Genomic DNA, 56,673 nt, shown 5'->3' on the forward strand with positions numbered 1-56,673 from the left:
TCGCGTTCCAATAGGCGCAAGGGGTCCGAGCGCTGCGGACCTGTCCGGCCTCAGGTCTCCCGACGGGGGTGACTCGCAGCAGGGCCGGCGGCAGCGATGCCAAAGTGAAGTACGTCATCATGCGGGCACGCGCGAGTTCCAGCAAAACCTCACCGCTGTCCTGGGCCTGGTCGTCCGTCCCGGTTACGGCATCGTCGCCACCATGGTCCACCCTCGCCACGTCGATCATCATGAAGAGGCGTTTTTCGAGGCTCGTGCCACACAACACCTTGTGGTGCGGCACGGGGAGCAGGGCACCTACGTCCAACTACTTGGCCCCTTTCACGCGGGAGGGCGTTCGTAGCCAGCGGCCTCCCTTCGCCTGGGACAACCAGACTTCGGAATCTGCCGGATGCGTCCCGAACAGGTCGGGCAGGCTGCTGGTCTTCTCCCAATCCGGAGCAGCTCCGGGCGGTGCTGCGCTTTCCGCATGCGTCGTAGGGCCGAGCCCCATGAGTGTGCCGCAGGCCCACTCGGCCATCGTCATGCCGATGTGATAGCCGAACGCCGTACGGGTCGAGCTTTCTGTCCCGTGGGAGTAGACAGCACTCGGGATGCCGTTCCACCTCGGTCGTGCCCCTTGGCCCGTCTGCACGCTGTCGCGAACCAGGTAGGCCGACAGCGGATACCGCCGTGCCATGATCTCGCGGCGGGCCAGTCGGGGTACGGATGCCAGCCACGGGGTGATGTCGCGGCCGACTGTGGCGGTGGCGTCGAGCAGAGCACGCCATGTTGTGGTGACGAGGTAGTCCCCGTCTGGAGGGATGCTGCTCGATGTCGGCCAGGGCTGCTGGGCCTTCTCCACCTCTGTCCGCGACGGCCCTACGGTCTCGGGATCTGAGGCGCCACTGACCTGGAGCTTCATCATGGAGCGGGTGACGAGAATCGAACTCGCGCTCTCAGCTTGGGAAGCGATGGCGCTTGGGCGGGCCGATGGCTCTGACGTCCGCAGGCGGCTTTCGCTCGGGCGGTCGTGCGGGTCGGATCACACCGCTGTTGACCGTGGTCGTCCGCCCTTACGGGCACGCTATGGGCACGGTCACCATCAGTGGCCGAGGCATACGTGCGCGCGGCGCTTCGCACCGACCGGCGGGCTTCGTCTGCAGGGCTGATCTGAAGTGTCCGTTGCGACTGCAGATCCGACACTCAGACGCGGCCTCGTCGCTGAGCAGCGTTGAGCCGTCGCCGTCGAGGTTGTGCTCGGATCCGAGGAACCGGGAAGTGCGCGATGCCGGCAGGCCCGGCGATCCGCCCGAGCCGGGGCAGGGCGGGGCCGAGAGCCCAGACGGTCGTTCCGGCGGCCGTGGCCCCGTAGGCCGACATGCCCGGGCGCGCTGTTATGGGCGGACGCCCCGTCAGGACACAACCGGCCAGGGACGTTTGCGGCCATCGGATCTCTCTTCCGGCACCCCTGACCTGCGGCGAAAGTAGTTCCTGACACCGGGCGCCACACCCGCGAACAACCCTCACAGCTGCACCTGCAGGGCAGCTGTCCGGGCCAGGGACGTGCGTTCGCCCACTCGACTTCCGTGCCGCAGGAGAGACCATGAAGCTGAGCAACGTCATTCGCCGTACGTCCGCCGCCCTCGCCGTCGGGGCGATGTCCCTGGGGCTGGTCACCGTCGCCGGCGGGGCCGCGCAGGCCGTTGCCTCGTGCACCGGTGATGTGTCGATCTACGGCACGCTGTCGGACGGCCGGCTGACGTACACGCAGATCGAGCCGAACACCGGCGACCGCGTGAAGACGCTCATCGGCCCGGGCCTCGGATTCACGCCGAAGGCGATGGCGACGCTCAACTTCAACACGGTGCTGGTCACTTCGACGGCCGGTGACCTCTACCGCGTCGACATCCAGACCAACAACACCTCCCTCGCTCTCGCCGGAGTCACCAAGATCTGGGACGGCGGCTGGACCTTCGACAAGATGGTCTACGACGGCGCGGGCCACCTCTACGGCACGGTCGAAGGGCAGCTTCACCAGTACCTGGTGTCGCAGGACAAGCCTTCCGGGTCGGCCCACATAGGCCAGCACGTCGTGATCGACACGGGCTTTGTCCTCAAGACGCTGGCCGCCGCGGGCGATGACCGCATCATCGCCTCCACCTCGGACGGACGCCTGCTCAGCTACAAGATCAACGGTGTGAACGACTGGGACCGCGCGGTGCTGAAGTCGAGCGGCTGGTCGGCGGTCGACTCGCTGTCCTCCCCCGGCGGGGGCCTCTACTACGGCCGTACCAACGGCGGCATGTACTGGTACCACGACGCCGACCCCACCGACGCGGACGGCTCCGACATCGCGTACCACCCGAGCGACCCGGTGGACGCCTCTGGCTGGACGCAGACCCTGCTGTCGGCGTACGCGGACAACTGCGCCTACGTGCCCCCGGCCCCGCCGCACTCGGTGCAGGGCGGCACGATCTACCGCAGCGAGGTCATGAACCGGGCCAGGGACTGGTACAACCGCAACATCCAGTACAGCCAGACCGCTTACGCCACCGACATCGAGGGCGACGACACCTACCGCACCGACTGCTCCGGCTTCGTCTCCATGGCCTGGCACCTCACCTCCTCGCTGACGACGCGGACCCTCGACAACGCCGCCACGCAGATCTCCAAGGCCGACCTCCGGCCCGGCGACGCGCTGAACTCCAGCAGCGAGGGGCACGCGGTCCTCTTCGCGGGCTGGAAAGACCAGGACGCCGGCACCTTCTACTACTACTCCGAGGGCAGCCCGGACTCGGACATGAACTACCGTTCCGCGAACGCCTACAGCGGCACCATCGACAGCCACCCGGCCTCGGCGTATGTAGCCCTGCGCTACGACAAGATCGCCTGACGCCCCAGCCGCAGCCCCGCCCCGTTGCCCCCCGAGGGCCCCGCCGACACCGGCGGGGCCCTTTCGGCATACCTGGCCCAAAGCCGCCACGGCCATGGTCCGACCCAGGGCGCCAGCCTTGATCACTGTCGGCCGGGCGGGAAGATCGCCTACTGTCCGTGGAGCACCTACCCCACTCCGTGACCAAGGGAGCGACCCTACTCAGGACCGGCAGAATCCTCACCACCGTGGCCGCCGCGGCGGCCGGCCTGCTCCTGGCGGCCGGGCAGGCCGGGGCGGCGCCGTACTGGCAGACGGTCTCCACCAACTCCAACTGGACCATCTCCGGTGACGTGTACTCCGACTTTGCCCTGTCCGCCTCCTGCTTGTCGTACACCCTGGCCGTCGGCGAGCGCCGCGGCTACGGGGGCTCCGTGGAGCTCCGGGTCAACGGGATCGCCAACTCCACGGAGCCCCCCTCCACTGAGTGCGTGTCCTGACCCGCACGCCCGCCTGCCCGCACGCACGTCCGCCCGCACGCCCGCACGACACAAGGGCGGCGCCCCCTCCTCCGAGGGGGCGCCGCCCTTGTGTCGTGTCCGTAAGTCCGTAACTACCCGTCTAGTACCAGTTGTTCGCCTGCCAGAAGCTCCATGCGTTGCACGGAGAGCCGTAACGGCCGTCGATGTAGCTCAGGCCCCATCTGATCTGGGTCAGCGGGTTCTCGTGCCAGTCGTCGCCCGCGACGTCCATCTTGGCCGCGGGCAGCGCCTGCGGGATGCCGTACGCGCCGGAGGACGGGTTCGTGGCGTTCCAGCGCCAGCCGCTCTCGTGATCCCAGAGGTTCTCCAGGCAGGCCCACTGGGTGGTGTTGGCCCAGGCCGCGTCCTTCTCGTTCATCAGCTGCCGCCCGGCGGCCTTGACCTCGGTGATGTTGTCGCGGTCGACGGTGTCCACGGAGGTCGTGCAGGTATAGGTGCCGGGCTGCGCGGACAGCAGCTTCTGCGTCCAGCCGCTGGTGTTGACCGGGTCGTCGAGGTGGTACGTGATGTCCGCGCCGGAGCCGTCGGTCGGGTTGGCGTCCTTGTACCAGTACATGGCCCCGGTGGAGAGCCGCCCGTAGTACAGCCCGCTGCCCGGGGAGACGAGCTGGTTGAAGCCCGACCAGCCGGAGGACTTCAGGGTGTTGCTCTTCCAGGAACCGGCGCCTGCGACGGTGTAGTCGAGCAGCCGTCCATCCGCGGTGGTGGCGCCGAGCCGGTCGTCGCCGGTGGCGGTGAGGGTCTTCAGGACGAACCCGGTGTCGATCTCGGTGCGTACGCCGATGTGCTGGGAGCCGGCCGGCTTGTCCTCGGTGACGTTGTAGCGCAGCAGCAGGCCGGAGGTGGTGGTGCCGTAGAGGTGGCCGTGACCGTCGTAGGTCAGCTTGTCGTGGGTCCAGCCGCTGTCGGCGATCCTCACCGGCGGGTTCAGCAGGGCGAGGCTGGTGTTGTTGGTCTTGATGTCGATGCGGTAGAGGGCGCCGCTGGTCGATGTCATCAGTACGGTGTTGAAGTTGACGGTCGCCATGGCCTGCGGTTCGAAGCCGAGGTCCGGTCCGACGAGCACCTTGGCGAGGTCGCCGGTGGCCGGGTTGATCTGGCTGAACGTGAGCCTGCCGTCGGTGAGTACGCCGTAGATGTTGACGCCGCCCGAGCAGGTGGTCGCCGCGTCGGCGGTGGGGGCGGTCACCGTGAGGAGTCCGGTGCTCAGGGCGGCGGCGGTCAGCAGACCTGTGACTCTACGGCCGTTGGTGCGGATGTTCTTCACTTCTGGTTCCCCCGGGGGCGGTTGAGGTCGGGCAGGGCAGACGCACGCGTAAGGCGAACAGGCGGGCGTGGGACGCGGGCCGGCTGTGGCACTCGTGGGAGTCGCCGTCAGTGGCGCCGCGGACGGCTTACTGCCAGCCGGCGTCGGCCGGGGCGGTCTGCCAGCCGGCGTCCGCGGCGAGGACGGAGGAGGACTCAGCGGCGTCCGTCCCGTATGCCGAGGTGACGGCCGGGGCGGCGAGGGCCGCGGCGACGACGAGGGAGACGACCGCGGCGGCCTTGGCGATACGGATGCGAGGCATGGCTGTCCGTTCCTTCCGGGACGAGGTGTGAGGTCCGGCCCGCTGTCGCGTCCCGCGGTGACGCGCTTCCTGGCCGGTGATCACTAGGTTCGTCGCCGCCGGGGTCCATGAGAAGGGTTCCTCGGTGGACGGAAAGGGCCTTGGACCGATACGTCCACACAGGCCGCTTCAGTCCACCGGTTGCGCCTCGAACGCCAGAGGCATCAGTGGCACCCCGGCCCCCGTCAGTCGCGCTGTCGCCAACTGCGGGACTTCGCACAGCAGTCGGCCGCAGACGCGGACGGCCCGCTCCTCGGCCTCTCCCAGCCTGTCGGCCAGCAGGTAGAAGCCCAGGGTGAGCCGGGAGGGGGAGCGGGGATGCACGGCGACGTGCTCGACGTGGTCGCTGGGGACGATGGACGAGCGCACCAACTCACGGACATCCGGCGGCAGATGGTCGCCGGGAGGGAGTTCCAGATGCGCGTGGACGAGATACATGCGCTCCAGCGTCTCAACGGATGAGCTCGCCAAGTCGGCGCGCCGCGCGGCCGGTTGTGTCCCTGGCCCGTTCCGGCCTGCCTCTGTGACGAAACGTCTCTGTTCTGCGAAGATCAGCGCTGAAGAGGGGTCGTTGTGTGCAGAAACGGGGGGACGCACGTGCTGACCGCACTCGGACTCGACTCCGTCGCGGAGACGGTGTACCGCGCCATGCTCAGACATCCGGCCGCCGGTGTCGCGGACCTCGGCGACACCGTGGGGCTGTCCGAGGAGGAGGTGCGCGACGCCCTCGACACCCTGAGCGAGCTGGCGCTGGCGCGTCCCGCCGCCGGGGACGCGGGGCGGCTGCGGGCGGTCTCGCCGGACATCGGCATGGAGATCCTGATGGCCCGGCAGCAGGCCCAGCTGGCGGCGCAGCAGCAGCGCCTGGAGGCCTCACGGGCGGCCGCGGCCCAGCTCATCTCGGAGTACGCCGAGCTGCGGCCGGCCGCCAGTCACCCCGGCGTGGAGCAACTGGTGGGGCTCGACCAGATCCGCGACCGGCTGGCCGTGCTCACCCGTGAGGTGCGCAAGGAATTCCTGACGTTCGCGCCGGGCGGGCCGCAGACCGCGGAGAACATGGCCGCGTCCCGGCCGCTCAACGAGGACCTGCTCGGCCGCGGGGTGCGGATGCGCACGATCTACCTGGACAGCGTGCGCGCCAATCGGCCCACTGTGGAGCACGCCAACTGGCTGGCCCGGCTGGGCGGTCAGGTCCGCACGGTGCCGTCGCTTCCCACGCGGATGATCCTCATGGACCGGCGGATCGCCATGATCTCCGTCAGCAGCGACGACACCGCCGCCGGCGCGGTGCTCCTGACCGGACAGGGCACGCTCACCGCACTGTGCGCGCTCTTCGAGACCACCTGGGAATCCGCCCAGCCCCTCGGCCAGCTCGTCTCCACCGACGCGCACGGCCTCACCGGTCAGCAGGCCACCGCCCTGCGCCTGCTCGCCGAGGGTCACACCGACGAGGCCATCGCCAAGCGCCTCGGAGTGTCCCATCGCACCGCCCGCCGAATCGCCTCCGAGCTGATGGACCGCCTCGGCGCGCGCAGCCGCTTCGAGGCCGGCGTACGCGCCGTCCAGCAGCGCTGGCTCCCCGCCCACCCGTGAACAAGGAACCCCCAGGGTTTTTACCTGGGGGTTTCACATGGAGCGGGTGACGAGAATCGAACTCGCGCTCTCAGCTTGGGAAGCGACGGCGCTTGGGCGGGCCGTATCGCGCTGACGTGCGGGCGCCAAGACCGGTGGGCAGATCGTGGGGCAGCTCGTGTTCTCGGACGGGCTCGGTGTTGAGGCGGGCTCGGTCGGACGTCCGGTCGGGGAATGCCTTCGCGCGTGCGCAGGGCTTGAACGACGCCCGTCCTGCACTGCAAGGTCGATGGGCGCGGCTTTCTGCTCGACCATTTCGATGGAGGTCCAAGGACCCTCGTCCTGACGAACTCGCGCGCGGCATCCCGGTACTTCCCCGCGGAGTCGGTGGCCAGTTGGAAACGGATCCACAGCAGCAGTACGTGCTCCGGGCGGTGGGCAAGCCCGGGTCGTCCTCGCGCGGTCCCGGATCTCGACTTCGCCGAAGTCTCTCCGTTCCTTCACGCGTCGTTGCGCAGCCTCGCACTCCTGGAGAAGGGCGGTCGACGCGAGCCATGGCCGACCTGCGGGGGCCAGAAGAGCAGCACGGGTATCTGCCCGGTGCCCACGCGGCCGTCCGTCTCCCGGCCACCCCGCAGGTGCGGCTCTTCCGCGAGGCGTCACCCACCAGGAGGCGCTCCACCAGTACCGTCATCCCCGATCCGGCCTCTGCGGGGATGACCAGGCGGCCGGTGGGGATGCGCTCGGCCCTCCGCGTCATCCCCGCGAGCCTCCGCGCGTCGTCACACCACAGCGCCTGAATCCCGCGCCCGCCCGCGTCGCTCCAGCGGACCGCGCGCCCCGCTGTCCTCGCTGCGCCCGGGGCGCACCGGCGGCGCCGGGTGGCTGCCATCGAGCTGCACGGCGATCGGCACGGCAGTGAACACCGTCGACGCCATACCGATCACCACGCCGGCGATCAGCGCCACCGAGAAGTCCGCGAGCGAGTCACCGCCGAGCACGGCCAGGGCTGCCAGGATGAACAGCGCGCCCATACCGGTGTTCACCGTGCGCGGCAGCGTCTGGATGACGGCCTTGTTCGCGGTGGTTTCCAGGTCCGCCGCCGGATCGCGGCGGCGCGCCTCACGCACCCGGTCGAAGACGACGACGGTGTCATTGACGGAGTATCCGATGACCGTGAGCAGGGCCGCCAGGAAGACGCTGTCGACGGGCTTGCCGAGCCAGGCGAACAGGCCCACCACAAGCAGCACGTCGTGCACCATGGCCGACACCGCCGCGGCGGCGAACGTCCACCGGAACCGCACGCTGAGGTAGATCAGCTGGGCCGCGACGGCGATGCCGAGCGCGATGAGCGCGTGCCGGCGCAGTTCGTCGCCGAGGCTCGGGCCGATCAGCTCGTCCCGCTCGACGGTGACCTCGCCGCCCTCCTTCGCCAGCGCCGTTCTGATCGTGTGCTGCTCGTCGTTGCTCAGCTCACCGGTGCGTACCGAGATGTCCCCGTTCCCCGACTCCTGCACCACCGCGCGCGGGAACCCGGCGTCCGTGACCGCCGCCCGCGCCGCGTCCACGTCCACGGGCCTGCTGGTGCTGTACTCCACCAGACGCCCGCCGGTGAACTCCACCCCGAATTCCAGGCCGCGCAGGCCGATTCCGGCGACGGCGACCACGATCAGCAGCGCGCTGACGCCGAGCCAGCGGCGTCGGTGGTGCACCAGGCGGGGTTTGCGGTGCGCGAGCCAGGCACGCACCCGGCCGGTGGAGGTGATCCCGGTCAGGCCGGGCCGGTTGCGCACGAAGCGGCGCCGGATCGCGAAGTCGGCGAGGACCCGGGTAATCACCAGGGCCGAGATCATCGAGACGAGGACACCGATGGAGAGCGTGACGCCGAAGCCCTTGACGGGGCCGGTGGCGAAGAAGAAGAGCAGCCCGGCCGCGAGCAGCGTGGTCACGTTCGAGTCGACGACCGCGCTCCAGGTCTTGCCGAAGCCGGTGCGCAGCGGCTTGTCCAGGTGCGCCGAGGCCGACTTCAGGGCCCGGACTCCCAGATACTCCTCGCGGGCACGCTCGAAGACCAACACGTTCGCGTCCACCGCCATGCCGATCGCCAGGACGAAACCGGCGAGTCCGGGCAGTGTCAGGGTCGCGCCCAGAGCGACCAGTACGGCGTAGGAGATCAGCCCGTACAGCGCGAGCGCGATGGTGGCCAGGGCGCCCAGCAGCCGGTAGACGACGAGGATGAACAGCCCCGTCAGGGCGAGCCCGATGATCGCGGCCTGGGTGCTGGCGGCAATGGCGTCGACACCGAGCGTGGGGCCGACGGTGCGCTGCTCCACAACCTCCACGGGCACCGGCAGCGCACCACCCTTGACGAGCGCGGCCAGATCGCGGGCCTCTTCCCGGCCGAAGCCGCCGGTGATCTGCGTGGAGCCGCCGGAGATGCCGACCTTGCACGCCACATCCGCGTTGACGCCGGGCGCCGAGAGGACCTTGCCGTCCAGGACGATGGCGACGCGCCGCTCGGGGGCGCCCTGCGGGGCACAGGCCGCCGCCCCGGTGACCCGTGCCCAGTCCTTGCCTGCCTGCCCGCGGAAGGTGAGGTTGACCATCCAGCCCGACATCGTCTGCTGGTCGAGCACCGCCTCGGCGTCCTTGACGCCCTCGCCGGTGAGGGCGGTGGGCCCGAGCTTGAGGAACGCCCCCTTCTGGTCGGGGTCGGCCAGGGTGCGCGAGCCGTCCTTGGCCGGCTTCCCCTTGTTCTCATCCGGCTTGTCCGCCACGCCCTGCACCGGGTGGACGGTCAACTGCGCGGTGCGGCCGATGACTTCGGCGGCCTCCCGCGGGTCCTGCAGGCCGGGCAGCTCGACGAAAATCCGCTGCTGTCCGGACCGGTACAGGCTCGGCTCGGACACGCCGAGCGCGTCGACCCGCTGGCGGAGCACCTCCAGGGCCCGCTGGGTCGATTCGGCATTGGCCTTGACGACGGGTGAGTCCTTGGTCTCCAGGACGATCTGGGTGCCGCCGCGCAGGTCGAGGCCGAGGCGGGCGGACTGAGTGAGAGCGAAGAAGAGCGAGGCGGCGATCACACCTAGGGCGACGATCGCCCGCCACATGGGCGCGCGAGACATGAGTTCTCCACGAGGGGCAGGCAGACGGAATCGACGTCTGCGCCGGGCGCGGAGGCGAACCGTCAGGCGTCGATACGGACTTCAGTGCTCCATCGGGACGGCGGGCCGCGCGGGCGATACACGTGGCCGCCCCGGCTCGCTCCCGGGGCTGCGGCCGCCACGGCCACGGCGGGGCCGCCGACTGCGCGGTGCGGGGCTGCCTCCCCGGCGCCAGGGCCCAGGAAGCCGTGGATCGGGTACGGCACGGCGTGGGCGTGGGCGCGCACGGGGTGCGCCACGGTGACGGGTCGCTGCGCGTCGGCGGTCGCGGACGCCTGCGTGGGCGCCGTCGCGGCCGTGCCCGTCGAGGACGGGCGGGGCGCCGACTTGGCCGACACCGGCAGGAGGAAGGTCAGGACCGCGAGCAGCGCGGAGAGCACGACGGCGGCCGGAGGCGTGGGGTGTGCGCGGTGCTGCTGCACGCCTCTTGCCCCCCGGTCAAGTCGTCGTAAGCGATCGGCAGTTGGGCACTGCGAGCCGACGCTCGGCTCGTCCGGCCATCAGTGACACGAACGCCGTCGGGCGCCCGGAGGTTCCCGACTCACCGCAGGAATGTTGCTGTCGGCGAAGTGTGGCCCCCTGAGCCCGTGCCGCCGCACCTCAGCAGCCGGAGTCGGCTACGCCCCTTCTCTCGGACCGGGTTCCGCGGTGGTGCGGGTGATGGCGCGATCACCGCCAGGCGATGACGGTGTTCCGTCCGCCCACTGGATCGTGACCAGGCGCTCGTGCCGTACGCGCCTATCGGCGATGCGCTCCTGGCCCGGAAGGTGGATGAGCTCTCGACCACCACTGCGCGTCCGTCGAAGCGCCACCGCGTCATCGCGGCGAGTACGTCCTCGGCGACACCCGCGCCGACCGCGATCGTCGCGATCTCCTCGCCGGTGGCCAGCGCGGGGCAGCACCGGTTTGACCATGTCCGCCTCCCGGGTCGGCAGGCCCAGCAGAACAAACCCCAGGTCGCTGACCTGGGGTTTCATATGGAGCGGGTGACGAGAATCGAACTCGCGCTCTCGGCTTGGGAAGCGACGGCGCTCGTGAGGCGCATAGCTGCTGACCTGCGGGGATTCATTGTGGAGGGGCTATTGCACGGGCCTGATCGCACCGCTGTCGACCGTGGTTGTCCGCTCTTGCGGGCACGGATAGGGCACGGCGGCGACCTGTACCGTCGGCAGCGACCTCAGGCCCTCGGGGTGCCGTGCCGTACGCGGGTCAGTTCAGGCGTGTACGCACGGTATTGCTTGCGTGGTCGCGGCTGCGGTGTCGCTGTTCCAGCGGCGGTGGGCCTCGGCAAGCGTCCAGCAGTCACGCGCGCCATCAGCCGGGGCTCACGGGGAGGGGGGGCAGCCCACAGCTTGCCCATCGCTGCCATCCATGACTGCTCGGCCGCCACGGCCACCTGGTCCTTGATCGCCTTCACAAACGCTCATGATCAAGGTGGCCGTTCGGTTGCCCGCAGGTACCACCGCCGATCAGGGCAGGCCCTCGATGAGCAAGAACCGCGGCTGCCGTGTCTGTCTGCCCGGCGTTCCGGGAGGTAGCTTGGTGGAGAAGGCCCCTGAAGGAGGGCGATTCGATGCCGTGGTTCGTATGGCTGCTCGCCGCCGCGGCGCTGGGTGTCGCGGAGTTCTTCACGCTGACACTGGTCTTCGGATTGCTGGCGGGCGCTGCGTTGGTTGCCGCCGTGGTCGCCGGCGTGGGCATTGGCCTTCTCGGCCAGCTCGTGGCCCTCGGAGCAGCAGCGGCGGTTGGCCTCTTCATGGTCCGTCCTGTCGCGCTGCGGCATATGGCACAGCAACCCCTCACACGCGAGGGCAGTGATGCGCTGATCGGCAAGCGGGCTGAGGTCATGCAGGAGGTCACCGCGACCCGCGGCTTGATCAAACTCTCCGGTGAAGAGTGGTCCGCCCGCGCCCTCGACGAAAGCCTTGTGATCCCGGTGGGGGCGCTGGTGGATGTCATGGAGATCGATGGCGCCACGGCCATCGTCTACCCCCGCGAACTCCTTCCATGAACGGCTGAACACACAGCAACGGAGGCACTGTGGATCCAGTTGTCATCCTCACTCTTGTGGCGGCCATCGTTGTCGTCTTCCTCGTGGCCTCCACTGTGCGGATCGTCCCGCAGGCACGCCGCTACAACATCGAGCGGTTCGGCCGATATCGCCGGACGCTGCAGCCCGGCCTGAACCTGGTCCTGCCCGTGGCGGACCGCATCAACACCAAGCTCGACGTGCGTGAGCAGGTCTATTCGTCCGATCCCAGGCCGGTGATCACCGAGGACAACCTCGTGGTGAACATCGACACCGTGCTCTACTACCAGATCACGGACCCGCGGGCGGCGGCCTACGAGGTTGCTGACTACCTCCAGGCGATCGATCAGCTCACCGTGACCACGCTGCGCAACGTCATCGGCAGCATGGACCTGGAGGAGACGCTCACCTCGCGTGAGGAGATCAACTCCCGGCTCCGCGCCGTCCTCGACGATGCCACCGGCAAGTGGGGCATCCGGGTCAACCGCGTCGAGATCAAGGCCATCGACCCACCGCACACCATCAAGGAAGCGATGGAGAAGCAGATGCGGGCCGAGCGTGACAAGCGCGCGGCCATCCTGCACGCCGAAGGGGAACGGCAAGCCAAGATCCTTACCGCGGAAGGCACGAAGCAGAAGGACATCCTGGAGGCCCAGGGCACGCAACAGGCCATGATCCTGCGGGCGGACGGCGAGGCCAAGGCAGTGGAGCTCGTCTTCCAGGCCGTCCATCGCAACAATGCCGACCCCAAGATCCTGGCCTACAAGTACCTCGAGACGCTTCCGCACTTGGCCAGCAGCGACAACAACACGTTCTGGGTGATCCCGGGGGAGCTGACCGAGGCGGTCCGGACCGTCACCCGTGCGTTCGGTGACCAGTCGACGGCAGGCCCTCCCACTGTGCAACCTGGGGAAGCAGCCACTGCCGACGATGACGACACCTCGGACGAAATCCGGATTCCGCAGCTCGATGCAGGCTCGACGGCTTCCCTCGACGCCGCAACGGCTGCTGACGAGGCCGAGAAGCAGGCCGCCGCCGCGGTGAGCGATGCCAAGGCGGAGGCCGAGGCTGCGAAGTCGCCCCAAGTGCCGCGCCGGGGGCGGACGTCCGGCGATTGAGCTCACCCTCGGCTGTCGCCGGGGAGCGCCGTGAGGCGCGGATGCTGACCGAGATGACATGGCAGCTGCCACCCGAGACCTGCTGGATTGCTCACTCGCGCTCTCGATGGCGGCGTTCCGGCCTGGCGGGGGTTCCCAAGCCACTGACCTGGGGTTTCCCTCTGGAGAAGGTGACGACCGTGGCGTCAAGGGGCCCTTCGCGTCGGTAGCGGGCCCAGGGGAGCGAGAGACCCGACACCGAACCGCAACCGTCCACGAGTCTTGGCTCCCCTTCGTGCCCAGCCGTCGTACAGCAGGCACCACCGGATAGCTCCGAACGCTTTTGGAGCGATCTGTCCGGCTATTGCACGTCGACGTAGTCGCCTGACGCCGAAACGGCCGGGGTGGTCGACGTGCCGGCAAAGCTCCAGCGCCAGTAGCCGTCCACGGATGCGGTGGTCGTGGTTTTCAGGTCACCTGTGCTGGAAGTGTTCACCGTCTTGACGGTGGCGTAAGTGCTGGTGCCCGCGTTGCGGAACTGGAGCTTGACCGGCTGCGCGGTGTAGCCCGTGTAGGCGTCGGTATCCCAGTTCGCCCGGGTGAGCCTGCCCGTGACCGTGAGGGTCTTGCCCTTGGCTATCGGTTCCGGAGAAGCGTTGACGGTCAGCTTGGAGAACCGTTGCAGGCGGGTCGTCGTGTAGGCGTCCCGCTGGGTCCAGCTGTCGTCGTTGGCCCAGACCTCGACTCCGACCTTCCAGGTCCCGGCGTCGGCGTTGGTGAGCCACCAGTCCGGTTCGAAGGTGAAGGTCTTCGAGCAGGTGGAGGTGGTCGCACTGGAGGCCACGCAGTCCGCGGGGGTGGTGTCCTCATTCGGCGTGATGTAGCCGTCGGGGTTGCTGGGATCGGATCCGCGCCACAGGTGGAAGTCGGCGTCCCAGATGCCCGAGGGATCGGTGGCGGTCACCGAGACCGTGACCGTCTTGTCGGTGAGACCGACAACGATGTTCTTGCCGCCGTTGACCGAGACATTCGTGATCTGGATGTCGCCGACAGTCTCGTCCGCGTACGCGGCAGGGCCGAAGAACCCGCCCAGGGTGGTGGCGGCGAGCACAGCGAAGATCGCGCGTCTGCGCATGAATCTCCCAAGTGAAGAGGGTGAACCCGCCGGATACGGGACACGGCAGGTGGATGAGTGGCCAACGCTGGGCAGCCGAACGCGGTTCGACCACGTTTCAGTGATCCGAACTGAGCATGGGCTCCCTTGACGTCAGGCGATGAGATTGCGCACTTCTCCAGCGTTCGGTGCGACACAGCCGTCACACCGTCCGGGGTCTGACGGCGTTGTCGGACGTCCAACCGGCTTCGGGCCGTACCACTGGAGTGCCAGGCTGGTGCCTAGGTCGAAGGCACTCCTCTGCCGCGGCGCGCAATCGTCGCCGGCGCCGGGCGCCGCGATGTCCACGGAGCTGTCCGGCGCCGTTGTGGCCTCGCCGGCACGACCCGCCCGGCGGCGCACCACGGCGTTTCTCGGCATCGCCGGGGCGGTTCTCTTCGGAGTCTCGTTCCTGGTCGGCACGACCCTGAGCACTGAGGCGAGGGCCTCGCCCGGGACAGCAGCCCTCGACGCCGACGCCGCAGCAGACCACCTCCCGCCCCCGACGATCAGCCCGACAACCCGCCTGGCAGCGCACCGCCGTCCACGACCTCATCGCCCAAGCCGGGCAAGAAGTAGAGCGGCAAGCCCAGGCCGAAGGGCTGACCACGGCACCAGTGCCGGCCGCGGCCCGGGCGGCGACACGGGGGCGGGCCGGAGCCCCCGCAGGGGTGCCGGCCCGCCCGGATCTTCCGAGGGGGCCGCGTCAGCGGAAGCGGACCCGCACGCTGTCGCGTGCCGTCTCAGTGCCGCGTTCCACCAGACGTACGACGATGGTGCGGTGGCCGACGCCGTAGGAGGACGTGGTCAGCCGGAACGACCAGTCGGCGAGCCCCTCGGCGGGCCGCCAGGCGGCCGGGTCCACGGGAGCGTTGCGGCTGACGACCTGCCACTCGACGCGGGCATCCGGGACGACCCGGAAGCTCGTCCGGGTGGCCTGCGACGGAGTGCCGTCCCGCACCGCGCGCGCGTACAGCACGTGTTCGCCCACGCCGAGACGCCCGGCATCGGCCCGCCAGGTGCCGGTGGCCTCGTCGAGCTCCGCGGAGAGCGGGGAGGCGAAACCGGCGTCGTCCACGGACACCTGCACCCGGCGGGTTTCCGGTCGGCCGCCGACACCTTCGGGGTCGGTGCCGGCGTCGGGGAAGGCGAACCGGCCGCCGGCCACGATCGTCTCGCCCTCGCGGACCTCGCCGCCGTCGGCGGGTGCCTCGATGCCGGCGCCGAACTCCAGGCCGGAAGGCGGCAGCACCGCCGGGTCGGCCGTGAGCCTCGTCGCGTGGTCGCCCTCGTAGCCGACGGCGAGCAGCGCCGTCGTGTCGGACAGCAGCTGGACGGTCAGCTGCTCGCCCGTGAAGGCGTGCCGGGCGGTCTCGAACTCGATGGTGAGCTTCGTCCACGAGCCCGTGACCAGCTGGGTCGTCGCCTTGCCACGGCCGATCTCCCGGTCGGTGGCGAGGAGGACGACGGACGGGCCGACGAGTGCAGCCGGGGCGCGCGTCCGAACGTACAGCTCGGCCCGCACCTTCGAGCCCGCGGCGAGCGGTGCGTCCAAGGTGTCGGTGGACGGGTGCGCGGCCGTCGGCAGATACGGTGCCGCGGAGGACAGGGTGTCACCGACGGCGCAGCCGTCCGCATCGCCCGCCCGGTCGGTGCGGTCCATGGTCCGCTCGGCCCCGCAGCCGGGATCCTGGTGCAGGTAGTAGCTGAACGCCCGCTCCGAATAGGCCCCTTGCGACTCAGCGGTCTGCTGCGCGGCGAGCGTCCTGCGCAGTACGCCCAGCGTGCCGTCGAGCGTCGCCACGTCGTCGAGGCCCGCCGAGACGCCGCTCGGCAGCGGCGCGGGATCCTCGGTTCCGTCCCCGTCCCGGTCGTAACCGCCCCAGATGCTGTCGCGGACGGCCCGGTCGGCGGCGAAGAAGTCGTCCTCGACCGGGCGTTCGGGCAGCAGGGCGCGGCCGAGCAGGACATCCGCGGCGCGGCGCGCGGTCTCGGGTGTGGCGGCACCGTATCCCTCGAAGAGGACGTTGCCGGCCGTGTGCGGTGAGGCGAGCGGCCAGCTCGCGGACGGCAGGTCGTCCTCGCCGAGCGGGAAGGCGTTCTTCAGGACCGCCTCACGCAGCTCACCCCGGGTCAGCCTGCCGTCCCGCAGGTACACACTCCCGTCGAGCGCGGCGCCTTCGGCGACGACCTGGCCGCTCTTCTGCCCGGCCCGCCCGTCACCGATCGCCTCGCGCACCCGCTGAAGCGTCGTACCGAAGACACCGGCCGTGTACGGCGTCGCGGCCGAGGTCCCGCTGAACTGGTCCTGGCACAGCACACCGGTGTGGCAGGCCGAGGGCAGGCTTCCGATGCCCCAGGACGACAGGTGCACGGGGATGCCGTCCCCGACGACGGCCCGCTGGTCATCGCGGCGCAACGCGCCGACGGTGATGTTCCAGTCGGGTCCGGTCTGGTCCGAGTGCCAGGTGCTGACGGGCACGTCGAAGGCGTTGCCGACGCCGTTGCCCGCGGCGAACAGGACGGTCTGGCCGCGCTCGGCGGCCTCCTTGGTGACTTCCTCGCCGCTGAGCACGGGGCCGACGGGGGCGCCTCCCACGTACCCGAAGGAGTGCGAGGTGATGTCGACCCAGGGGTACTTGGTGGCGACCGTCTCGTCGAGTCCCTCGACCGTCACCAGCAGGCAGGTGGGGCAGTAGCCGTAGCGGTTGCCGGCCGAGACGGACGCGGAGCCGGTGCCGTGCCCGTGGTCGTCGAGGACCGGATGCGCGCCGTCGACGCTCGACGAGTACGTCCCGATGATCTTGGTCCCGGGGATCCAGTGGAGCTGTCCGCCCTTCACCCGCTCGCCGGTCCACAGATCCCTGTCCTCCTCGGGCAGATAGCCCTTGCCGAGGGTGACGGGGATCGCGGGGGCGGAGGCCGGGTAGCCGGGGATGTACTCCGAGGGGTGCCGGGTGAAGTTCTTCGTCAGCGCCAGCACGTCCGGGTCGGGGTAGGTGCGGGCGGAGAACTCCAGGTGGTAGGGGTTGATGCCGGTGTCGGCGATGCCGATGACGGTGACCGGCGGCGCCGCGTCCAGCCGGTCGGCGTCACCGACGAGCACGGAGGTGGTCTCGCGCCGTTCCAGGCCCCGGGCGTCGGTCGCCTTGAGGGTGACGAGGTGCCGGCCGTCGGGCAGCTGCGGGGTGACGGTGGTGCCCGTACCGTCGCCGAAGCGGCCGTCGCCGTCCAGGTCCCAGGCCGCCGCCACGGGGTCCGTGCCGCCGGTGATGGTGCCGCTGAGCCGTTGCTCGGTTCCCGTCTCGAACTTGTACGGGCCCCCGGCCTTCACCTCGGGCCGCGGGTCGGCGGTGATGCTGCGGGCCACGACCTGCGCGGTCACATCGGCGGCGACCGTGGCCCATTTGACGGCCACGACCTTCCAGGTGCCCTCGGCCGGGTCGGCCACGGACGTCTTCTCCGGATGCCCGGCCGATTCCGACTGCGCCACCACCTTCCCCGACGGGTCGGTGACGCGCAGGTCGTAGTCCTGCTCCGGCGTCGTCCAGGACAGGGTGACGTCCAGGGACCGGACGCCGGAGGGCACGTCGAAGGGGAACTCGACGCTCTGGTCGGCGGGGAAGACGCCGGGCGTCGGGTCGTTCCTCGTCTCGTCCAGCAGTTCGCTGCTCGTCTCCTCGCCCACGACGGCCTTGACGGTGTCGCTCGTGCCGACGCCCGCGGCATCGGTGACGGTGAGCCGGATGTCGTACGTGCCCGGGGCGAGGCCCGTCGTGTCGAAGGCGGGGCTCGCCGAGTCCGCGCCGGTGAGCCTGCCGTGCTCGGAGGTCCAGGCCCAGGTGTAGGGAGCGGTGCCGCCGTAGGCGCTGCCGAGGAGCGGCGCCTTGTCGCCCGCGGTGACGAAGGGGCTGTCGCCCGCGTCGGCGTGCAGTGGGCCGGGTTCGGCGGGTTGTTGCGGGGAGCCGGTGCGGGCGGTGCCGGCCACGTCGACCGTGCCGCTCAGCGGCTGCTTGACCGTGCCGTCGTCGGTGACCGGCTGACCGCCGACGGAGGAAACCGTGACGTCCGGGCCCTCCGCCGCGGCGGCGCCCGTGAGGGGGAGCAGCGAGAGGGACAGGGCAAGTGAAGTGAAGGCGGCCAGGCGCCGGAAGCGTACGCGCACGCGGCTCATCAGCTCTGGCTCCACTTCTGCGCGCAGGTCTTCAGATCGGCCTTGACGCGCTGACCGCGGTCGACCACGACGGGCACCTGTTGCAGGACCTTCCCGTTCCTCTCGCAGGAGAGCGTCCAGTTCTCGACGAGTCCGCCGACCTCCTCGGTGGTGGCGTCATAGAGGGAGGCGGTGAGCTCCCAACTCGGCGTCGCGGACGCCCAGTTCTCCACCCGCAGCACGTAGTCGCCCAGCGCGGGGGAGTCGAGGAGTACCCGCTCCTTCTCACCGACGGAACCGGTGGACCGTCCGACTTCCGTGAGCGTGCCGTCGGCGTTCTTGCGCAGTACGTACAGGTCGAGATCGTCCGGGGTGGGCCAGTCGAGCCGCACCTCCAGGAGGTCGGCGGCCCGGTCGACGGTGAACTCCCGCTCCATGGGCTGCGCGGGCAGCGTCGTACCCGTGTACGTCTGCCGCTTCAGCGGCTCGGAGCCGACCACCCGGATCTGGCGGGCCTTGACGACGGGCCGGGTGGAGGGGTTGACGTGCCAGGTGTAGCCGCCGCTCGCGCCGACGGTCATCGTCGTGTCCAGGGTGTCCGCGACGGCGCCGGACCAGGTGGGCGTGGCGAAGGTCTTCTTCAGCCGCAGCGTGGCTCCGGCGGGCGCCTTGCCGGTGATGACCGAGTGCGCCGCCGGGTCGACGGCGTTCTCCAGCGCGAGCAGGAACGCCTCACGGTTGCCCTTCCCCGCGTACTCGCCCGCGCCGAGGTATTCGTCGACGACCTCCGGGAATGGCGGGTGGAATTCGTCGGGCCCGATCTCGAAGGTGTAGCCGTAGCCGCCGGTCGCGTTGTACGACCAGTCCTCGGTGGTTCCGGTGGTGTCGTACAACTGCCAGCTGTGCTGGCTGGTGTAGCCGTTCTGCGCCGCCATCCGGTCACCGAGCTCCTTCATCGCGGCCTCGTCCGGCGGGTCGCCGAGGGGCAGTCCGTCCGGACCGGTGGTGTCGGGCGCGACGCCGTTCGGACGCAGCACCAGATTCGAGAAGGTGTGGTTGGTGATGAGCCCGGTGACCTGCCGCCCGCTGATCAGTTCGCGGATGTTCTGCGTCTCCGGCTCGGAGAAGGGTGCTGCCCCGCGGTAGGTGGCCTGCACCGGCTCCGCCGCCGCGCCCGGACCGCCCCAGAAACCACCGTAGTTGCGGTTGAGGTCGACGCCCGCGCCGAAGCCGCCGGGGCTGCTCGCGAGGGCGCACTCGTTCGCGAACGGGGCCAGTCCGTCGGCCATACGGCAGTTCTTGCGCTTGTACGCGTTGCCGGGCGTGGCGAGGATCGACCCGGTGCCGCCCTCGTCGATGCCGCGCAGGTCGACCAACTGCCCGTCGTTGAAGGACTTCTCGAAGCCGTCGACGTTGACCACGGGCACGACGATCACCCGTGCCTTCTTCAGCAGGGAGGTGATGCGGTCATCGCTGCCGTAGCCCCGGACCAGGTCGAAGGCGAACTCGATGGCGTGCTCGCCTGAGGGCCATTCACGGGCGTGGTGCAGCCCCATCATCAGGAAGACGGGCCGGCCGTCCTCGGGGGCGTCCACGTCGTGCGCGATCTCCACCGCGTACACGGTCTTGCCCTCGATGCTCTTGCGCGGCAGGGCGAACGTCCTCACGAGGCCGGGGTGTTCCGCGGCGAGACGGTCCATGTCGGCGTGGTAGCCGGCGAGTGAGCGGTAGGAGTCCCGTCCCGAGGGCAGGGGCGAGACCGCGGTGGAGGCGGCGTAGGCGCGGTTCGCCGCGTTGACGTCGGACTCGCGTTGCACCAGGTCGGGTATGCGCACCTGCCAGTCGAAGCCGGCACCGGCCAGCGCCAGTTCGTCGGCCGCACGGTGCAGGACGACCTCGACATAGTCGTGTCCGGCGTGCTCGGTCAGGTCGAGGCCGAGCGCGACGAGGCGGTCCTTGTCGGCGCGTGTCGGGGTACTCACCGTCACCAGTTGCGGGCGGAAGCCCTCCATCGCCACTGCGTCCGACGCCGGCGAAGCGGGCGCCGGCCAGCCACCGGCCACGACAGCGGTCACGACCACGGCGCAGGCGATCAGTCTGCGTCTGCGAGATCGTCGGGATGCACCAACCACATGAACTCCTACTCGCCAGGAGACACGCCGGCTGTCCCGAGCGCGCCTTGTGGGCGGCCGGTTCACCGGGCGTTGCCCGATCATGTGGGGGTGGCGGACAGAACCTACCCCTCCGGATACGGCCCGTACACAGGTTCGCGTGAACAGGGGAACGCTCGGCGTAGGAAGCTTCCATGAAGGGGACCTGTGACCACCCCTCGGTGTACGGACGTGCCGGTCAGGATGCGTTCAGGCAGCCGGTGGCACGGTCGGGACCCATGGCATACGAGACATCCGAGACTCCACGAACCCCCGCCGCCCCCGCCGCCCCCGCCCCCGCGACGGCCCCGGCCGGCCACCGTCTGCGCTGGAACAAGGTGCCCGAAGTCACCGTGTACTTCTGGGTGATCAAGGTGCTGTGCACGACGGTCGGCGAGACGGCGGCCGACATGCTGAACGAGAAGCTGGGCCTGGGCCTGACCGGTGTGTCGCTGCTGATGAGCGTGCTGCTCGCGGCGGCGCTCGTCTGGCAGTTCCGTACGACCGCCTACCGACCCGGTGTGTACTGGCTGGCCGTGGCCCTGATCAGCGTCGTCGGCACCCTGATCAGCGACAACCTCACCGACAACCTGGGGGTGCCGCTGGAGTTGAGCAGCACGGTGTTCGCGCTCCTCCTCGCTGTCGTGTTCGTCGTCTGGTACCGCCGCGAGCGGACCTTGTCCATCCACAGCATCGACAGCCTCGGCCGCGAGTCGTTCTACTGGCTCGCGGTGCTGTTCACCTTCGCGCTGGGCACGGCGGCCGGTGACCTGGTCGCCGAGCGCATGTCCCTCGGCTACTGGGTGTCGGCGCTCCTGTTCGCCCTCGCGATCGCCGCGGTCGCCGTGGTGCACTTCGCGCTCGGCTTCGATGCCGTGTGGAGCTTCTGGATCGCGTACGTCCTCACCCGGCCGCTCGGTGCCTCGGTGGGCGACTACCTGTCGCAGCCGACCGCGGACGGCGGCCTCGGCCTGGGCACGGTGGTCACCAGCGTGCTGTTCCTCGCCGTCGTCCTCGGCCTCGTCGTGTTCCTGACGGTGACGCGGAAGGACGTCACAGAGCCCGCCGCCGGGGACGCCTCCGAGCGGGGGCCGGTCATCCAGCGGGCAGGCTGATCACGAACCCCGCCCCGGGTGTGTGGCCGGAGGCGTGGGTCACCTCACCGCCGGCGGAGCGGGCCAGGCGTCGTGCGAGCGGCAGTCCCAGGCCCGCCCCGCCGTGCCCGTCGGCGGGATCGGCACGCCGCCCCGGCTGGAACAGCTGCCCGGCGAACGACGGCGGTACGCCGGGGCCGTCGTCGGTGACGTCGACGAGTACGCCGTCCGGCTGCCGGCTCGCCACCACGGTGACGTGTGAGCGCGCGTACCGCAGGGCGTTGTCGAGGAGAGGACTGACGATGCGTTCGAGGAGCGCGGACGGGACGCCGGCTTTCAGATCCGGGTGCGTGACGTCGACGACGACCTTCACGTGTCCGGGGATCCCAAGACGTTCGGTGAGCGGGCGCAGCACGGACAGGACGTCGGCGGTTCCGGGTGCGGTGGAGGCGCTGCCCCGGGCGTCGTCCAGCAGGGTGTCGCAGATCGTGCGCATGGTCTGGGCGGCGTCGGTGATGGCCGCGTGGGTGGTCCGGGTGTCGGCGTCCGAGCGCGGTCGGGCCTGCCACCAGTCGAGTTCGGCGATGATCCGGCTGAGCGGGGTGCGCAGTTCGTGGGACAGCTCTGCGGTGAGCTGCTGTTCGTGGCGCAGTACCGCCCGGATGCGGTCCAGGAGGGCATCCAGCGACACGCCGAGGCGGGCGAGTTCGGTGGGCTGTTCGGCGGCGCCGAAGCGTGCGGTGGAGGCGACGGCGCTCCATTGGCCGGCCTGGTCGGTCATCGTGCGGACGGGACGCAGCGCTCGGCCGACCGCCAGGCGCGTCAGCACGTAGGTGCAGGCGAGCACGACGGCGTCGAGGGCGAGGGACGCGAGGAGCAGGGTCTCGGCCGAGCTGCGGTAGGGGGACAGGTTCAGGGCGGTGACGACGGCTGCGGCGCCGCCTATGGCCTGCGCACACAGTCGGACGGGGTCACCTGGGCGCTCAAGGGTGGTGCAGTGCTGCCCGCCCCGTGCGGCGAGCCGGGTGGCGGCGCGGGTGACGGGGCTGGTGGGCGGGGCGGAGGGTGGCCGTTCGAGCAGACGGGTGCCCGCGTAGATCCACACGTTCGTGTCGAGGAGTTCGTCGTTCGAGGTCTCCCGGACTCGCACTCCTGTACTGCTGGTGTCGATGGTGGTGGCGACGGCCGCGGCCCGCGTGCGCAGTTCGTCGTCCGCCTGCTGCTGGAGGTGCCGGCCGACCACGGTGTTGAACACAACGGTGAGGATCACCATCAGGAACGCGGCGGTGGTGAGGGCCACCAGGGAGAGTCGGCCGCGCAGTGTGCGGGGCGCCAGACGGGCGAGCAGCGGGGAGGCCGGCCGGGAGAGCCGGGAGAGGAGTCCGGTCATGACAGGCGGTGGCCGATTCCGCGGGCGGTGGTGACGGTCAGCTCGCTGCCGCTGTCGCGCAGCTTGCGGCGCAGCCGGGTCAGGTACTGGTCGAGGGTGTTGTCGCTGACGTGCGCGCCCTCGGGCCAGCCCGCTCTGACCAGCTCGCGCCGGCGCACGAGGTCGCCGGACGCGGCCATGAGCGCGGCCAGCAGGCGGAACTCCGTCGGCGTCAGGTCCACTTCGGCGCCGCGGACGGTGAGTCTGTGCCGGACGGCGTCGAGGACCAGGTCACCGGTCGCGGCGGCCGGGCGAGGGCCGGCGCGTTTGACGGCGGCCCGCAGCCGGGCGGCGAGCTCGGCGAGGTGGAAGGGTTTGGGCAGGTAGTCGTCGCCGCCGGCGGAGAACCCGCTGAGCCGGTCGGTGATCCGGTGATGGGCGGTCAGGAAGACGACCGGGGCCAGAAAACCGTTCGCCCTCATCGCCTGGCAGACGTCCCGGCCGTCCGCGTCGGGCAGGCCGACATCGAGTACGGCCGCGGCGAGATCGGCGGTGGCCAGGCGCAGGGCGGTCGCCCCGTCCGGCGCGGGCACGGTGTCGAAGTCCTCGTCGCGCAGTCCGCGCAGCAGGACGTCACGCAGGGCGTGATCGTCCTCGACGACCAGGATCCTGGGGCGCATGCTCCGCCACCTCCTCCGTCGTGTCTGTCGTGTCTGTTGTTCCGTTCGCCGTCGTGTCTCCGGTACCGGCGATGACCTGCTCGGGCGCCCACCTGGCGACGGCGGCCAGGCACAGTCCCAGCCAGCCGATGCCGAACAGCCAGCCGCCGAGGACGTCGGTGAACCAGTGCACCCCGAGGTAGACGCGGGTCAGCCCGACCAGCGCGCCCCAGCAGCAGGCGGCGAGCGCCAGCAGGGCTTTGCCACGCGGGCCGCGCGCGAGCACCGCGACGACGAGCAGCCCGGCGGTGAGGGTGGCGGTGGTCGCGTGGCCGGAGGGGAACGACCACCCCGAGGCGTGCGTCGCCCACTCGGCCCGGGGCGGACGGGGCCGGGCTGTCAGCCGCATCACCCCGTACCGGGCCGCCTGCCCGGTCCCGAGGCATGCGACGCAGAGGGCGACGGCGAGCAGACGGCCGCATACGGCACGTGCGGCCACGAGACCCGCCAGCACGGCGAGGACGTACGGCACCACACCCGTGCCGGTGGCGGTGAGCCCACGGGCCAGCGCCACCGCCACGGCCGGACGGTGTGCCAGAGGCCAGGAGTGGAGGTCCTCGTCCGTGAACGGGACGGCGCCGTCGCCGCCGACCACGACAAGGGCCAGGAGCCCGAACGCCGTCAGGGCGCCCAGCCCTGTGCAGCCGGCCAGGTCGGCGACGTCCTTGCGGATCACGGTGCCACCAGCAGCGGACGCAGCCGCGTCGCGGTCAGCCGTCGCGCCAGCGCGTCGGGGTGACGGCGCACCACGGCCGTCAGCAGGAACGCGACGAGAGCCCCGACGAGGCCACCGGCCACGACGTCATGGGGGTAGTGCGCGCCGACCCAGACCCGGGAGGCGGCCATCGCGCAGGCGGCCACCACCGCGACCGTACCGAGCCGGCGGGAGACGAAGAGGAGTGCGACGGCGGCCGCGGCGGCGATGGCCGCGTGATTACTGGGGAACGACCAGTCACCCGGCGCGGGGCACGCTTCCAGCGTCACCACCCGCAGGCTCTGACAGGGACGGTCCTCGCGCACCACCAGCTTCAGCGCGTCGTTCACCGCGTACGCCACCACGACCGTCACCGGCGCGGCCAGCGCGATCAGCGCCGCACCGGCGCCCACGTGCCGCGCCCGCCACCAGCCCACGGTCATGAGGACGGCGAACACCGCGAGCCCGTACGTCGACCAGACCGACACGATGCTGTCCAGCCAGGCCGGGGAGCGGTGGGCGAGGTCCACCACGTCGGTGTAGGCGGAGCCGTCGATGACGGCTCCGTCGAAGGCGAGCATCATCCGCGTGCCTCCTTCGCCCTCGCCCGGCGGGAGCGGGAGAGCTCGGCGGCGAGGGGGACCAGTGACAGGGCGACGATCAGCGCGACCATCGGGAGCAGGTAGTGGTCCACGTTCGGTATGGAGGAGCCGAGGGCATAGCCGGCGAGGGCCAGGCCCGTGCTCCAGACGAGTCCGCCGGCCACCTGCCACACGGTGAACGTTCGTACGGGCACCCCCAGGGCGCCCGCCAGGGGATTGAGTACCGTGCGCACCACCGGGACGAAGCGGGCCAGCACGATCGCCTTCGCGTGCCCGTACCGCTCCAGCAACTCCTCCGCGCGCCGGGCTCCCTGGTGCAGGCGGGGCGAGTCGCTGCGGCCGAGCAGTGCTCCACCCGCCTTGCGCCCGATCACGTAGCCGCACTGGGAGCCGGCCAGTGCGCCCGCGGCGGCGACGAGCAGCAGCGGCGTCAGGGACAGGCGCAGGCCGCCGGGCGCTGTCCCGGTGCACAGCAGCCCGGCTGTGAAGAGGAGGGAGTCGCCGGGCAGGAAGAAGCCGATCAACAGCCCTGTCTCGGCGAACAGCACCACGCCGACACCCAGCACGCCGAAGGCGGAGAGCAGGGACTGGGCGCTGAGAGGATTCACCGCCAACTGCGAAGTCGCGGGCGCGGCCATGGTCGCGAGCCCTGCCAGTCCTGTCATACGCGAGCCCTCTCATACTGGACGGACGGGAGCACGTGACACGACACGGCACCCTACTGACTACAATCCTGTAGACGGTCTACTGCACTGTAGACGACGGCGGGGTGAGGATCGTTCCCATGACCGACGCGAAGGACGAACGCCGACCGGCGGGCGAGCTCGAGGCCAGTGTCATGGCCGCCCTGTGGGCCGCCGGCGCGCCCCGCACACCGGGGCAGGTGCAGGCCGACCTCGCCGTGGACCTGGCCCGCACCACCGTCACGACGATCCTGACCCGCCTGCACGACAAGGGCGTTGTCGGCCGCGAGCGGCAGGGCCGCGGCTACGCGTACTTCCCCGTCGAGGACGCCCCCGGCCTCACGGCCCGCCGCATGCACAGCGAACTGGAGCGGGACGCCGACCGCGAGACGGTCCTGGCCCGCTTCGTCGCCAAGCTCAGCTCCGACGACGAGCGGATCCTGCGGGAGCTGCTGGAATCGGGTGAGCAATGACCGTCCTGCTGCTGGTCGCCCCGCTGCTCCTGCCCTTCGCGGTAAGGCCGCTCGCCGGGCGCACGCTCGACCGCCTCGCCCCCGTCACCGCGCTGTGGACGCTGACCTTCACCGCGGTCGCGCTGGCCGGCGCGTCCGTCTCCGCGCTCGGCGCGCTGGTCCTGACCGGCCTGCTCAAGCTGCCTCTGCTCGCCGCGCTCGGCGAGCTCGTCCACCCCTTGCACACGCCGCCGGACACCCTCGCCCTGCCCGCGGCCGCCGCGGCCACCGGTGTCCTCACCGTCAGTGCGTGGACGCTGCTGCGTTCGGCCCTGACCCAGATGCGTGCCTTCCGTACCGCCCGGAGGCAGGCCGACCGCAGCGCCACCGCGGGCGACCTGTGCGTCGTCGACTCACCCCACCCGGACGCCTACGCCCTGCCAGGCCGGCCGCATCGCATCGTCGTCACCACCGGAATGCTCCGCAGCCTGGGCCCCGCCGAGCGCGAGGCCCTCTTCGCTCACGAGCGCGCCCACAACGCGGGCGGCCACTACCGCTTCCTGCTCGCCGCCGAGCTGGCGGCCCACTGTCACCCCGGACTGCGGCGCGTCCGCGACGCCGTCCGGCTCGCCGCGGAACGGGCGGCCGACGAAGCCGCCGCCACCGCCGTGGGCGACCGGCAGCTCACCGCCCGTGCCATCGCCCGCGCCGCCATCGCCTCCCACGCCTCGCCCTCCACCCGCCCCGGCTTCGCCTCCGCCGCGACCACCGGCCCCGTCCCCCAGCGGGTCGCGGCCCTCCTCTCGCCTCCCGTGCAACGTCCCCGCACGGCCTCCTGGATCGCCCTGCTCCTCGCCGCCTGCACGGCCGTCTCCGCCTGCGCCGCGGCCACCGGGATGATCGTGTTCCATCACGAGGTGGAGATCGCTCAGGGCGAGGTACGACCGTGACCGGCCATCGCATTCAGAACTTCCGGTAGTTAATGGCAACTTATACGCCAGAAGCCCCCAAACAATGGCAAAGGCATCTGGGGCAAGACCAGTTGACCATGCCATCGTGCGAGCCATGACGACTCAGCCCCTCCTCGATGACCGGCGCCGCGTTCCCCTCCGCCCGATGGCGAACAAGGTGCCCGAAGCGACCGCCTCCTTCTGGATCATCAAGATCCTGACGACCGGTATGGGGGAGACGGCATCCGACCTCCTGGCCCGCATGCTCGGCCCGGTACCGGCGGTCGCTCTGGGCGGACTTGCCCTGGTGGCCTCCCTGGCCGTCCAGTTCACCGTCCGCCGCCACATCGCCTGGGTGTACTGGACCGCCGTCGTCATGGTCAGCGTGTTCGGCACGATGGCGGCCGACGTCCTGCACGTCGGTCTCGGCGTCCCCTACGCGGTGTCGACTCCCGTCTTCCTCGCCACGCTGGCCGCCGTCTTCGTCCTCTGGTACGCGACCGAACGGACGCTGTCCATCCACGGCATCCACACCCGCCGCCGTGAGGGCTTCTACTGGGCGGCTGTTCTGGCAACGTTCGCCCTGGGAACGGCCGCGGGAGACCTCACCGCCACCGCCGGCCTCGGCTACCTGGGTTCCGTCATCCTCTTCGCGGCCGCGATCTGTGTGCCGGCCCTGGCCCACCGCTGGGCCGGCCTGAACGCGGTGGTCGCTTTCTGGTCCGCGTACATCGTCACCCGCCCCCTCGGTGCCTCCCTCGCCGACTGGATGGCGGTCGGCACCTCCCGCGGCGGCCTGGCGCTGGGCCTGGAGCCGGTCACCCTGGCGTGGACGGCGGCCATCCTGGGCCTCGTCGCCTACCTGGCCACATCGCAGCGCGACAGGCGCAGTGCCGTCGCAGCCTGAGCGGGTGTGACCCGGCCGCGCTGATCTACCAGCACTGCATGGTGTCTGACCTGCGCCTACGCGGTTTGAATCCCCATGCGCCAAGGGCACGACATCCGGCAGACGTGTTTCGGCCGCGGGGAACCGTTCCTCTCCGGTCGCGCGCCGACAACGCACGAGCCGACCGCGTGTGCCTTCGCTCATGCGCATCCGGAGAATCGTCCAGTAGAAGCTGTGGGCGGGTACCCGTGGTCTGGGCGCGTCCATGTCGTCGACCCCGGTCGTGGGGGTGGGCTCCGCCTGATGTCGCTGCATCTGAGCTGGTGTCAAAGGCCGGTGTCGATCAGGATCTGCTGGGCCTGCTTGGGGTTGCCGGTACGGACCGCTTCGGTCATCGCGGCTCGCGCCGCCTCGGGGGGCGTGTCCGGTGGGACCACGAGCAGGGAGAAGTAGTCCTGGTCCCCTCGGGTCACGAGCGCGGTGTCGTCGCCCACGGAGAAGACGTCGATGTGCACCACACGATCGTCGATGGTCATCCGCGTCGGCATTTCGTCCCAGGCCGCGGAGTCCAGGCCGATCCGTGTGATCGGCCCGAGGCGCTCGGTCAGCGCGCTGATCAGGCCGGGCAGTTCGGCGGTGAGACTCCTGGAACGGGGCCACCACGCACCGTCGAGGATGCCCCCGCGTTCGTGAGTGGTGGTGAGCCGCAGCAGTGCCGTTCCGGGACGTATGGATTCGTGCACACCGTCCGCCAGAAATCCTGCCGGAGGCGGGGAATCGGGATCGGGCATCGTGCTCACCTGCCTGTTCGAAGCCCTCCTCGCGTCCACGCTACTCCTGCCGTCAGGCGCGGTCGCTGAGCGCGGCGGTAATGATCGGCTCGGCCGCCTCCTCGGTGGTGCCGGGCGGCACGACCAGCAGGTCCCAGCGGCCGTGGCCGGGGGCGAGCAGGACGACGGTGTCCGGGGCGTGCACTGCGACCGTTTTCCGCAGTCGTACGACCTGGTTGGCGACGAGCATCCGGCCAGGTGCCGCGGACCAGGCCGCTCCGTTCACCGTGACGCCGGCGATGTGTCCCCAGGCGCGCGGCAGTGCGGCGAGCAGCTGCGGAAGCTCCGCCAGGAGGTCGTAGGAGCGTGGCCACCACACACCGTCGAGGCGACGTGGCAGCGCGCTGTGGGGCGCGAGGCGCAGGCGGAGGAGAGGGCGGGTGGGCGGTGAGGGTGGCGCTGTGGTGATCATGGTGTTTCCTTCGACGGGTTGTGGAGCGGTTGGTTCGCGTCAGGCCCGGCGGTCGGCGAGCCGGTCCGACGTGGGCCAGCGCACGTCGTGCACCCAGCCGAGGCGTTCGAGGAGGCGGATGACGGCGGCCGACGGGTCGATCTGGCCCCGGTCGACGCCGTGCCGGGCGCTGGTGGGGTCGGCGTGGTGGAGGTTGTGCCAGCTCTCTCCGAAGGAGAGCAGGGCCAGCGGCCACAGGTTGGTGGCCCGGTCGTGACGGCGGGTACGGAAGGGTCGCTTGCCCAGCACGTGGCACAGGGAGTTGACGCTCCACGTCACGTGGTGGAGCAGGGCGATGCGGACGAGCCCCGCCCACAGCGCGGCGGTCAGCGCGTGGACCCAGGTGCCGCCGATCGCCCAGCCGATCGCGAACGGCAGTGCGAGCGTGAGGACGCACAGGGCCGGGAAGGCGCGGGCGACAGCGCGTATGTCGCGGTCGGCCAGCAGGTCGGGGGCGATGGGGGTCCCCCCGCGCGAGCGAAGCCGAGCGTGGGGGAGGTCGGCGGGCGTGGGGTCGTTGCGGAACAGCCAGCCGACGTGGGCGTCCAGCAGTCCGCGCAACTGGCCGCGCAGATGGGTGCCGTAGCGGTACGGGGAGTGCGGGTCGCCGGGCCGGTCCGTGAAGGCGTGGTGGCGGCGGTGCGTGGCGACCCAGCTGATCACGTCGCCCTGGAAGCTCATCGAACCGGCCACCGCCAGCGCGATGCGCACCGGCCGGACCGCCCGGTAGCCGCCGTGGGTCAGGCCGCGGTGGAAGCCGACGGTGACGCCGAGGCCCGTGACCGTGTAGAGGACGAGTGCGAGGACGATGTCGGCGGGCCGGATGAGGCTGCCCCACAGCCACCAGCCGGCCGCGCCGAGCGCCAGGAACGGCAGGACGACGATCGCCGCCGTCACCGCCACGTACACGCGCTCGGCGCCGCCGCGGGCGGGCGCCGGGACGTCGGACGGGAAGGGCGTCGTTCCGTCGTACCCCTGAGGCGGGCGGGATCCGGCGGGACCGCCGCCGGTGAGGGAACGGTCGCGGAAGAATCGAACGGCATGACGGGGCTCCTCGGCCTCGGTGAAGGGGATTCCTCCCACTGGCCGAGACGAGGGGCCGAGGAAGGCGCGGCCGGTGCTCGGCTGCTGTGGTGACGTGGATGGGCGGCCGCAGGTGAGGCCACGCTCTCCTGCGCCGCTGGGGATGGGGCGGTGTTCCGGCTGCTTGCTGCGTGCCGGTCGCCTGCGGATCCGCGGTGCCACGACATCCGCGTCGAGGGCGGGCGGCAAAGGCTGCCAGGATGCGGAACCTGTCCGGGCGATGAACCGCCCGGTGTCGTGGTGCGCCGGGAGTGAGAGCCGGTCCGTCACCGGTGTACGTCGTGCCCTCGGTCCCTTCAGCGTACTTGGCGGGAAGCGAAAAGGGGGTCACGGACCGTAACAGTTGCGGGAGGGGAGAGCGGGGCCGAGTGGCGCCTCGGTGCTCCGCCCTCGTCTTCCCACTGCTCCATCTGCCCCCGCTCGCGTACGGCCTCGTCCTCGGCGTGGAGGCGTCGCTCGGCCGCCAGGAGTTCGCTCGCGGTGAGGTGGAGCGCGGGGTCGGCCGCTGCGGCCATGAGCCGCGCGGCCGTGGCGGTCTCGGTCCGGGGCGGGACGACGAGCAGGTCCCAGCGTCCGACGCCGTACGAGAAGAGTCGGATCATGTGCGGGTCGAAACCGGACGCGAACCACGCGGCCTTCACCGTGTGCCCGGTCACGGGCAGGTCGCAGGGCGCCGCCGGCCAGGTGTCGCGGTGGGACGCCATGCGCGACACGCGTCCTCGCGTCGTGTCGAACGCCTCGGTGAGCGCGGGCAGTTCGGTCATCAGGTCGTCGGTACGGGGCCACCAGGCGCCGCATACGGGACCGGGCGGGAAGGTCGGCGGGCGCAGGGCGAGCCGGGCAGGGCGCGGTGAGGTGCGTTCCGGGCGGGCCGGGGCGCGGTCGCCGGCCTTGGGCGGTGGGCCTGTGCCGGTGGGCGGGGTCATGGTCGCGGTTCCTGTCCTGGGGCGGCTGTCGTACGACTGCCGGTGCGGCGGTGGGCCGGGGTCGGCCCGGCTCGTCGGTGTGGGCGCGTCGTGCCTGGGTTCGTCTGTGCCGTGTGTGGTGCCGGTGCCGGTGCCGGTGCCGTGTGTGGTGCCGGTGCTGCGGCTGCGGCGGGGCGACGCGTGCATGGATGTGACCTCTGTCCTGTGGGGCATCCTGGCCTCAACGCCCTGCGGCCTTCGGCTTGTTGTGCGTGGTCCGGTCCCGGTGGCGGCGCGGTCGGAAGCGTCCCCGGCCGCCGTCGCGATGATCGCGACGTTCGTGCTCGGCGGCCGGGGCGGGCGGCGGTGGGGGCGGCGCGGTGTTGCCGGCGGCGCGGTCGGCGGCGGCTGGGCGGCCGGGAAGGAAGCGGCTGTAGGAACGCGAGGCGATCCTTTCGGCGTGCGCCGAGTTGAGCCGGTGGATCACGTACGCTCCGATGGCGATGAGCACGAGGAACGCGGCGATGGTGAGGGCGGTGTTCATGGCGGTCACGGCCTGACGGTCGGTCGAACGCGAGAAGCGCTGGGGAGAAGCGGGCCCGCCGTCCCACGGACGCGTGGTGCCGGTGGTGCAGTGGTGCCGGTGGTGAAGAGCAGAAGTACGGCCCTGCGCGGGTCGGGCTCTGGCCACGCGTCGGCGGCGGGGAACGTATCGAAGGCCGAGGTCATCGTGCTGACCTGTCTCCGGAAACCGCTGCCCTGCCCGGGTTCCGGCGAAGTGTCTCGCCGAGGACGAGACCGGCGCGGGAGCCGGTGTGCGACATGCCCTCGGTACGTCCACCGTACTCCCGCGCGCCCCCCTCCGATGGGGAGCGGACGGAACCCGCCGTACCCGCCTCGGCGTTCTCGGCCACCTTCGGTCCACAAGGGCGGCGCGGCCCCGGGAGTACGGTTGAAGACACCGAGGGCATGTCGCGCACCGGTTCCGACACCGGTGCCGCTCTCGGCGACCGACGATGCCGGGCCGGATCCGCCCGTGCCCGGGGCAGGGCTCGCCTGATGACCGTGAACGTGCCGGTTCCGCCGACTACCACAGAGTTCCTCGGGCGATCCGCCGGCCCGGACCGGCGCGGTACGCGGAATCCCAGCCCGTCCAGGCCGGAACGAGGCTCCTCGCCCCGAGAGGGGCAACGTGTCCGTCCGTTGACCCGGCGTCAGATAGAGGACCATCTGCAGGAACTGGGCGATCTGTACGCGGAGACGTCCGGCGGCGGCCCCTGGGCGTGGAACCAAGCCCGCGGCGCCTTCCTGCGGCGGCTGGCGGCCGACGTACGGCGACCGGGATTCGAGTTGCTGATCGCGGAGACCACCGCGCTGACCGGATGCGCCTACGGTTTCCCCGTACGCGGCGACGGCCCTTGGTGGGAGGGCTTCGACGGATACCTGCCGGGGAGGCTGCTCCGTCTCGCCGCCTCCGGACGCCTCTTCGTGATCTCCGGGATCCACGTTCCGTCCCGCGTACGCAGGCAGAACCAGGACCGTGCCTGGAACCTCGCCCGGCGCCTGCAGAAACGGCTGCTCACCGACCACGGTGCCGCCGTCGCCGTCACGCTGGTGAACCGCTCCGATCACAGGACCGTCGAGGCGCTGCGGTCCTGGGGGTGGCGGTACATCGAAGGCGACACACCTCGGACGGCCCCGCTCGGCCCGTTCCGCGTCCTGGTCCTCGAGACCTGAGCACCTGAGCACCTGAGCACCACGTCCCGCGTCACGGCGGTCACGGCGGTCACGGCTCTCACGGCGACGGCAGGCGCAGGGTGAGGAGGGCTACGTCGTCGGTGCTGCCGGGCGGCATGCGGGCGAGCAGTTGGTCGCACAGCGTGTCCAGCGGTTCGTGGGCGAGAGCGAGGGCGTGGCGGCGCAGACGGGCGAGGCCGGTGTCGAGGTCGCTGCCGGGGATCTCGATCAGGCCGTCGGTGTAGAGCAGCAGGGTGGAACCCGGCGGCAGGGGCTCCGTGGCGTTCGGCCGGCTGCCGCCGCCAGTGCCCGGAGGGGCGCCGAGGAGGAGTCCCTGCCCGGCTTCGAGGTACCGCGCCTGTCCGTCCTGGGTCAGCAGGAGGGGCGGCGGATGCCCCGCGCTGGTCCACCGCAGCGTCCACGGGCCGGTGTGCGGGCTGCCTTCGAGCAGGGCGAGGACGAGGGTGGCCATGGGGACGGTGGTGATGGCGGGCATGGCGTCGTCGAGGCGGTCGACGACGGCGCCGGGCGGGCCGCTGTGGTCCCAGGCCAGTGAGCGCAGGATGCCGTGCAGTTGCGCCATGCCGGCCGCCGCGGTCAGGTCGTGGCCCACCACGTCGCCGATGACCAGCGCGAGCGTGCCGTCCTTCCGCTCGAACGCGTCGTACCAGTCGCCACCGACCTGGGAGCCGGCCGGGGCGGGCTGGTAGCGGGCGGCCAGCCGGAGGCGGCCGGGCTGGGGCAGTGGGGCGAGCAGGTTGCGCTGCATGGCCTCGGCGACGGCGCGCTGGCGGCCGAAGCGGCGGGCGTTGTCGATGACCAGGCCGACCCGGCGGCCGATGTCGCTCACCACTTTCAGGTCGTCGGCGTCGAAGGGGTGGGCCGGGTCCGTGCGCACCAGCGTCAGGGCGCCGGTGGTCTGCCGCCGGGAGCCCAGCGGCACCGTGACGGCGGACGTCGCGCCGGCGGCCCGCAGGAAGCCGCTGTGGACGGCGGCCAGGGCAGATGCGGTCGGTGCGGCCATGTCCGCCTCGCGCTGCAGGACGGGATCACCGCCGTTCAGCACTTGGACCAGAGGGGAGCGGGCCTCCTCCCCGGCCTCGGGAAGGCGCTCGTGCCAGTCCTCCTGTGCGGCGTCCCGGCCTTCGGGACCCGTCACCGCCACACGGTGGACCTGTCCGGAACCGACCCGGAGGTCCACCGCCGCCCAGTCGGCGAGGCGGGGAACCAGCAGGCGGCCCAGCCGGGCGAGGGCCTCATCGGTCTCCAGCGTCTGACCGAGCACGTCGGTGATCTCCGCGACCAGCGTCAGCCGCTCGGTGAGGTCCTCCAGAGCACGGGTGTAGGCCGCACGCTCCCGACGCGCGCTGCGGTCGCCGGCGGCGTCGGTGAACAGCACGGCCATGCCCATGAAGGCGCCGTCGTCCGTCAGGGGAGAAGCGGACCAGGAGACCGCGATCAGGCGACCGTCACCGCGCAGACAGATGTCGCCCTCCCCCCGCGCCTCGGCCCTCTCGGCCACGGCCCGCAGCAGCGGGCACTGCTCCCGGGGGATCCTGCCGCCGTCCGCATCCCGGTGCAGCAGGTCGTGTGCGTCCTCCCCGCGCATCGCCGCGGCGGCGCGGCCCAGCAGCCGCTCGGCGGCCGGGTTGACCGCGAGAATCCGTCCGGCGGGGTCCACCACGATCAGGGCCGTGCCCAACTGCCCGACGACCCGCCGCCAGAAACCCGGCTCGGCCGCCGACCACCACCGCCCCTCATCTCCCACACCCTCCACCACGCCGCCCCTCCAGTCATGGAAACCCTCCGCGGGCGCATCGGCAGACCGACACACCGGTCGATCGATGGTTCCCCGACTTGGCTCGATCAACTCCGCGACCTTGCCTCCGGCCCGTGGTGTACGACGCGTACGGGTAGTGGTCGTCGCCGAGCCGGTCGGCGGCGTACGGGCGCCTTCGGCGTACGACCTGCTCCGGCGTGGACGGTGCCGGTCCGGACGGCACCCGCGCCAGCGCGGGGCCGGGCGCGGCGGCGCCCGGCCCTGTCAGGAAGGCCACGCGTTCCCGCGGGCGGGGGCCCTCACCCCTGCCTTGCAAGCCCTCGGAGACGCGGTTCTTGGCCGGTCACCAGTAGTGGCGTCGTCCGGCGACGGCGTGTCCCAGCGCGCCGAGGACCCACAGGATCACTCCGAGGGCTACGAGGACGATCCCGATGGTCCACAGGATGGATATGCCGGCGACGAAGCCGACGACGAGCAGTATGACGCCCAGGATGATCATGACGCCTCCCCTGTGGAGTAGTTCCGGTTCCACTGTGAACTGCGAGGGGCCCGGAGGGAAGGGGGGGACCGTGATGGTCGGCCTCCCGAGCCCTGTGCCCAGGGGCAAGTCCGGCGGCAAGCGCTTGCCCCGCTCTATTGCGCGCGGTGGGGTTTGTGGCGAGCGACGCGCAGCCGTGCCTCGGTGGGCATGCGCGGGGAGCCGGTGGACTGGTGGGCGGCGAGCAGCGGACCCTCGCAGAGTGCGTTGAGGACAGCGTCCGGTGTTCCCTGAGGGGTGAGGGTGAGGGTGATGTGGGTGCGCGGGTGGGCAGGCCGGCCTGTGATGCGGACGTCCGCCTGCTCGACGTCGGGCAGGGCGCGGGCCTCGGTGGCGATGGCGTCGCTGAGTGCCCGGTCGCGCAGTTCGACGCCTTCCTGCGGGGGTGTGCCGCCGACGGGCATCGCGCCGGGGTGGCGCCGGCGCAGTTGGGCGAGCAGCCACCACAGGGCGAGCAGGGTGATGAGAGCAAGCGTGGCGATGACTGCGGGCCACCACCACCAGCCCTGGCTGCTCCAGCGTGCCCGGTCGGCGGAGCTGAGCAGGATGTCGTCCGGGGTGGTCAGGGGCCAGCCGGCGGGCGGCGCCAGGTCGTGTCGCCGGTAGAGGTCGAGCCCGGCGGCCATGATCAGCAGGCCGCCGCCGAGCATTACCAGTCCGGTGAGGGCCAGCAGGATGCGGTTGAGCACGGGTCGCGGCGTCATGGTCGGGCTCCGTTGCCGGGTGTCGTCAGACGGTGCGTCGCCGTACACGTACGACGATGCGGGGAGGACGGGACAGGGCGAGCCGGTCGCGTTCCTCGTTGAGGACGGCGAAGAGGTCGTCCTTGACCTGCTCGGGGTCGCGGAAGCGGATGTCCGCGCGGGCTTTGACGCGGTGTCGACGCACCCGGATGCGAGCCGTGCTGACGCCCGGGACCCGCATGGCGGCGTCGCGCAGCAGAGCGGCGGCGCCGTCGCGGTCCAGTGATGCCCGCAGGTGGGGCGGGGGGCAGCCGGGAGGGGACCGCAGAGGCAGCAGGCGCCGTAGGCCAGGGGTGAGTGCCAGGGTGATCAGCCAGACGCCGACGGCAGCGGCCACGGCGGCTCCCGTGAGCATCCACACGTCGTCCACCGGTCGGGTGGCCAGTTCGTCGGCCAGGTGCTTTCGCCAGGCTGCTGCCTGGCGTCCGGCCCGTACGGCGACGACATCGAACAGTGCCGCGCCTGCCGCCACGAGAATCGCCGAGGCGACCAGGGCGGCCGGAAGGCGGCGCGCCGACCACGGGCGGTGGGTCGTGTGCTGTCCGTTGCGGTCGCCCGCTGCCGCGTCCGGTGGGGGCGCGTCGCGTTCGGGAGGTTCGGACTCGGCCGGCTCGTTCGCCGATGACATCGTGTCAGGGCTCATCGGTGGTGCGGACCTGCGGCCGGGAGGGCCCGGGTCGGGCGTCATTCCGGTTCTCCTTCGTGTGCGGCATGTCGGGCGACCGAGCGCGGCGGCTCAGCGGACCCGTCGCCGCTTCGCGTGGGTGGCGCTCACCAGTCGCCGGATGGTGAGGGTGACTTCTGCTACGTGCAGGCCGGTCAGTTGGGCCACCCGCTCGGCGACGTCGTGCTGTATCCGCTCACAGACGTGGGGGATGTCGGTGGGATACGGCAGGTCCAGGGCCAGGTGGAGGCGCACCGATCCGGTACGGATGGCGGCGGAGGCGCTCGGCGCTGCCGATCCGCTCCGGTCCTGCGGTAGGGCGGCACGCCGGGACTGAGCCGCACGTGCGGCCTGGGTGGCGATACGGGAGACCACCTTGTCGGGGATGACGGTGGCGCCCCGATCGGCCGGGGGCGGCAGGTCGACGGCCCGCGGCGATGGACTGCGCGCGGTGCCGGGGGGGCCGGCGGAGCCGGGTGGGGAGCTCACCGCTGCCTCCGTGCGGGAAGTTCGAGGTCACCCTGCAGGACGAGGCCGACGATCAAACCCGCCGCGCCCAGGATCAGAACGAGCAGGAACGCCCAGAAGCCGCCGAAGTAACCGGCGAAACCCAGGGCCATGCCGGCCGCGAGGCCCGTAGTCGCTGTGTTCATCACTCACTCACCCGTCTCGCGAGCGCCATCCAGTGATCACCCGCTCACGCCGGGACGCGGCGGTTGACCACGGCCGGATCACCTCACGCGGCCCTCATCCGGTTCGGACTCTTCAGACTCCTCCTCATCAGGGAGGTGGACGTCATCGACGGCGATGTTCACCTCGACGACCTCCAGGCCCGTCATCCGCTCCACGGCGCTGATCACGTTGGTGCGCACGTCACCGGCGACCTCGACGATGGAGACGCCGTACTCGACGACGACGTCCAGGTCCACGGCGGCCTGGCGCTCCCCGACCTCGACCTTCACCCCTCGCGTGACGCCGCCGCCTCCGCCCGGGACGCGCTCCCGCACGGCGCCGATGGCGCGGGCCATCCCCGCACCGAGGTTGTGGATGCCCGGTACCTCGCGGGCGGCCATGCCCGCGATCTTGGCCACCACGCCGTCCGCGATGGTGGTCTTCCCTCGTGTCTCCGCCGGAGCCCCGGCCCCGGTACGGCCCTTCAGCGCGCTCGTGTCTCCGTCGGGCCGGCTGCCCTTGCCGACGCCGGTGGTGTTGTCCGTCATGGCGGTCGCCTCGATCGGTCGGTCGGGCACCGGTGTGATGCCCGTCAGAAGGTTGGACATATGGGGCGGTCGGCTTCTCACATGCAATGAATGTGATGTGAATCACAGTCTCGGGGTGGGGTACACGTTCGTTCGCCCCGAGCCGTGAGCAGGAGCGGCATGATCGAGCGGACCGGTTTTCCACCTCTGGGATGCGACCTGCCGGACGGACTGCTGGCCGTGCGGGCGGCCGAAGGAGACGAGGACTCCTTCGCTGTTCTCGTCCAGCGGCACAGCCGGCCCCTCCTGGCCCTGGCCCGTTGCATGCTCGGCAACGCCCAGGACGCCGAGGACGCTGTGCAGGACGCCTTCGTCAGCGCGTGGCGGCGACTGCCGGAATACCGCCACGGTGCGCAGTTCCGCACCTGGATGTACCGGATCACCGTCAACCGTTGCCTGACCATGCGACGCCGCCGGCTGCCGCCCCTCCCCTTGGACGCCGTGGCCGAACCCGCGACGGGCGACGAGTGGAGCTCGCCCGCCCGCGCCGCGGAGCAGAACGCGGCCACGGCAGCCCTGGCCCGCGCGCTCGGCGAGCTGGACGCCGGACAGCGTGTCTGCTGGATCCTGCGGGAACTGCAGGGCCTGCCCTACAAGGAGATCGCCCACGTGACACAGACCAGTGAGCAGACCGTGCGCGGCAGACTGTTCAGGGCACGCCGGTCCCTGAAGGAGGCGATGGCCCCATGGCGCTAGACGACCCGCACGCGCGGCCGTCCGAACCGCCCGGAACCGACGGGCCTCGCAACGCCCCAGCCGTGGACGACGCGGTCCCGTTCGCAGGTGACGAGGTACTGCCGTGCGGCCGCCTGCTCAGCCGGGTGTGGGAACAGGCGCAGGACGCGGCGCCGGCCGCGGATCCGCACACCCTGTCATGTCCCCACTGCCGCGAGGCCGTCGAGGGACTGGCCACGGTGAACGTGGCCACGCGGGCGATGCGCGCCAAGGACCCGCCCGGCCTGCAGGCACTCGCCGACCGGGTCATGAGCGTCGTCAGGGCCGAGGTCCGCCTCGGACGGCTGCTGCCACTGGCCGACACGGATCTGGATCTGAGGATCGCCGAGAGCGCCGCGGCGAAAGTGCTGCGGCAGGCCGCGGACACGGTGCCCGGTGCGCGGGCCGCGACCTGCCGGCTCGTGCCCGCGGGTGAGGGCACCGGCGTGCGGGTGACCATGACCCTGGCTGCCGCCCTCGACCGCCCGCTGCCCGAGAGGGTCGATCAGGTACGCCGATCGGTCCTCAACGCCGCCGGCCAAGATCTGGGGCTGGCCGTGACGGCTGTCGACATCATCGTGGTCGACGTGCTTGAACCGTTCCCGCCCCTCGACCCCGCGGGCTCCGGGCACCTCACAGGCGGTGGTACGTGATGGCTGCCACCGACGCGACCCCTCTCCTGCGCGTCGCCGCCGAGGCGGCCCTCGCGGTTCCCGGCGTGGCCGGCCTGCAGCCACGCCTCGCCCACCGCCTCGCGGCGGCCGCCTCGCCCACGCGGCCGGAGACGACAGCTGAACGCATCCCGTCCGAGGCGAGCGTCCGCGTCGTCCGCATCGACCGGGCGCCGGACGGCCCGGGATGGCACATCGAGGTGCGCTGCGTCCTGGCCGAAGGCCCCAGGGCGTTGGACACCGCCCGGACCGTCCACCACCAGGTGCGGGCCGCTGTCATCTCCCACCTCGCCGCACACGGCGCCCCGGCGGCAGCCACCGTCACCGTCACGGTCACCCGTATCGTCGCCCCGCACCACTCACCATGAGCGCCACACGCGACGGCCACACGCCGAGGCCCCGACTGCTGCGTGCCCTCGGCGCGTCGGCGAACCGGTTGGTGCATGGTGTGTTACGGGATCGCCATGCGCCAGATGCGGGCTGTCGGGCTGTCGGGCCTCAGCCGTCACCGGCGGCGCCGGGCGCGGCTCGGGCCCGTGCCGCGCTGGTAGATGTCGGGGATGCCGTCGGCGTCCTCGTCGAGGTGCTCCTCCTCCCACAGCCTGCGGTAGATGCTGTTACGCCGTTTGACCAGCAGCGCGGCCATGCCGGCGGCGAGCAGTGAGCCGACCAGTACAGCGGCCTTGATCCGCTCGGTGTCAGCCGGTTCGGTGAAGGCCACCTCGCCGATGAGCAGTGCGACGGTGAACCCGATTCCGGCGAGAACCGCGAGGGCGAAGACGTCGGCCCAGGCCAGGTCGGGGTTGAGCCGGGCCCGGGTGTACCGGGCGGCGAGGTAGGTTCCCGCGAAGATTCCCACGGCCTTGCCGACGACCAGGCCAAGCACCACGCCCAGCGGCTCGGGACGGGTGAACACCTGGCCCAGCACGGGAACGGAGATGCTCACTCCGGCGGCGAACAGGGCGAACAGGGGGACGGCGACACCGGCTGATACCGGACGCAGCAGGTGCTCGGCGCGCTCCCCGGGCGAGACATCCTCGCCCGTACCCTGGTCGCGGGCGCAGCGAAGGATCAGTCCCATCGCCACCCCGGCCACGGTGGCGTGCACCCCGCCGTTGTACATCAGCGCCCAGATGACCACGGCCAAGGGCACGTACCACCACCATCCGCGCACCCTGAACCGTTGCAGCAGGTAGAAGACGACCAGCCCGCCGACAGCCCCTCCGAGGGCTACCGGGTTCAGGCGGCTGCTGAAGAACAACGCGATGACCAGGATCGCGCCCAGGTCGTCGACGACCGCCAGGGTGAGCAGGAAGGCCCGCAACGCGGTCGGCATGTGGGTGCTGAGCACGGCGAGGACCGCGAGTGCGAAGGCGATGTCGGTCGCCATGGGCACCGCCCAGCCGTCGGCACGGCCGCCACCGGCAGCGGCCGTGGCCAGGTAGATCGCCGCAGGAACCACCATGCCGCACGCCGCGGCGACCACGGGCAGGACCGCGGTCGCCGGGGTGCGCAGCCGGCCGGCCACGAGTTCGCGTTTGAGCTCGATCCCCGCGACCAGGAAGAAGACGGTGAGCAGCCCGTCGGCGGTCCAGTGCTGCACCGACAGATCCAGCCCGAGCGCCGCCACCCCGAAGTGGACGTCGCGCAGCGCCTCGTAGCTCCCGCGCCACGGGGTGTTCGCCCACACGAGCGCCACCAGGGCGGCGATCAGCAGCACCAGGCCACCGACCGTCTCCGTTCGCAGGGCCCGGGCCACCTGTATGCGTTCCGGCCAGGGCAGCAGTCCGAGGAAGACCGAAGGCTCGCGCGGGGCAGCAGGCATCGGGAGGACCTCCGGCCGCGGGCAACGGGCTGGGCACGAGCCCTCCGGTACCGACCGGACGTCCCGGTGCGATCGTGCCCTTATGGCTCATTCGTCACATCTCATCCACCGTAGCCCGCCCACAGCCGCCCGTGGTGCGGGACCACCAGGGGACTGCGCGAGGCGGCACCGGGGCTGTCGTCGGCGCATCAGCACCCGGGTCATCCCCGAATGAGCCGAATCCCGGGAGGAGCTGGCCGACGCCTGATCCACACAGTCCGGAGTCCGCCCGGTCGGAGATCACCTCCGGCGGCCACCGTGGTGCTTTCCGCCAGCCGGAATCGGGCGCGGTTGCGCGTGCACATCGCACAGCTGCGGAGCAGCACGCCGACCTCGGCGGCCACTTCTGTGCCCCGTCGCGCCCAGTGGCCCCCGCCCCGTTCCAGGACCACTCAGGGCGGTACCGCGCTCGTCGTCGCGGCCGTCGTCGGCAACCTGCTCGGCATCGTCGCCGCCTGGCGGCGCGGCGGCGTCCACGACTCCGCCTTCCCGCCCCTGCTGAATCTTCGTCGGCTGGTTCCCGTACTTCTGGCTGGCGATGGGCGCGCTGTACCTGTACGGGGTGAGCCTGGGCTGGTTCCCGCTGGGGCACGCGTACGACGCGGGGCCGAGCGGTGATGTCTACGCAGTCACCCGCTCCCGCAGCTCCGCCCTCGGCTCACGGACGACCGCGACGCCTCCCTCTGGGACGGTGACCGAGCCGGTGACCGGTTTGCCGGTGAGGAGTTCGACCCCGTCGGCGGGGATCTCGGCGCCGTGGCCGGCGTGGTCGATCAGGAAGAGGTAGTCCGCATCAGCGCCCCGTCGCCTCACCACCTCGACGCCGGCCGGCACCTCGCGCTCCGGGCACACGCCCGCCTCCTGGCAGATGCGCTTCAGGGCGGCGGCCAGGGTGGTGGGGTCCGGGTGGGTGGCGAGGTACCAGGCGGTGCCGCTGCCGTACGTATGGCGGGTGATGGCCGGGACGCCCGCCAACGGTCCGTCCGTGTACGTGGCGACGGCCTCCGCCCCGGTGAGCCGGATGCGTTCGGTCCACAGGTCGGCGGTCGCGTCCTGCGGGACCTGCCCGGTCAGGCCGACCGACTGGCCGGGCAGCAGGGGGAACAATTCGTCGCCGTGCACTCCGAGGATCTCCCGGAAGGCTCCTGGGTAACCGCCCAGGCGTATGTGACAGTTCTCGTCCACTGCGCCGCTGTGGAAGCCCACGGCCAGGGTGCCGCCGCGCTCGACGAACGCCGCCAGGTTGGCCGCTCCGGCGTCGTCGACCAGATACAGGCTGGGGGCGAGGACGAGCTGGTAGCGATCGAGGTCGGGGGTGTCGGGGCGTATGAAGTCGACCGCCACGCCGGCCCTCCACAGCGGTGCGTACCAGTCCCTCACCAGGTCCTGGAAGCGGAGTTCACCGCTGGGCTGGCAGGGCAGTTCCATGGCCCATCGCGCGTTCCAGTCCCAGACGATGGCGATCCGGGCCGGGCTGGTGCTGCCGCGGACTTCGGCGAGGGCCCGCAGGTCGGCTCCGAGCTGTACGACGTCCTGCCAGATCCGGCTGTCGGTGCCCGCGTGCGGGAGCATCGCCGAGTGCCACTGCTCGGCGCCCGCCTTCGCGGCCCGCCACTGGAAGTAGGCGATGCCGTCGGCGCCGTGCGCGACGTGGGCGAGCGCGTTGCGGCGCATCTCGCCGGGGCCCTTGGCCCGGTTGACGGGCTGCCAGTTGATGGCTCCCGTGGAGTGTTCCATCAGCAGCCAGGGTCCGTCGGCCAGGGAGCGGACCAGGTCGCCGCAGAGCGCGATGTCGATCTCCGACTCCGGGTCGGTGGAGAGCAGGTAGTGGTCGTTGGAGACGATGTCCAGCTCGGGAGCCCAGCGCCAGTAGTCCATGGCGTCGAAGTTGTGCATCACCATGAAGTTGGTGGTGGCGGGGATGTCCGGGGCGGCGTGGCGGAGCACGTCGCGTTCGGCGGTGAACAGCGACAGCAGTTCGTCCGAGCAGAAGCGGCGCCAGTCCAGCTGGTGGGTGGGGTTGGGGTCGGCGCCGGTGGCGCGGGGCGGGATGATCTCGTCCCAGTCGTAGTACCACTGGCTCCAGAAGGTGGTGCCCCAGGCGTGGTTGAGCGCGTCCAGGTCGTTGCCGTACTTCGCCTTCAGCCAGGTACGGAAGGCGGCGGCGCTGGTGTCGCAGTAGCAGGCGGCGTTGTGGCAGCCGTATTCGTTGTGGACGTGCCACATCGCCACGGCCGGGTGGTCGGCGTACCGCTCGGCCAGCGCGCCCGCGATGCGCAGCGCCGCGGTGCGGTAGGCGGGGCTGGACGGGCAGAACGTCTGGCGGCTTCCGTACGACAGCGTGCGGCCGTCGCGGTCGACCGGCAGCGCCTCCGGGTGGGCCCGGAAGAACCAGGCGGGCGGGCAGGCCGTCGGGGTGGCGAGGTCGGCGGCGATGCCGTTCTCATGGAGAAGATCGAGGATCTTGTCCATGCGGGAGAAGTCGTAGACACCCTCGGACGGCTCCAGCAGGGCCCAGGAGAAGATCCCGACGCTCACCATGGTCACCCCGGCCTCGCGCATCAGAGCCATGTCCTCGGCCCACACCTCCTCGGGCCACTGTTCGGGGTTGTAGTCGCCGCCGTAGGCGATGCCGGGCAGGCGGAGACGGCGTTCGGTGGTCACTGGTGGTACTCCGGGAGGTGTGGGGAACGAGTGGGAGGCGTGCTTCAGCCCTTGTTGGCGCCCAGGGTGAGGCCGCTGACGAACTGGCGCTGGAGCACGAAGTAGACGATCAGGGTGGGGATCGCGGTGAGCAGGGCGCCGGCGGCGACCAGGTTGGGGTCGGTGAAGTACTGACCGGAGAGGTTGTTCAGTGCCGAGGTGATCGGCATGTTCTCGCCCGTAGAGATCAGGACGATGGCCCAGAAGAAGTCGTTGTAGATCCAGATGGACAGCAACGTCGCCAGGGCGGCCATCGCCGGCTTGCACAGGGGCAGCACGATCTGCCAGTACAGGCGCCACACCGAGGCACCGTCGACCAGCGCGGCCTCGGTCAGCTCGTGCGGCAGGGAGCGCATGTAGTTGCTCAGCACGAACGCGCAGAACCCGGACTGGAACGCCACGTGGATCAGTACCAGGCCCAGCGCCGAGTCGTACAGCTTGCCGCTCATGGTGATGCCGGGCAGGTCGATCAGCAGGTACAGGCGGTACAGCGGGGTGATGATGACCTGCTGCGGCAGCAGGTTGCCGGCCGTGAACACCAGGAGCAGGAAGAGGTTGACCCGGAAGTCGAAGCGGCTGACGTAGAAGGCCACACACGACGACAGGAACAGCGTCAGCAGCACCGCCGGGATCGCCACCAGCAGTGTGTTCCCGAAGTAGTGCAGCATGTCCGACTGCTGGAAGGCGTTGGTGAAGTTGTCGAGGCTCAGCTTGTCGGGCCAGGAGACGTAGCCCTTGGTGCTGGTCTCGGCGTACGGGCGCATCGCCGCGTACATCGCCCACAGCAGGGGCGCGAGCCAGGCCAGCGCGGCACCGGCGAGGAAGACGTGCAGCAGGATCCGGGCGGGACGGACGGGGGTGCGCTGCTTGGCCGGCGCGCTCACGGTGCTCATGCGCGCCGCTCCTTCCGGAAGGTCGCGATCAGATACGGGATGATCACGGCGAGGGAGATCACCAGCAGGACCACGGCGATCGCCGAGCCGTATCCGATCCGGCTGGACTCGCCGATGATGTTGTTGGTGACCAGGATCGACAGCAGTTCCGTGCCCTCGGCGCCCTTGTTGAAGACGAAGACCAGGTCGAAGGCGCGTAGCGCCTCGATGATCGTCACGACCAGGACGACGGTGTTGGTGGGGCGCAGGGTCGGGAAGATGACGTTCCTGAACGTCTGCCACTCGTTGGCGCCGTCCAGCGAGGACGCCTCCCGCAGGGCCGGGTCGACGCCCTTCAGACCTGCCAGGTAGAGGATCATCATGTAGCCGGTGTGGCGCCACGACGCGGCGATGAGGACGGACCACAGGTTGAGGTCCGGGTCGCCGATCCAGTCGATGTAGTGGCCGGGCTCGTTCGCGCCGATCAGGTTGTTGATCAGTCCGGTGTCCGGGTTGTAGACGAGCTGCCAGACGAACCCGATGACCGCCATGGACAGCACGACGGGCAGGAAGAACGCGGTCTGGTACACCTTGCTGAACCGGATCTTCTTGTCGAGCTGCACAGCCAGGAACAGGCCGAGCGGAGTCGGGATCAGGATGAGCACGACGAACCAGACGACGTTGTGCTCGACTGCGGGCCAGAACTGCGGGTTGTTGGTGAAGAGTTCCTTGAAGTTGTCCAGGCCGACCCATTTGATGGAGTCGAAGCCGATGCCGTCCCAGGTGGTGAAGGCCAGCGCGATCGAGGCGAGGGCGGTGACCCAGACGAGGGCCACGTGCAGGATCGTCGGCACCCCGGCCATCAGGCCGAGCGTGACGCGGTCCCGCCGGGTGAGCAGCCGTCGGTGGCCCAAGGGCGCCCGCAGCCGCTTGGCCTGATCCGTGGTCACATTCTTCGGGTTGCCCGGGGGCGGTACTGCGGCCGTCCCCGGGGTACTGGTGGTGCCGGTCCCGGTACCGGTGTTCGGTGTGGCGGTCATGCGGACGCGAAGATCGTCTTCTTCTGGCGCTCGATCGACGCCAGCAGGCTGTCGACGCCCTTGGGGTCACGGACGAACTTCTGCAGCGCGGGCTGCATCACCGTGGAGGTGAAGTCCGGCCGGCTGTCGCGGTCCATGAACTGGGTGAGGTGCTTGGCGCCGGAGATCGTCTCGTACGCCTTCTTCTGCAACGCGGTGTACGAGGAGGTGTCGGCCTTGTTGGACGCCGCGACCAGGCTCGGGTCGGACTTCAGGTAGATCTGCTCGGCCTCCGGAGTGCCCAGGAACTCCAGGAGCTTGAGCGCACCGGCCTTGTTCTTCGGGGCCTTGGAGAGCATGAAGCCGTCGGTGGGCGCCTCGACGGTGTCCTGCCCGTACGCGGAGTTGATCTCCGGGAAGGCGAAGAAGTCCAGGTCGTCCAGGTCGGCCTTGTTGGTGAACTGCTGTGCCACGAAGCTGCCGAACAGGTACATGCCCGCCTTCTTCGATATCAGCGTCTGGGCCGCGTCCTGCCAGGTGCGGCCGACGGCGCCCTCCTGGTGGTAGGGGAGGATCTCGGCCCAGTGGTCGAAGGCGGTGCGGACCTTGGCGTCGGTCCAGGACGCCTTGCCGGCCATCAGCTCGACGTGGAAGTCGTAGCCGTTGGTGCGGAAGTTGATCTGGTCGAAGGTGCCGAGCGCGGGCCAGGCGTCCTTGTCGCCGAAGGCGAACGGGACGAGGCCGTCCTTCTTCATCTGCTTGCACAGGGCGACGAGTTGGTCCCAGGTGGTGGGGACCTCGTAGCCGTACTGCTGGAAGACGCTCTTGCGGTAGAAGACGCCCCAGAGGGACGTGGAGATCGGCACGAAGTAGTACTTGCCGTCCGCGCCCTTGCTGAGCGCCTTCATCGCCTCGGGGAAGTTGCCGCCGATCTTCTGCCACACGTCGTCGATCGGAGTGGCGAGCTTCTTGGCCGCGAAGAACTGCATGCGGTAGCCGGCGAACCAGTTGAACACGTCGTCCGGGGTGCCCTGGAGGTAGGAGTTGATCTGCTCCTGGAACGTGTTGTGGTCCTTGGTGTTCACGTCGACCGTGATCCCGGACTGCTTCGTGAACGCCGCGTAGATCTCGGCGAACGCCTTCTTCGGCACCGCGTCCGACGCGTTCGACCCGAGGCTGACGGTCTTCGGGTCGGCAGCCGTACCGCTGCCGCCGCAGGCGCTGAGCAGCGGTATGCCGGCGCCGAGGACGGCTGCGCCACCAATACCGCGCAGGACGGTGCGGCGGCTGGCAGCAGGCATGGGCCGACCGAGGGAGGAAGAGTGCATTTCGGCTCCTGACAGGGCGGCCGTGCCCAGGCGGCACGTCGGCCCGCGGGGTGTGACGGGGAAGCGGTCGTCCACGCGACCAAGACTCAACACGACCGAACAAATCCGACCGGCGGTTGCGAGGAAGACTGAACGCTCCGGGGAGTCGCTGTCAAGCCCCTTCGACCTGAGCTCAGGGCCGACCGTACATGTCGAGAAGTCGGACGGCTTACCGTCGGACGGGAACGGCGACTTCGTTTCGTGAGCGGACTTGCGAGTGAGCTTCTGCCGTTTGACCAGCATGTATAGCCGACAGAGGTGACCCCCTCGCGGTGGCTGCGCAACCCGTCGCCGACCAGCCGCCCTCCATCGGATCCGCTGCCGCCCACCGGAAATCGATACTGCGGGGACCCTTGACGTACAGCTGTCGGCTACGTAGACATGACCACGCGGTCAGACCGCGTGGTCATACAGTTGACCTCCTTCGATGCTGACGCACGGCCGTCGGGAGACTTCATGGCAGCAGTGGTGGGACGGAGCGAGGGCTCCTCTGTGCCGCGCAGCGCGGACGTGGCCCGCCTGGCCGGGGTGTCGCGCAAGACGGTGTCCCGGGTCCTCAACAACGAGCCGTATGTCTCCGAGGAGGCCCGCACCAAGGTCCTCGCAGCCGCTGAGGAACTCGGCTACCGGCTGAACCAGGCGGCCAGGACACTGGCCTCCGGGCGTACCGGCTCCATCGGCGTGGTCGCCCTGGGCACCGCCGGGTACGGGACCGCTTCACTGCTCGTGCACATCGAGCGGGCCGTGCGCGACGCGGGTTACGCGCTCCGCGTGGTCAACACGCCGGATGGCGACCCTACGGGTATCGCGGGTGCCGTGGAGTCGCTGCTCGAGCAAGGGGTGGACGGCGTCATCGTCTCCGAACCCATCGTGGAAGGGGACGTCAGCGTCCGCGTCGACGTCCCCGTCCTCTTCCTGGGGGCACCGCCCGCTTTCACCGCCACCCGCACCGTGACCATGGGTGTGGGCGCACACGAACTGGCGCGGGCGGCCACCGAGCATCTGCTGGATCTGGGGCACGCGACCGTTCATCACCTCGCCGGCCCGCGGCGCTGGTACGCCACCAAGGACCGTATCGAGGGATGGCGGGCGGCACTGGCGGCACGAGGCGCGCACGAACCGCCTCTGCTCAACGGTGACTGGTCGGCCGCCTCCGGGTATGCGGCGGGTCGCGAGCTGGCCTCGGACAGCTCGGTGACCGCGGTGTTCGCGGCGGGCGACGAGATGGCGATCGGCCTGATCCACGCCCTGCGGGAAGCCGGGCGGCGGGTGCCGGAGGAGATCAGTGTCGTCGGGTTCGACGGCAACCCGGTCTTCGCCTACGTCTCTCCTCCGCTGACCACCGTCCGTCAGCCCTTCGACGCCGCGGCGCGGCAGGGAGTCGGACTGCTCGTCCACGCCATCGAGAAACCGGACATGGAACTGCCGCCTGCGGGCGACCCACCGGTCGAACTCGTCGTCCGCGGCTCGACCGCACCGCCGCCGGCCCACAAGGGCCAGAGCCGTTTGCACACCACCTGAGCACTGAGCCCTTGGCCGACGCAGGACACACGCCGCACGCACCGCGGCAGCCCGCGCACAACGGCCATCACCCCGCAGCCGTCCCGCCACACGGATGCTGACCACGCCCTTTTTGTCGCGATGTCGTCCGGCCCTGCCGCCGGCCGACCCGCCCCTGAACCCTGCCGCCCCGAACCTGATCGTCCTGGGGCGGCGGGCCCGTAGGAAGAACCCCGCCCCGCCATCGGAGCCGCACATGTCCCCCGCACAGCCAGGCGCCAGACCCGGCGCCGCTCCGCGTTCCGTCCCCGCCGCTCTCCTGTTCCTGCTGCTGGCCCTGGCCGTCGCGGCAGCGACGCTGGTCCTGCCCGCCGCGGGCAGGGCGGACGCCCTCTCCCGCCCTGCCCAGACGCTCTACACCCCGCCCTCCGACGCGCTCTCCCCCGGAAGCTACTACCCGCGGGCCATGCGCCTGCAGCACAACGGCCCGGCCAACGGCACCCTCCTCGCCACGTTCGAGCAGTACCGCGTGGAGATGCCCGTCTTCCCGATCTACCGCAGCACCGACAACGGCGCCTCCTGGACGAAGATCTCCGAGGTCGCCGACACCCAGAACGGCTGGGGCATGCGCTGGCAGCCCGAGCTGTTCGAACTGCCCAGGGCCATGGGTGACTTCCCGGCCGGCACCATCCTCGCCGCCGGTGACTCGGTGCCGTACGACCGGGGCGGCAGCAAGATCGATCTGTACGCCAGCACCGACCGCGGCCAGAGCTGGACCTTCGTCACCAACATCGCCACCGGCGGTAAAGCCACGGACGTGAACGGCAACACCCCAGTGTGGGAACCGTTCTTCCTGGTCTCCGGCGACAGGCTCATCGTCTACTACTCCGACCAGCGCGACCCCGACCACGGCCAGAAGATCGTCCACCAGGTCTCCACGGACGTCCGCAACTGGGGCCCGGTCGTGGACGACGTCGCGATGCCCACCTACAGCCAGCGCCCCGGCATGCCGACCGTCGCCAGGATGCCCAACGGCAAATACATCATGACCTACGAGTACGGCGGTTCCGCCGCGGGCAACTTCGCCGTCCACTACAAGATCTCCTCCGACCCGGAAGGCTTCGACTCCGTCACCGGCATCCCGCTGCGCACCACCGACGGCCTGGTCCCCCAGGGCACGCCCTACATCACCTGGCTGCCCACCGGCGGCCCCAACGGAACCCTCGTCACCACCGCCCACAGCAGCGACGACCTGTTCGTCAACACACAGAACGGCGCCGCCGACACCTGGACGCGGATGCCCTCCAACGTCGGCGGCGGCTACAGCCGCGGTCTGCTTCCGCTGGCCGACGGCCACAGTCTGATGGTGTTCAGCGCGGGCTTCGGCGGTGACAACCGCCGCAACCCGGTCACGTACAGCACGGTCGACTTCGGCGGGAGCATCTCCGACGGCGCCACCTACACCATGACCAACGCGAACAGCGCCCTGAACCTCACTATCGCCGGCGGCTCCACCACCAACGGCACCACCGCCACCCAGCAGGACCCCACCACCTCCACCAACCAGCAGTGGCGCTTCGAGCAGCAGTCCTCGGGCTACTTCAAGATCTTCAACGTCGCCAGCGGCAAGGTCCTCGGCGTCCAGAACCAGTCCACCGCCAACGGCGCCGCCGTCCTGCAGTGGGACGACAACGGCACGCTCGACCACGAATGGGCCGTCGCGCCCCATCCGGCCGGCGGTTACAGCATCACCAACCGCATCAGTGGCAAGTTCCTCGAAATCCCCAGTGCCTCCACCACGGTCGGCACCGCCGCCGTGCAGTGGAGCGGCACCACCTGCGGCTGCCAGCGCTGGAACCTCGCCCAGACCGCCCTGCCGCCCCTGGGCACCGGTCAGTACGTCCTGGTGAACAAGAACAGCGGCAAGTACCTCGACATCCCGGCCGGCTCCACCACCGCCGGCACCGCCGCCAACCAGTGGCAGAACACGGCCTGTGTCTGCCAGCTCTTCACCTTCCAGTCCGCCGGCAGCGGCGCCTGGACCATCAAGAACGCGAGGAGCAACCTCAACCTGGACGTCCAAGGTGCCTCCAGTGCCGCGGGCGCGGCCATCGTCCAGAACACCGCCTCCAGCGCCGACTCCCAGAAGTGGACCCTCACCGACGCGGGCAACGGCTACTACAAGCTCCGCAACGTGAACAGCACCCTCGTCGCCGGCGTCGCCCAGTCCTCCACCGCCAACGGGGCAGCCGTCGTCCAGTGGGGCAGCGCCGACCTCGACGACCAGCTCTGGAAGATCGTCCGGATCAACTGACGGCTCCAACCGGGCCATGACCAGGCGCAGGAACCACGGGGCGAAGCGGTTCCTGCGCCTGGCGTCCGCCTCGGCCGATCGGCCGAGGCACAGCTGACCGCTCCTCCCTACAGTGACCGATGTGAAGCTCCTGCCTGCGACTGCCTACCCCACCACGACGGGGACCCGTCGGCAGGCTGCCTGCGTGCGGTGGATACCACCACGCTGGTCCTGCTGGCCGCCACGGACGTGCTCATCGCCGTCGCCGTCGCCGTCGCCGACGACAAGACGCTCTGGCCGGTGCTCGTGCTCCTGTCGCTCGGCCTCGCAGCAATTCTCTGGCCCTCCGCCCCTCGGCCCGCATGGCTCACCCCCCACTGCGCGCTGCCGTACCAGCGGGAATTTCCCTGGCCTTGAACGCCGTCGCCACGACGACCGAGCCGATACGCATGTTCGGCCCCGGTGAGGTGGCGGCGGTCCTGCTCTGCCTGCTGATGATCACCGTCCGTACCTGCCCACCGCTGTGGGCGGGCCTGTGCGCCGTACTCACCGGCGGGGCAGCCATCGCGGCGCCGCTGCGCTTCTACGCGACGGGCACCCAGGACGACCTCCTGATCCTGGGGCTCGCGCTGGTCGTCGAGCCGGATGTGGTCTTCGCCGACGAGCCGACCGGCGCCCTCGACCAGACCACCAGCGAGGAGGTCGTACGGCTGCTGACGTCCGTGACCCGCGAGCAGGGCGCCGCCCTGGTCATGGTCACCCACGACGCCGACGTCGCCGCTCACTGCGACCGGATCCTCCAGGTCCGCGACGGCCGGATCAGCAGCCACCCCCAATACACCGTCGCCTGACCATTCCCGCCCGCCCTCCTCGCCCGCCCTTTTCAGCGGAGATGCCGATGCGTTCCCCCGTCCTGCCCCTGACCTGGCACCTGGCCCGTCCTCCGGCCGCCGCGGCCTGCACAGCCACCTGCTCGCCGCCGGCGCCGCCGCCGTCGGCGCCTTCGTGCTGCTGGTGATGATCGACGCCACCCTCGGCTCAGGTGCTCGCGCCGACCACACGACCTGGCGCACGCCGGCCGCCGTGCCCGCCGAGCGGGGACCGCCGTCCAGGCCCGGGCCACGACGTACGTCCGCCAGGAGGTCGTCTCCGTGGTGTCGTTGTCCCAGCTGCCCGGCCGCGCGGCGACCCCCGCCCCGCCCGGTCTGAGCTCTTTCCCGAAAAAAGGCGAGGTGTACCTCTCCCCCGCGCTGGCCGAGTTGATTCACAAGCTGCCCGCGGGCCAACTGGCCGACCGCTTCCCGAAGCCGGCGGCCTACGGCACGATCGGCACGGCCGGACTCGCCTCCCCCGACGAGCTGGTCGCCGTCGTGGGCCGGGCGCCGTCCGACCCGCGGTGTCCAAGGCGGCCGGCGGCGGCAACTGGTACGACGAGGGGCAGACCGAGCGGGCCTACATTGCAGGGTTCTCCGCGGCCAAGCCAAGCCGAGCATATTCACCGGCAGCGACTGCCATAGCGCTCGACGATCACCTTGAGCCTTGGGTCACGTTCGGTCGCCACTTTGGCCGGCCGAGTGCCTCTACCGCTGGGAGGTCGGATCGAGTCGTCGATTTGAGTCCTGGCGAGTTCAAAGAGGGCTACGTTCCCCGGGCTGTTGAGCTAGCAGATGAAGTTAGCCGCTACGGACGGAACGTGATTTTGGATGGACCTGCTGAGCTTGAGCCGTCCGTGACCAAGGTCGTGGAGCTGTCCGGTGCTCTGGTGGCCGTCTTCCGGGTCAGACAGAGCCTGAACCGGATAGCCGACGAGGAGGGCAGGTTGATCGTGCCTACGACACTTCTGAGCTGCCAGACAAGCTCAAGCAGCTAGAGCGAGAGGTTCGGGAGTTCCTCCTCCAGGCTGGTGCGGCGCTGACCACGAGTTGGCACCAGGGGCGCGTGGTCAACGGCGTTTCAATGGCCAGGCAACTGATCACCGGTTCAGCTGGCCAGCCAGACGAAACGAGCCCACGGCACCGACCCAGATCGGTGCCCTGGGCTTCCGTTGTTGTTGATCCACGTCGGGCACACTCGTACGGTCCAGCCGCCCGGGCTCCACCGTCGGCTAACGCCAGCCTGGGGACATGACCGCTTCGTCCCGAAGTAACTTGGGCAGCAGCTGCGCCTTGCGCTGGCGTGCGTCTCACCTGTGCCGATGGTCCGCAGCCGTCCGCGCTTGTTCGCCGGTTGCGCACGCGTTGTCACGCCGTTAGACACTCCGCGCCCCCCTCGTCCTCCTACGTGCCGTCGTTCCGACGGGTTCGTACGGCGTGCCTCAGCTGGCTTTCCCAGCCTCGCCGATGAGTGATCCGTTCGAAGCCGCGACCGCTCCCAGCCAAAAGATCTACGCGTGATCTCTTGCTGAGTTCCTCCCAGTCCTCAAACATCACGTAGATCGCGTTCCCGTATCGTGCGTTCTCGAAGACGACTAGGTCCGGCGCGAACTGCGCGCCCACGTAGCGCTGGAAGCCGCTGGTGCCGTAGAGCATCCGCTCGGGACGGAGCGCAAGCAACGCTTCCAACCGGGCCTCTACGCCTTCTCGTCGAGGGTCGTCCCTGCTCAGGCGCAAGCGCCGAGTCAACTCACTGATCACAGCGTCCGTTTCACGGGTACCCACAGGGAGAAACTCCCAGTCAAGCGCCATCGCCCGCGCCCACTCATCTGTGGATGTAGTGCAGGCCACCACGTCTACGGCTCCCACGTTCTCTTGAAGCAGGCAGAGTGCGAAGAGTAGATCTGCGTCGTGGCCGGCGGCCGTGCGGTCGAGGACGCGGTCGACCCGGAAAGCGATGGTCACCTGATCGTCATTGCTCGACACCTCTTCCATAGCGATGACGATCTGCTGTCCGTACAGGTGCTCCACCTGATAGACCTGCCGCGTGAATGTGATGGGGTGACTGCCCTTAGACCAGTCACCGAAGTTTGGGGTTTCAAAGCCCCAGGATCGAGACACCTTCGGAAGGTCAGTTCGCCGCACGATCCTGCCCGCAAGGTTCCACCTCGAGAATCGCCCTCGTGCGGCGGGGGGAAGACTCGTCGGCGGGACAACTGGGCTCCCAGCCTGGACGGAAACCCCCAGGTGTGCCAGCAGGTCGGACTCAAGATCCGAGACGCGATACGACCGCAGGACACCAACCTGGTACTCGTCACTCGGCAGGTTGGCCACCTTGGACCGGACTGAGTCGGGGATCTTTCTGAAGCTCTTCTGAGCCATGCACGCCCCCTTTCAGGCGTGGACCGAGCTCCAGCCAGACGTCACTCTTTGAAGCTGACGCTTGCCGCTGTAGGGTCCGAGGGCGCCACCAACGCACTAGGCCCCATGTGGAGCTCGACACCAAAGTCGAGGCCCCTGCGTGGGGCCTTGTTGGTTCTTTCCAATATCAGTAGAGCACTCCTGACACTCCGCCAGCAAGCAACACCCCCATAATTTGTGCTTGGTGCTCAGCGTCGCCACTAGATGTAGTGTCGAGGGGTGTGTTGCTGGGAACCTTCCAGGCTATCGATTGGCACTGACAGCGAGGCTCCATGCAGGCTCAGTCCCTGTGCTCTGCAGGCTGTAGACGCGTCTGAAGAACGGGGACTTCGACCTCGTTCAGCACGCTTTCCAACTGTGGTGGTGGACTCTGAGGCTGCGCGCCGGCGGTCACTTGCGTTCGTGGAAGGCCCGTCGTGGGCCCGGCTACAGCCCTTGGTCAGGCAGGCTTGAGTAGCTCCCCGAGGGCCTCACGTGCTGCCTCAACGAAGTTGCTTAGGGCGTTGCCATACTCCGAATGACTGTCGTGCCAGGAGTCCAAAGGAGTTCGGCCGCGCTCGGGAATGTTCGAGTCCTCGCTGTGCCACCGGCGCAAGGCTCTCAGCTCGCGAGGCAGGTCACCGAGGGACCAGACGATGTGATAGGCCCGGTTGACACCAGCTCGGGCCCCTCCAACTGCACTTTGTGCATCGAGCCCCAAGCAGTCCTCAACGCCGAATCGGCTTCAGGCAAGAGGGAATTGATGTCGCTATCCGTGAGGTCCCCCTCTAGAACCTGGTCACCGAGGGCCTTCATGCGCTGGTGGGCTTCATGAACGTCGCTCAGGAACTGTTGATACACCTGACGGCGGTGATCGATCTGGAGCTCTCGTATCTGCCGTCGCTCTTCGGCCTGGAACTGCTCTCGTTGTTGCTGCTCAGCAGCTCGAAGCTGCAGCTCTTGCTGGCGGGCGAGGGCCGCATCCTTGCGCCTTTCCGACCGGAAGGTGATCGTGGCGGTCAGGCCGCCGCCGGCAAGGGTTCCGAGTACGCCAACCGCTGCCAGGAGTAGGGAGTCCGCCACGCAGGCAATGATGCCGCGTGAGGTCGACACTCGTCCTGAGAATGATCACTCTAGGTGGAGGGCGTCGGCTTCGAGTCCAAGCTGCGACGGTCTGGAGCCCAGTCGCGAGCAGGAGCAACTCGCCGTTCCTCTGCTCAGGAAGCTGGGCAGGCGCACCTCAAGGCTGAGACTGTCACTCAGCTCCCCTCTTCTATTACGCTATGTGCTCGCGCGTCGGTGACGCCGACTAGGGGGAGCAGCAAGAGAGACACGAATCGCCGCCCGTTGACCATTGAGATCTCGGCACACAGTCAACGGATCCTGTGACTAGGTCGGCGGAGCGGCTTTGGGGTGGCGCTGCTTTGGCGCGAGTGATCACAGCCCCGTAAGCTTCCGGCGCGTCGGGCAGTCTGTGGACCTGCCCGGTAAAGCGCGACGCTGGGGTCATGATCTTCGAGGCTCGCGCCAAAGTGGCTCCGTAAAGGCGCGTGAGATCGTCGGCATGCCCGAGGGTTTCAGGTTCTACGACCTTCGGCACACCGGACACACCCTGTCCACGCGCTCCGGCGCCACTCTCAAGGACACGATGGTCCGTGCCGGGCAGTCCTCCGAGAAGGCGGCGCTGATCTATCAGCACTCCGACGACGACCGGCAGCAGGAAGTTGCAGCCGGTCTCGACGCGACCGTACGCAAGGCACGCCAGGAAGCTGCTGCCGTGCCAGATGAGAACGCCGTTGATCCAAACGATCAGCGTTCTGGCACGAATCTGGCACGCGGCAAGTGATCACAACGGACAGCAAAAAGGCCCGGGTTTCTGACCTGGGCCTTAATCATGGAGCGGGTGACGAGAATCGAACTCGCGCTCTCAGCTTGGGAAGCTGATGTTCTACCATTAAACTACACCCGCGTAAGACGCCCGCCCGGCATGATCCGGAGGCGGTGTCCGATCGCTTCGTCACTGTACCTCATCCCCGGTCCCCGGCGCTGACGCCGTGGGGCCTGAGTGCGTTTCAGGGGGCGGATGTGACTGCGGGGGAACGGAGTTGGGGCGTACGGTGGAGGGGTGGGAGAGGGTCCCGGCGGGGGCGGAGTGCCGCCTGGAGGGTCGTCCTTTTGATCCCGTAATGTGGCCTTGGTCGTCAGGCAGGTAGCAGCCAGACGCGGCTCTTGGGGAAGGGACTTAAAGGACTTGATGGAGCGCACCGTCGTCCGTTGTGCCGATGGGCACGTGTTCAGCACCGCTTCGTTCCCGATGCAGCAGGCCGAGCGGCTCGGCCCCGGTCGGCTCGTCCGGTGTCCCCGGTGTGCCCGGCTCCGCAGTGTGGTGCCGGTGGCGCTGGAGAAGCAGTAGCGGTAGCGGGACCAGTAGTCGTAGTCACAGAAGTAACGGGAACACCAGCAGTGCAGAAGTACCAGCAGTAACGCCAGCTGTACCGCCCGGCGCGCGGAAGCCACGATTGTGGTCGTTCCGCGCGCCTTGCGTATCCTCGGGGCGTGCTTCTCTCAGACAAGGACATCCGGGCCGAGATCGACGCCGGGCGGGTGCGGATCGATCCCTATGACGAATCCATGGTGC

The 56,673-nt window shown here is 70.2% G+C and carries 49 protein-coding genes, 1 tRNA gene and 4 pseudogenes (1 of these 54 only partly in view); 20 read left to right on the forward strand and 34 right to left on the reverse strand.

Translation table 11 applies throughout. The features are described from left to right. Window positions 1-307: 307 nt before the first annotated feature. Complete coding sequence (locus AQI70_RS39050) at window positions 308-907, reverse strand: hypothetical protein (protein ID WP_159042632.1); 600 nt, start codon at window positions 905-907, stop codon at window positions 308-310. Window positions 908-1,585: 678 nt separating this feature from the next. On the opposite strand from AQI70_RS39050, the gene AQI70_RS08100 reads away from it, so the two are divergent. Next, the gene (locus tag AQI70_RS08100; RefSeq protein WP_062145922.1) at window positions 1,586-2,875 is read left to right on the forward strand and encodes a tachylectin-related carbohydrate-binding protein; all 1,290 of its coding nucleotides are present in this window, start codon (window positions 1,586-1,588) and stop codon (window positions 2,873-2,875) included. A 227-nt stretch (window positions 2,876-3,102) separates the two neighbouring features. Next, window positions 3,103-3,354, forward strand: a complete 252-nt coding sequence (locus AQI70_RS08105; protein ID WP_062145924.1) for a hypothetical protein — start codon at window positions 3,103-3,105, stop codon at window positions 3,352-3,354. A gap of 121 nt (window positions 3,355-3,475) precedes the next feature. Here AQI70_RS08105 and AQI70_RS41000 read toward each other — a convergent pair. From AQI70_RS41000 to AQI70_RS08115, 4 genes and pseudogenes are all read right to left on the reverse strand, one after another. Then, window positions 3,476-3,787, reverse strand: a pseudogene (locus AQI70_RS41000) (aggregation-promoting factor C-terminal-like domain-containing protein); the annotation flags it as partial. Window positions 3,788-3,925: 138 nt separating this feature from the next. After that, window positions 3,926-4,423, reverse strand: a pseudogene (locus tag AQI70_RS41005) (tachylectin-related carbohydrate-binding protein); the annotation flags it as partial. Between the two features lie 367 nt (window positions 4,424-4,790). Beyond that, window positions 4,791-4,964, reverse strand: a complete 174-nt coding sequence (locus AQI70_RS39570; RefSeq protein WP_166681519.1) for a hypothetical protein — start codon at window positions 4,962-4,964, stop codon at window positions 4,791-4,793. Window positions 4,965-5,132: 168 nt separating this feature from the next. Then, on the reverse strand, window positions 5,133-5,441 hold the full coding sequence (locus AQI70_RS08115) for a hypothetical protein (RefSeq protein ID WP_062145928.1): 309 nt from the start codon (window positions 5,439-5,441) through the stop codon (window positions 5,133-5,135). A gap of 159 nt (window positions 5,442-5,600) precedes the next feature. Between AQI70_RS08115 and AQI70_RS08120 the strand changes: the two genes are divergently transcribed. After that, on the forward strand, window positions 5,601-6,596 hold the full coding sequence (locus AQI70_RS08120) for a helix-turn-helix domain-containing protein (protein WP_062145930.1): 996 nt from the start codon (window positions 5,601-5,603) through the stop codon (window positions 6,594-6,596). Window positions 6,597-7,357: 761 nt separating this feature from the next. On the opposite strand, the gene secD is transcribed toward AQI70_RS08120, so the two are convergent. Next, window positions 7,358-9,700: a protein translocase subunit SecD gene (gene secD / locus AQI70_RS08130; protein WP_062145933.1), complete on the reverse strand. Its 2,343-nt coding sequence runs from the start codon at window positions 9,698-9,700 to the stop codon at window positions 7,358-7,360. 62 nt (window positions 9,701-9,762) lie between these two features. Next, on the reverse strand, window positions 9,763-10,161 hold the full coding sequence (locus AQI70_RS08135; protein ID WP_062145935.1) for a hypothetical protein: 399 nt from the start codon (window positions 10,159-10,161) through the stop codon (window positions 9,763-9,765). A 1,151-nt stretch (window positions 10,162-11,312) separates the two neighbouring features. Between AQI70_RS08135 and AQI70_RS08140 the strand changes: the two genes are divergently transcribed. Both AQI70_RS08140 and AQI70_RS08145 read left to right on the forward strand, forming a co-directional pair. Then, window positions 11,313-11,750, forward strand: coding sequence for an NfeD family protein (locus tag AQI70_RS08140; protein ID WP_062145937.1), 438 nt, complete (start codon window positions 11,313-11,315; stop codon window positions 11,748-11,750). A gap of 29 nt (window positions 11,751-11,779) precedes the next feature. Further along, entirely contained in the window at window positions 11,780-12,886 is a 1,107-nt protein-coding gene (locus AQI70_RS08145; RefSeq protein ID WP_062145939.1) for an SPFH domain-containing protein, read from the forward strand. A 340-nt stretch (window positions 12,887-13,226) separates the two neighbouring features. Here AQI70_RS08145 and AQI70_RS08150 read toward each other — a convergent pair whose 3' ends face one another. The 3 genes from AQI70_RS08150 to AQI70_RS08160 form a co-directional block, all read right to left on the reverse strand. Further along, window positions 13,227-14,000 (reverse strand): DUF5707 domain-containing protein, encoded by a 774-nt coding sequence (locus AQI70_RS08150; protein WP_062145941.1) that lies wholly within the window; start codon window positions 13,998-14,000, stop codon window positions 13,227-13,229. A gap of 724 nt (window positions 14,001-14,724) precedes the next feature. Continuing rightward, complete coding sequence (locus AQI70_RS08155; protein ID WP_062145943.1) at window positions 14,725-18,192, reverse strand: S8 family serine peptidase; 3,468 nt, start codon at window positions 18,190-18,192, stop codon at window positions 14,725-14,727. Continuing rightward, window positions 18,192-20,153, reverse strand: coding sequence for a M14 family metallopeptidase (locus tag AQI70_RS08160; RefSeq protein ID WP_244181520.1), 1,962 nt, complete (start codon window positions 20,151-20,153; stop codon window positions 18,192-18,194). The genes AQI70_RS08155 and AQI70_RS08160 overlap by 1 nt, the downstream gene beginning before the upstream one ends. A gap of 407 nt (window positions 20,154-20,560) precedes the next feature. Between AQI70_RS08160 and AQI70_RS08165 the strand changes: the two genes are divergently transcribed. Further along, the gene (locus AQI70_RS08165; protein WP_062145947.1) at window positions 20,561-21,436 is read left to right on the forward strand and encodes a COG4705 family protein; all 876 of its coding nucleotides are present in this window, start codon (window positions 20,561-20,563) and stop codon (window positions 21,434-21,436) included. On the opposite strand, the gene AQI70_RS08170 is transcribed toward AQI70_RS08165, so the two are convergent. Genes AQI70_RS08170 through AQI70_RS08190 form a run of 5 tightly spaced genes read right to left on the reverse strand, consistent with a single transcriptional unit; the run spans window position 21,417 to window position 25,464 of the window. Beyond that, complete coding sequence (locus AQI70_RS08170; RefSeq protein WP_062145949.1) at window positions 21,417-22,805, reverse strand: sensor histidine kinase; 1,389 nt, start codon at window positions 22,803-22,805, stop codon at window positions 21,417-21,419. The genes AQI70_RS08165 and AQI70_RS08170 overlap by 20 nt on opposite strands. Further along, window positions 22,802-23,464 carry a response regulator transcription factor gene (locus AQI70_RS08175; protein ID WP_062145951.1) on the reverse strand — a complete coding sequence of 221 codons (663 nt, stop codon included), beginning with the start codon at window positions 23,462-23,464 and terminating at the stop codon, window positions 22,802-22,804. Before AQI70_RS08175 ends, AQI70_RS08170 begins: the two co-directional genes overlap by 4 nt. Further along, complete coding sequence (locus AQI70_RS08180; RefSeq protein ID WP_062145953.1) at window positions 23,418-24,179, reverse strand: phosphatase PAP2 family protein; 762 nt, start codon at window positions 24,177-24,179, stop codon at window positions 23,418-23,420. The genes AQI70_RS08175 and AQI70_RS08180 overlap by 47 nt, the downstream gene beginning before the upstream one ends. Further along, window positions 24,176-24,781, reverse strand: a complete 606-nt coding sequence (locus AQI70_RS08185; protein WP_062145955.1) for a phosphatase PAP2 family protein — start codon at window positions 24,779-24,781, stop codon at window positions 24,176-24,178. Before AQI70_RS08185 ends, AQI70_RS08180 begins: the two co-directional genes overlap by 4 nt. Continuing rightward, on the reverse strand, window positions 24,778-25,464 hold the full coding sequence (locus AQI70_RS08190; RefSeq protein ID WP_425264605.1) for a DedA family protein: 687 nt from the start codon (window positions 25,462-25,464) through the stop codon (window positions 24,778-24,780). Before AQI70_RS08190 ends, AQI70_RS08185 begins: the two co-directional genes overlap by 4 nt. A gap of 119 nt (window positions 25,465-25,583) precedes the next feature. Between AQI70_RS08190 and AQI70_RS08195 the strand changes: the two genes are divergently transcribed. From AQI70_RS08195 to AQI70_RS08205, 3 genes are all read left to right on the forward strand, one after another. Further along, window positions 25,584-25,955, forward strand: a complete 372-nt coding sequence (locus AQI70_RS08195) for a BlaI/MecI/CopY family transcriptional regulator (RefSeq protein WP_062145959.1) — start codon at window positions 25,584-25,586, stop codon at window positions 25,953-25,955. Continuing rightward, on the forward strand, window positions 25,952-26,884 hold the full coding sequence (locus tag AQI70_RS08200) for a M48 family metalloprotease (RefSeq protein ID WP_062145961.1): 933 nt from the start codon (window positions 25,952-25,954) through the stop codon (window positions 26,882-26,884). The genes AQI70_RS08195 and AQI70_RS08200 overlap by 4 nt, the downstream gene beginning before the upstream one ends. 115 nt (window positions 26,885-26,999) lie before the next feature. Further along, entirely contained in the window at window positions 27,000-27,791 is a 792-nt protein-coding gene (locus tag AQI70_RS08205) for a COG4705 family protein (protein WP_062145963.1), read from the forward strand. A gap of 305 nt (window positions 27,792-28,096) precedes the next feature. On the opposite strand, the gene AQI70_RS08210 is transcribed toward AQI70_RS08205, so the two are convergent. From AQI70_RS08210 to AQI70_RS08230, 5 genes are all read right to left on the reverse strand, one after another. Continuing rightward, entirely contained in the window at window positions 28,097-28,561 is a 465-nt protein-coding gene (locus AQI70_RS08210; protein WP_062146537.1) for a DUF5994 family protein, read from the reverse strand. A 52-nt stretch (window positions 28,562-28,613) separates the two neighbouring features. Further along, the gene (locus AQI70_RS08215) at window positions 28,614-29,012 is read right to left on the reverse strand and encodes a DUF5994 family protein (RefSeq protein WP_062145965.1); all 399 of its coding nucleotides are present in this window, start codon (window positions 29,010-29,012) and stop codon (window positions 28,614-28,616) included. 39 nt (window positions 29,013-29,051) lie between these two features. After that, complete coding sequence (locus tag AQI70_RS08220; RefSeq protein ID WP_244181521.1) at window positions 29,052-30,134, reverse strand: acyl-CoA desaturase; 1,083 nt, start codon at window positions 30,132-30,134, stop codon at window positions 29,052-29,054. 296 nt (window positions 30,135-30,430) lie between these two features. Next, window positions 30,431-31,246: a DUF5994 family protein gene (locus tag AQI70_RS39760; RefSeq protein ID WP_208607311.1), complete on the reverse strand. Its 816-nt coding sequence runs from the start codon at window positions 31,244-31,246 to the stop codon at window positions 30,431-30,433. A 34-nt stretch (window positions 31,247-31,280) separates the two neighbouring features. After that, entirely contained in the window at window positions 31,281-31,583 is a 303-nt protein-coding gene (locus tag AQI70_RS08230) for a hypothetical protein (RefSeq protein WP_062145967.1), read from the reverse strand. A 659-nt stretch (window positions 31,584-32,242) separates the two neighbouring features. Between AQI70_RS08230 and AQI70_RS08235 the strand changes: the two genes are divergently transcribed. Continuing rightward, entirely contained in the window at window positions 32,243-32,776 is a 534-nt protein-coding gene (locus AQI70_RS08235) for a hypothetical protein (protein WP_244181522.1), read from the forward strand. Between the two features lie 58 nt (window positions 32,777-32,834). Here AQI70_RS08235 and AQI70_RS08240 read toward each other — a convergent pair whose 3' ends face one another. The 7 genes from AQI70_RS08240 to AQI70_RS08260 form a co-directional block, all read right to left on the reverse strand. After that, on the reverse strand, window positions 32,835-34,556 hold the full coding sequence (locus AQI70_RS08240) for a SpoIIE family protein phosphatase (RefSeq protein WP_062145971.1): 1,722 nt from the start codon (window positions 34,554-34,556) through the stop codon (window positions 32,835-32,837). 343 nt (window positions 34,557-34,899) lie between these two features. Then, entirely contained in the window at window positions 34,900-35,055 is a 156-nt protein-coding gene (locus AQI70_RS39575; RefSeq protein WP_167358888.1) for a DUF6131 family protein, read from the reverse strand. Window positions 35,056-35,189: 134 nt separating this feature from the next. Beyond that, window positions 35,190-35,798 carry a hypothetical protein gene (locus AQI70_RS08245; RefSeq protein WP_062145973.1) on the reverse strand — a complete coding sequence of 203 codons (609 nt, stop codon included), beginning with the start codon at window positions 35,796-35,798 and terminating at the stop codon, window positions 35,190-35,192. Window positions 35,799-35,823: 25 nt separating this feature from the next. Further along, window positions 35,824-36,465, reverse strand: a complete 642-nt coding sequence (locus AQI70_RS08250) for a DUF6286 domain-containing protein (RefSeq protein WP_244181523.1) — start codon at window positions 36,463-36,465, stop codon at window positions 35,824-35,826. Window positions 36,466-36,573: 108 nt separating this feature from the next. Then, window positions 36,574-36,990: an Asp23/Gls24 family envelope stress response protein gene (locus AQI70_RS08255; RefSeq protein WP_062145977.1), complete on the reverse strand. Its 417-nt coding sequence runs from the start codon at window positions 36,988-36,990 to the stop codon at window positions 36,574-36,576. Continuing rightward, window positions 36,987-37,154 carry a hypothetical protein gene (locus tag AQI70_RS39580; RefSeq protein WP_167358889.1) on the reverse strand — a complete coding sequence of 56 codons (168 nt, stop codon included), beginning with the start codon at window positions 37,152-37,154 and terminating at the stop codon, window positions 36,987-36,989. The genes AQI70_RS08255 and AQI70_RS39580 overlap by 4 nt, the downstream gene beginning before the upstream one ends. Window positions 37,155-37,232: 78 nt before the next feature. Then, the gene (locus tag AQI70_RS08260; RefSeq protein WP_062146541.1) at window positions 37,233-37,721 is read right to left on the reverse strand and encodes an Asp23/Gls24 family envelope stress response protein; all 489 of its coding nucleotides are present in this window, start codon (window positions 37,719-37,721) and stop codon (window positions 37,233-37,235) included. Between the two features lie 159 nt (window positions 37,722-37,880). On the opposite strand from AQI70_RS08260, the gene AQI70_RS08265 reads away from it, so the two are divergent. From AQI70_RS08265 to AQI70_RS38400, 3 genes are read left to right on the forward strand one after another with little or no spacing between them, the layout of a single operon-like run. Continuing rightward, window positions 37,881-38,456 carry an RNA polymerase sigma factor gene (locus AQI70_RS08265; protein WP_208607312.1) on the forward strand — a complete coding sequence of 192 codons (576 nt, stop codon included), beginning with the start codon at window positions 37,881-37,883 and terminating at the stop codon, window positions 38,454-38,456. Further along, window positions 38,447-39,127, forward strand: coding sequence for an Asp23/Gls24 family envelope stress response protein (locus AQI70_RS08270; protein ID WP_062145979.1), 681 nt, complete (start codon window positions 38,447-38,449; stop codon window positions 39,125-39,127). The genes AQI70_RS08265 and AQI70_RS08270 overlap by 10 nt, the downstream gene beginning before the upstream one ends. Then, window positions 39,127-39,513, forward strand: coding sequence for a hypothetical protein (locus AQI70_RS38400; protein WP_062145981.1), 387 nt, complete (start codon window positions 39,127-39,129; stop codon window positions 39,511-39,513). Before AQI70_RS08270 ends, AQI70_RS38400 begins: the two co-directional genes overlap by 1 nt. A gap of 137 nt (window positions 39,514-39,650) precedes the next feature. Here the strand turns inward: AQI70_RS38400 and nhaA are convergent, their stop codons facing one another. The 5 genes from nhaA to AQI70_RS08300 all read right to left on the reverse strand — a co-directional run bounded on the left by nhaA (window position 39,651) and on the right by AQI70_RS08300 (window position 46,904). Next, window positions 39,651-40,970: a Na+/H+ antiporter NhaA gene (gene nhaA / locus AQI70_RS08280; RefSeq protein WP_062145983.1), complete on the reverse strand. Its 1,320-nt coding sequence runs from the start codon at window positions 40,968-40,970 to the stop codon at window positions 39,651-39,653. 660 nt (window positions 40,971-41,630) lie between these two features. Then, window positions 41,631-43,673 carry a beta-galactosidase gene (locus AQI70_RS08285; RefSeq protein ID WP_062145985.1) on the reverse strand — a complete coding sequence of 681 codons (2,043 nt, stop codon included), beginning with the start codon at window positions 43,671-43,673 and terminating at the stop codon, window positions 41,631-41,633. Between the two features lie 44 nt (window positions 43,674-43,717). Then, window positions 43,718-44,605: a carbohydrate ABC transporter permease gene (locus AQI70_RS08290; RefSeq protein WP_062145987.1), complete on the reverse strand. Its 888-nt coding sequence runs from the start codon at window positions 44,603-44,605 to the stop codon at window positions 43,718-43,720. Then, complete coding sequence (locus AQI70_RS08295) at window positions 44,602-45,624, reverse strand: carbohydrate ABC transporter permease (protein ID WP_062145989.1); 1,023 nt, start codon at window positions 45,622-45,624, stop codon at window positions 44,602-44,604. Before AQI70_RS08295 ends, AQI70_RS08290 begins: the two co-directional genes overlap by 4 nt. Further along, on the reverse strand, window positions 45,621-46,904 hold the full coding sequence (locus AQI70_RS08300) for an ABC transporter substrate-binding protein (RefSeq protein ID WP_062145991.1): 1,284 nt from the start codon (window positions 46,902-46,904) through the stop codon (window positions 45,621-45,623). Before AQI70_RS08300 ends, AQI70_RS08295 begins: the two co-directional genes overlap by 4 nt. A 522-nt stretch (window positions 46,905-47,426) precedes the next feature. Between AQI70_RS08300 and AQI70_RS08305 the strand changes: the two genes are divergently transcribed. From AQI70_RS08305 to AQI70_RS39765, 4 genes and pseudogenes are all read left to right on the forward strand, one after another. Further along, window positions 47,427-48,491, forward strand: a complete 1,065-nt coding sequence (locus AQI70_RS08305; RefSeq protein ID WP_208607314.1) for a LacI family DNA-binding transcriptional regulator — start codon at window positions 47,427-47,429, stop codon at window positions 48,489-48,491. Window positions 48,492-48,726: 235 nt separating this feature from the next. After that, on the forward strand, window positions 48,727-50,784 hold the full coding sequence (locus tag AQI70_RS08310) for an RICIN domain-containing protein (RefSeq protein ID WP_062145994.1): 2,058 nt from the start codon (window positions 48,727-48,729) through the stop codon (window positions 50,782-50,784). Window positions 50,785-50,973: 189 nt separating this feature from the next. Further along, window positions 50,974-51,180: a hypothetical protein gene (locus AQI70_RS40065; protein WP_244181524.1), complete on the forward strand. Its 207-nt coding sequence runs from the start codon at window positions 50,974-50,976 to the stop codon at window positions 51,178-51,180. 209 nt (window positions 51,181-51,389) lie between these two features. Continuing rightward, a pseudogene (locus tag AQI70_RS39765) lies at window positions 51,390-51,614 on the forward strand (ABC transporter ATP-binding protein); the annotation flags it as partial. Window positions 51,615-53,039: 1,425 nt separating this feature from the next. Here AQI70_RS39765 and AQI70_RS39055 read toward each other — a convergent pair. Continuing rightward, the gene (locus AQI70_RS39055; protein ID WP_159042633.1) at window positions 53,040-54,017 is read right to left on the reverse strand and encodes a hypothetical protein; all 978 of its coding nucleotides are present in this window, start codon (window positions 54,015-54,017) and stop codon (window positions 53,040-53,042) included. Window positions 54,018-54,866: 849 nt separating this feature from the next. Between AQI70_RS39055 and AQI70_RS08330 the strand changes: the two genes are divergently transcribed. Together AQI70_RS08330 and AQI70_RS08335 are read left to right on the forward strand one after the other, a co-directional pair. Then, window positions 54,867-55,106, forward strand: a complete 240-nt coding sequence (locus AQI70_RS08330; RefSeq protein WP_159042634.1) for a hypothetical protein — start codon at window positions 54,867-54,869, stop codon at window positions 55,104-55,106. A 472-nt stretch (window positions 55,107-55,578) separates the two neighbouring features. Beyond that, window positions 55,579-55,881, forward strand: a pseudogene (locus AQI70_RS08335) (tyrosine-type recombinase/integrase); the annotation flags it as partial. Between the two features lie 49 nt (window positions 55,882-55,930). On the opposite strand, the gene AQI70_RS08340 reads toward AQI70_RS08335, so the two are convergent. Further along, window positions 55,931-56,004 (reverse strand) — tRNA-Gly (locus AQI70_RS08340). Window positions 56,005-56,591: 587 nt separating this feature from the next. Here AQI70_RS08340 and dcd point away from each other — a divergent pair. Further along, window positions 56,592-56,673, forward strand: the start of a protein-coding gene (gene dcd / locus AQI70_RS08345) for a dCTP deaminase (protein ID WP_003999377.1). 494 nt of this gene lie beyond the right edge of the window; the window shows 82 of its 576 coding nt (coding positions 1-82); it begins with the start codon at window positions 56,592-56,594; its stop codon lies off the right edge, out of view.

The organism is Streptomyces curacoi, from assembly GCF_001513975.1.
Classification (GTDB): Bacteria; Actinomycetota; Actinomycetes; order Streptomycetales; family Streptomycetaceae; genus Streptomyces; species Streptomyces curacoi.

Bases quoted from the DNA above. Each gene is read 5' to 3' on its own strand.
- AQI70_RS39050 (WP_159042632.1), bottom strand. From the start codon at position 907: ATGATGAAGCTCCAGGTCAGTGGCGCCTCAGATCCCGAGACCGTAGGG.
- AQI70_RS08100 (WP_062145922.1), top strand. From the start codon at position 1,586: ATGAAGCTGAGCAACGTCATTCGCCGTACGTCCGCCGCCCTCGCCGTC.
- AQI70_RS39570 (WP_166681519.1), bottom strand. From the start codon at position 4,964: ATGCCTCGCATCCGTATCGCCAAGGCCGCCGCGGTCGTCTCCCTCGTC.
- AQI70_RS08115 (WP_062145928.1), bottom strand. From the start codon at position 5,441: ATGTATCTCGTCCACGCGCATCTGGAACTCCCTCCCGGCGACCATCTG.
- secD (WP_062145933.1), bottom strand. From the start codon at position 9,700: ATGTCTCGCGCGCCCATGTGGCGGGCGATCGTCGCCCTAGGTGTGATC.
- AQI70_RS08140 (WP_062145937.1), top strand. From the start codon at position 11,313: ATGCCGTGGTTCGTATGGCTGCTCGCCGCCGCGGCGCTGGGTGTCGCG.
- AQI70_RS08150 (WP_062145941.1), bottom strand. From the start codon at position 14,000: ATGCGCAGACGCGCGATCTTCGCTGTGCTCGCCGCCACCACCCTGGGC.
- AQI70_RS08155 (WP_062145943.1), bottom strand. From the start codon at position 18,192: ATGAGCCGCGTGCGCGTACGCTTCCGGCGCCTGGCCGCCTTCACTTCA.
- AQI70_RS08165 (WP_062145947.1), top strand. From the start codon at position 20,561: ATGGCATACGAGACATCCGAGACTCCACGAACCCCCGCCGCCCCCGCC.
- AQI70_RS08170 (WP_062145949.1), bottom strand. From the start codon at position 22,805: ATGACCGGACTCCTCTCCCGGCTCTCCCGGCCGGCCTCCCCGCTGCTC.
- AQI70_RS08175 (WP_062145951.1), bottom strand. From the start codon at position 23,464: ATGCGCCCCAGGATCCTGGTCGTCGAGGACGATCACGCCCTGCGTGAC.
- AQI70_RS08185 (WP_062145955.1), bottom strand. From the start codon at position 24,781: ATGATGCTCGCCTTCGACGGAGCCGTCATCGACGGCTCCGCCTACACC.
- AQI70_RS08190 (WP_425264605.1), bottom strand. From the start codon at position 25,464: ATGACAGGACTGGCAGGGCTCGCGACCATGGCCGCGCCCGCGACTTCG.
- AQI70_RS08195 (WP_062145959.1), top strand. From the start codon at position 25,584: ATGACCGACGCGAAGGACGAACGCCGACCGGCGGGCGAGCTCGAGGCC.
- AQI70_RS08200 (WP_062145961.1), top strand. From the start codon at position 25,952: ATGACCGTCCTGCTGCTGGTCGCCCCGCTGCTCCTGCCCTTCGCGGTA.
- AQI70_RS08205 (WP_062145963.1), top strand. From the start codon at position 27,000: ATGACGACTCAGCCCCTCCTCGATGACCGGCGCCGCGTTCCCCTCCGC.
- AQI70_RS08210 (WP_062146537.1), bottom strand. From the start codon at position 28,561: ATGCCCGATCCCGATTCCCCGCCTCCGGCAGGATTTCTGGCGGACGGT.
- AQI70_RS08215 (WP_062145965.1), bottom strand. From the start codon at position 29,012: ATGATCACCACAGCGCCACCCTCACCGCCCACCCGCCCTCTCCTCCGC.
- AQI70_RS39760 (WP_208607311.1), bottom strand. From the start codon at position 31,246: ATGCACGCGTCGCCCCGCCGCAGCCGCAGCACCGGCACCACACACGGC.
- AQI70_RS08230 (WP_062145967.1), bottom strand. From the start codon at position 31,583: ATGAACACCGCCCTCACCATCGCCGCGTTCCTCGTGCTCATCGCCATC.
- AQI70_RS39575 (WP_167358888.1), bottom strand. From the start codon at position 35,055: ATGATCATCCTGGGCGTCATACTGCTCGTCGTCGGCTTCGTCGCCGGC.
- AQI70_RS08245 (WP_062145973.1), bottom strand. From the start codon at position 35,798: ATGACGCCGCGACCCGTGCTCAACCGCATCCTGCTGGCCCTCACCGGA.
- AQI70_RS08250 (WP_244181523.1), bottom strand. From the start codon at position 36,465: ATGTCATCGGCGAACGAGCCGGCCGAGTCCGAACCTCCCGAACGCGAC.
- AQI70_RS39580 (WP_167358889.1), bottom strand. From the start codon at position 37,154: ATGAACACAGCGACTACGGGCCTCGCGGCCGGCATGGCCCTGGGTTTC.
- AQI70_RS08260 (WP_062146541.1), bottom strand. From the start codon at position 37,721: ATGACGGACAACACCACCGGCGTCGGCAAGGGCAGCCGGCCCGACGGA.
- AQI70_RS08265 (WP_208607312.1), top strand. From the start codon at position 37,881: ATGATCGAGCGGACCGGTTTTCCACCTCTGGGATGCGACCTGCCGGAC.
- AQI70_RS08270 (WP_062145979.1), top strand. From the start codon at position 38,447: ATGGCGCTAGACGACCCGCACGCGCGGCCGTCCGAACCGCCCGGAACC.
- AQI70_RS38400 (WP_062145981.1), top strand. From the start codon at position 39,127: ATGGCTGCCACCGACGCGACCCCTCTCCTGCGCGTCGCCGCCGAGGCG.
- nhaA (WP_062145983.1), bottom strand. From the start codon at position 40,970: ATGCCTGCTGCCCCGCGCGAGCCTTCGGTCTTCCTCGGACTGCTGCCC.
- AQI70_RS08290 (WP_062145987.1), bottom strand. From the start codon at position 44,605: ATGAGCACCGTGAGCGCGCCGGCCAAGCAGCGCACCCCCGTCCGTCCC.
- AQI70_RS08295 (WP_062145989.1), bottom strand. From the start codon at position 45,624: ATGACCGCCACACCGAACACCGGTACCGGGACCGGCACCACCAGTACC.
- AQI70_RS08300 (WP_062145991.1), bottom strand. From the start codon at position 46,904: ATGCCTGCTGCCAGCCGCCGCACCGTCCTGCGCGGTATTGGTGGCGCA.
- AQI70_RS08305 (WP_208607314.1), top strand. From the start codon at position 47,427: ATGGCAGCAGTGGTGGGACGGAGCGAGGGCTCCTCTGTGCCGCGCAGC.
- AQI70_RS08310 (WP_062145994.1), top strand. From the start codon at position 48,727: ATGTCCCCCGCACAGCCAGGCGCCAGACCCGGCGCCGCTCCGCGTTCC.
- AQI70_RS39055 (WP_159042633.1), bottom strand. From the start codon at position 54,017: ATGGCTCAGAAGAGCTTCAGAAAGATCCCCGACTCAGTCCGGTCCAAG.
- AQI70_RS08330 (WP_159042634.1), top strand. From the start codon at position 54,867: ATGAACGTCGCTCAGGAACTGTTGATACACCTGACGGCGGTGATCGAT.